This window comes from Gilvimarinus chinensis DSM 19667, from assembly GCF_000377745.1.
Lineage (GTDB): Bacteria > Pseudomonadota > Gammaproteobacteria > Pseudomonadales > Cellvibrionaceae > Gilvimarinus > Gilvimarinus chinensis.
The window spans coordinates 57093-114009 of record NZ_KB898712.1 but is presented as its reverse complement, the minus strand read 5'-3'; the positions used below and the strand labels follow the sequence as shown (position 1 = coordinate 114009).

Annotated in this window: 59 protein-coding genes, 1 other RNA gene and 1 riboswitch (2 of these 61 only partly in view); of the genes, 36 read left to right on the top strand and 24 right to left on the bottom strand. The window is 54.5% G+C overall.

What is annotated here, in order from left to right; translation table 11 throughout:
* The 14 genes from gspD to D568_RS21255 form a co-directional block, all read left to right on the top strand.
* Window positions 1-110, top strand: the end of a protein-coding gene (gene gspD / locus D568_RS0116475) for a type II secretion system secretin GspD (protein ID WP_245551650.1). Its footprint begins 1912 nt before the window's first position; the window shows 110 of its 2022 coding nt (coding positions 1913-2022); its start codon lies beyond the left edge, outside the window; its stop codon occupies window positions 108-110.
* 57 nt (window positions 111-167) lie between these two features.
* Entirely contained in the window at window positions 168-1667 is a 1500-nt protein-coding gene (gspE, locus tag D568_RS0116470; protein WP_051084090.1) for a type II secretion system ATPase GspE, read from the top strand.
* A gap of 2 nt (window positions 1668-1669) precedes the next feature.
* Window positions 1670-2905: a type II secretion system inner membrane protein GspF gene (gene gspF / locus D568_RS0116465; RefSeq protein ID WP_020210707.1), complete on the top strand. Its 1236-nt coding sequence runs from the start codon at window positions 1670-1672 to the stop codon at window positions 2903-2905.
* A gap of 87 nt (window positions 2906-2992) precedes the next feature.
* Window positions 2993-3439: a type II secretion system major pseudopilin GspG gene (gene gspG, locus D568_RS0116460; RefSeq protein WP_020210706.1), complete on the top strand. Its 447-nt coding sequence runs from the start codon at window positions 2993-2995 to the stop codon at window positions 3437-3439.
* A 6-nt stretch (window positions 3440-3445) separates the two neighbouring features.
* Window positions 3446-4000, top strand: coding sequence for a prepilin-type N-terminal cleavage/methylation domain-containing protein (locus tag D568_RS0116455; protein WP_020210705.1), 555 nt, complete (start codon window positions 3446-3448; stop codon window positions 3998-4000).
* Window positions 3997-4371, top strand: coding sequence for a type II secretion system minor pseudopilin GspI (gene gspI / locus D568_RS20515; RefSeq protein ID WP_020210704.1), 375 nt, complete (start codon window positions 3997-3999; stop codon window positions 4369-4371). Before D568_RS0116455 ends, gspI begins: the two co-directional genes overlap by 4 nt.
* Window positions 4364-5068, top strand: a complete 705-nt coding sequence (gspJ, locus tag D568_RS0116445; protein ID WP_020210703.1) for a type II secretion system minor pseudopilin GspJ — start codon at window positions 4364-4366, stop codon at window positions 5066-5068. Before gspI ends, gspJ begins: the two co-directional genes overlap by 8 nt.
* Window positions 5052-6137, top strand: a complete 1086-nt coding sequence (gene gspK, locus D568_RS20510; RefSeq protein WP_020210702.1) for a type II secretion system minor pseudopilin GspK — start codon at window positions 5052-5054, stop codon at window positions 6135-6137. The genes gspJ and gspK overlap by 17 nt, the downstream gene beginning before the upstream one ends.
* Window positions 6130-7386 carry a type II secretion system protein GspL gene (gspL, locus tag D568_RS20505; RefSeq protein ID WP_020210701.1) on the top strand — a complete coding sequence of 419 codons (1257 nt, stop codon included), beginning with the start codon at window positions 6130-6132 and terminating at the stop codon, window positions 7384-7386. Before gspK ends, gspL begins: the two co-directional genes overlap by 8 nt.
* Window positions 7383-7868 (top strand): type II secretion system protein GspM, encoded by a 486-nt coding sequence (gene gspM, locus D568_RS0116430; RefSeq protein WP_020210700.1) that lies wholly within the window; start codon window positions 7383-7385, stop codon window positions 7866-7868. The genes gspL and gspM overlap by 4 nt, the downstream gene beginning before the upstream one ends.
* Complete coding sequence (locus D568_RS0116425; protein ID WP_020210699.1) at window positions 7868-9013, top strand: sialidase family protein; 1146 nt, start codon at window positions 7868-7870, stop codon at window positions 9011-9013. The genes gspM and D568_RS0116425 overlap by 1 nt, the downstream gene beginning before the upstream one ends.
* 12 nt (window positions 9014-9025) lie before the next feature.
* Entirely contained in the window at window positions 9026-9775 is a 750-nt protein-coding gene (locus tag D568_RS21260; protein ID WP_020210698.1) for a type II secretion system protein N, read from the top strand.
* A gap of 205 nt (window positions 9776-9980) precedes the next feature.
* Window positions 9981-10751 carry a haloacid dehalogenase type II gene (locus D568_RS0116415; RefSeq protein ID WP_211211710.1) on the top strand — a complete coding sequence of 257 codons (771 nt, stop codon included), beginning with the start codon at window positions 9981-9983 and terminating at the stop codon, window positions 10749-10751.
* Between the two features lie 662 nt (window positions 10752-11413).
* Entirely contained in the window at window positions 11414-12667 is a 1254-nt protein-coding gene (locus tag D568_RS21255) for a YfaP family protein (protein WP_157497939.1), read from the top strand.
* 49 nt (window positions 12668-12716) lie between these two features.
* On the opposite strand, the gene D568_RS21550 is transcribed toward D568_RS21255, so the two are convergent.
* Window positions 12717-13433, bottom strand: coding sequence for an HD domain-containing protein (locus D568_RS21550; RefSeq protein ID WP_020210695.1), 717 nt, complete (start codon window positions 13431-13433; stop codon window positions 12717-12719).
* An 89-nt stretch (window positions 13434-13522) separates the two neighbouring features.
* Here D568_RS21550 and D568_RS0116400 point away from each other — a divergent pair, with 89 nt between their 5' ends.
* Window positions 13523-14128 carry a TetR/AcrR family transcriptional regulator gene (locus tag D568_RS0116400; RefSeq protein ID WP_026287102.1) on the top strand — a complete coding sequence of 202 codons (606 nt, stop codon included), beginning with the start codon at window positions 13523-13525 and terminating at the stop codon, window positions 14126-14128.
* A 466-nt stretch (window positions 14129-14594) separates the two neighbouring features.
* Here the strand turns inward: D568_RS0116400 and D568_RS0116390 are convergent, their stop codons facing one another.
* The 3 genes from D568_RS0116390 to D568_RS0116380 form a co-directional block, all read right to left on the bottom strand.
* Window positions 14595-15470, bottom strand: a complete 876-nt coding sequence (locus D568_RS0116390) for a prohibitin family protein (protein WP_020210692.1) — start codon at window positions 15468-15470, stop codon at window positions 14595-14597.
* Between the two features lie 165 nt (window positions 15471-15635).
* The gene (locus D568_RS0116385; protein WP_020210691.1) at window positions 15636-16781 is read right to left on the bottom strand and encodes a PilT/PilU family type 4a pilus ATPase; all 1146 of its coding nucleotides are present in this window, start codon (window positions 16779-16781) and stop codon (window positions 15636-15638) included.
* A gap of 70 nt (window positions 16782-16851) precedes the next feature.
* Window positions 16852-17886 carry a type IV pilus twitching motility protein PilT gene (locus tag D568_RS0116380; RefSeq protein WP_020210690.1) on the bottom strand — a complete coding sequence of 345 codons (1035 nt, stop codon included), beginning with the start codon at window positions 17884-17886 and terminating at the stop codon, window positions 16852-16854.
* Between the two features lie 89 nt (window positions 17887-17975).
* Between D568_RS0116380 and D568_RS0116375 the strand changes: the two genes are divergently transcribed.
* From D568_RS0116375 to D568_RS0116335, 9 genes are all read left to right on the top strand, one after another.
* Window positions 17976-18698 carry a YggS family pyridoxal phosphate-dependent enzyme gene (locus tag D568_RS0116375; protein ID WP_020210689.1) on the top strand — a complete coding sequence of 241 codons (723 nt, stop codon included), beginning with the start codon at window positions 17976-17978 and terminating at the stop codon, window positions 18696-18698.
* Window positions 18695-19513, top strand: coding sequence for a pyrroline-5-carboxylate reductase (gene proC, locus D568_RS0116370; RefSeq protein ID WP_020210688.1), 819 nt, complete (start codon window positions 18695-18697; stop codon window positions 19511-19513). The genes D568_RS0116375 and proC overlap by 4 nt, the downstream gene beginning before the upstream one ends.
* Window positions 19514-19533: 20 nt before the next feature.
* Complete coding sequence (locus D568_RS0116365; RefSeq protein WP_020210687.1) at window positions 19534-20121, top strand: YggT family protein; 588 nt, start codon at window positions 19534-19536, stop codon at window positions 20119-20121.
* Between the two features lie 170 nt (window positions 20122-20291).
* Entirely contained in the window at window positions 20292-22277 is a 1986-nt protein-coding gene (locus D568_RS0116360; RefSeq protein ID WP_020210686.1) for a dynamin family protein, read from the top strand.
* 74 nt (window positions 22278-22351) lie between these two features.
* On the top strand, window positions 22352-23497 hold the full coding sequence (gene metX, locus D568_RS0116355; RefSeq protein ID WP_020210685.1) for a homoserine O-succinyltransferase MetX: 1146 nt from the start codon (window positions 22352-22354) through the stop codon (window positions 23495-23497).
* A gap of 2 nt (window positions 23498-23499) precedes the next feature.
* Entirely contained in the window at window positions 23500-24087 is a 588-nt protein-coding gene (gene metW, locus D568_RS0116350) for a methionine biosynthesis protein MetW (protein ID WP_020210684.1), read from the top strand.
* Between the two features lie 28 nt (window positions 24088-24115).
* Window positions 24116-24607, top strand: coding sequence for a DUF4426 domain-containing protein (locus D568_RS20490; protein WP_020210683.1), 492 nt, complete (start codon window positions 24116-24118; stop codon window positions 24605-24607).
* Between the two features lie 2 nt (window positions 24608-24609).
* The gene (rdgB, locus tag D568_RS0116340) at window positions 24610-25200 is read left to right on the top strand and encodes an RdgB/HAM1 family non-canonical purine NTP pyrophosphatase (protein ID WP_020210682.1); all 591 of its coding nucleotides are present in this window, start codon (window positions 24610-24612) and stop codon (window positions 25198-25200) included.
* 229 nt (window positions 25201-25429) lie between these two features.
* Window positions 25430-27808: a TonB-dependent receptor domain-containing protein gene (locus D568_RS0116335; protein WP_020210681.1), complete on the top strand. Its 2379-nt coding sequence runs from the start codon at window positions 25430-25432 to the stop codon at window positions 27806-27808.
* Window positions 27809-27869: 61 nt separating this feature from the next.
* On the opposite strand, the gene D568_RS0116330 is transcribed toward D568_RS0116335, so the two are convergent.
* The 3 genes from D568_RS0116330 to D568_RS0116320 all read right to left on the bottom strand — a co-directional run bounded on the left by D568_RS0116330 (window position 27870) and on the right by D568_RS0116320 (window position 29833).
* Window positions 27870-28127 (bottom strand): hypothetical protein, encoded by a 258-nt coding sequence (locus tag D568_RS0116330; protein WP_020210680.1) that lies wholly within the window; start codon window positions 28125-28127, stop codon window positions 27870-27872.
* Window positions 28128-28342: 215 nt separating this feature from the next.
* Complete coding sequence (locus D568_RS0116325; protein ID WP_020210679.1) at window positions 28343-29296, bottom strand: hypothetical protein; 954 nt, start codon at window positions 29294-29296, stop codon at window positions 28343-28345.
* Between the two features lie 87 nt (window positions 29297-29383).
* Window positions 29384-29833: a nuclear transport factor 2 family protein gene (locus D568_RS0116320; RefSeq protein WP_020210678.1), complete on the bottom strand. Its 450-nt coding sequence runs from the start codon at window positions 29831-29833 to the stop codon at window positions 29384-29386.
* Between the two features lie 89 nt (window positions 29834-29922).
* Between D568_RS0116320 and pelA the strand changes: the two genes are divergently transcribed.
* Both pelA and D568_RS21735 read left to right on the top strand, forming a co-directional pair.
* Window positions 29923-31095, top strand: coding sequence for a pectate lyase (gene pelA, locus D568_RS0116315; protein WP_020210677.1), 1173 nt, complete (start codon window positions 29923-29925; stop codon window positions 31093-31095).
* A 327-nt stretch (window positions 31096-31422) separates the two neighbouring features.
* Window positions 31423-36618, top strand: a complete 5196-nt coding sequence (locus D568_RS21735; RefSeq protein WP_157497937.1) for a glycoside hydrolase family 16 protein — start codon at window positions 31423-31425, stop codon at window positions 36616-36618.
* Window positions 36619-36790: 172 nt separating this feature from the next.
* Here D568_RS21735 and D568_RS0116300 read toward each other — a convergent pair whose 3' ends face one another.
* The 3 genes from D568_RS0116300 to D568_RS0116290 form a co-directional block, all read right to left on the bottom strand.
* A complete protein-coding gene (locus D568_RS0116300) occupies window positions 36791-37234 on the bottom strand; it encodes a GNAT family N-acetyltransferase (protein WP_020210674.1) in 444 nt (147 codons plus the stop codon).
* Window positions 37227-37682, bottom strand: a complete 456-nt coding sequence (locus D568_RS0116295; protein WP_026287101.1) for a DUF3995 domain-containing protein — start codon at window positions 37680-37682, stop codon at window positions 37227-37229. Before D568_RS0116295 ends, D568_RS0116300 begins: the two co-directional genes overlap by 8 nt.
* A gap of 112 nt (window positions 37683-37794) precedes the next feature.
* A complete protein-coding gene (locus tag D568_RS0116290; protein ID WP_020210672.1) occupies window positions 37795-38139 on the bottom strand; it encodes a HopJ type III effector protein in 345 nt (114 codons plus the stop codon).
* A 107-nt stretch (window positions 38140-38246) separates the two neighbouring features.
* Between D568_RS0116290 and D568_RS0116285 the strand changes: the two genes are divergently transcribed.
* On the top strand, window positions 38247-38642 hold the full coding sequence (locus D568_RS0116285; RefSeq protein WP_020210671.1) for a thioredoxin family protein: 396 nt from the start codon (window positions 38247-38249) through the stop codon (window positions 38640-38642).
* Window positions 38642-39346: a cytochrome c biogenesis CcdA family protein gene (locus tag D568_RS0116280; RefSeq protein WP_020210670.1), complete on the top strand. Its 705-nt coding sequence runs from the start codon at window positions 38642-38644 to the stop codon at window positions 39344-39346. Before D568_RS0116285 ends, D568_RS0116280 begins: the two co-directional genes overlap by 1 nt.
* Before the next feature lie 43 nt (window positions 39347-39389).
* Here D568_RS0116280 and D568_RS20475 read toward each other — a convergent pair whose 3' ends face one another.
* The 3 genes from D568_RS20475 to D568_RS0116265 all read right to left on the bottom strand — a co-directional run bounded on the left by D568_RS20475 (window position 39390) and on the right by D568_RS0116265 (window position 42506).
* Window positions 39390-40784, bottom strand: a complete 1395-nt coding sequence (locus D568_RS20475) for a glycoside hydrolase family 5 protein (protein WP_245551649.1) — start codon at window positions 40782-40784, stop codon at window positions 39390-39392.
* A complete protein-coding gene (locus D568_RS0116270; RefSeq protein WP_020210667.1) occupies window positions 40784-41236 on the bottom strand; it encodes a hypothetical protein in 453 nt (150 codons plus the stop codon). The genes D568_RS20475 and D568_RS0116270 overlap by 1 nt, the downstream gene beginning before the upstream one ends.
* A gap of 151 nt (window positions 41237-41387) precedes the next feature.
* Window positions 41388-42506, bottom strand: a complete 1119-nt coding sequence (locus D568_RS0116265; RefSeq protein ID WP_245551648.1) for a helix-turn-helix domain-containing protein — start codon at window positions 42504-42506, stop codon at window positions 41388-41390.
* A 217-nt stretch (window positions 42507-42723) separates the two neighbouring features.
* Window positions 42724-42843, top strand: a riboswitch (TPP riboswitch).
* 46 nt (window positions 42844-42889) lie between these two features.
* Here D568_RS0116265 and D568_RS0116260 point away from each other — a divergent pair.
* The 5 genes from D568_RS0116260 to D568_RS0116240 all read left to right on the top strand — a co-directional run bounded on the left by D568_RS0116260 (window position 42890) and on the right by D568_RS0116240 (window position 47595).
* Window positions 42890-44989 (top strand): TonB-dependent receptor, encoded by a 2100-nt coding sequence (locus tag D568_RS0116260; protein WP_020210665.1) that lies wholly within the window; start codon window positions 42890-42892, stop codon window positions 44987-44989.
* 9 nt (window positions 44990-44998) lie between these two features.
* A complete protein-coding gene (locus D568_RS0116255; protein ID WP_020210664.1) occupies window positions 44999-45262 on the top strand; it encodes a hypothetical protein in 264 nt (87 codons plus the stop codon).
* A complete protein-coding gene (pnuC, locus tag D568_RS0116250; protein ID WP_020210663.1) occupies window positions 45259-45885 on the top strand; it encodes a nicotinamide riboside transporter PnuC in 627 nt (208 codons plus the stop codon). The genes D568_RS0116255 and pnuC overlap by 4 nt, the downstream gene beginning before the upstream one ends.
* Complete coding sequence (locus tag D568_RS20470; RefSeq protein WP_020210662.1) at window positions 45878-46645, top strand: choline kinase family protein; 768 nt, start codon at window positions 45878-45880, stop codon at window positions 46643-46645. The genes pnuC and D568_RS20470 overlap by 8 nt, the downstream gene beginning before the upstream one ends.
* A gap of 110 nt (window positions 46646-46755) precedes the next feature.
* A complete protein-coding gene (locus D568_RS0116240) occupies window positions 46756-47595 on the top strand; it encodes a 3-keto-disaccharide hydrolase (RefSeq protein WP_020210661.1) in 840 nt (279 codons plus the stop codon).
* A 116-nt stretch (window positions 47596-47711) separates the two neighbouring features.
* Here D568_RS0116240 and hisF read toward each other — a convergent pair whose 3' ends face one another.
* From hisF to D568_RS0116185, 11 genes are all read right to left on the bottom strand, one after another.
* A complete protein-coding gene (gene hisF / locus D568_RS0116235) occupies window positions 47712-48485 on the bottom strand; it encodes an imidazole glycerol phosphate synthase subunit HisF (RefSeq protein WP_020210660.1) in 774 nt (257 codons plus the stop codon).
* 3 nt (window positions 48486-48488) lie between these two features.
* Complete coding sequence (gene hisA, locus D568_RS0116230; RefSeq protein ID WP_020210659.1) at window positions 48489-49223, bottom strand: 1-(5-phosphoribosyl)-5-[(5-phosphoribosylamino)methylideneamino]imidazole-4-carboxamide isomerase; 735 nt, start codon at window positions 49221-49223, stop codon at window positions 48489-48491.
* Window positions 49224-49244: 21 nt separating this feature from the next.
* A complete protein-coding gene (gene hisH / locus D568_RS0116225) occupies window positions 49245-49886 on the bottom strand; it encodes an imidazole glycerol phosphate synthase subunit HisH (RefSeq protein ID WP_020210658.1) in 642 nt (213 codons plus the stop codon).
* Between the two features lie 3 nt (window positions 49887-49889).
* Window positions 49890-50483, bottom strand: coding sequence for an imidazoleglycerol-phosphate dehydratase HisB (hisB, locus tag D568_RS0116220; protein WP_020210657.1), 594 nt, complete (start codon window positions 50481-50483; stop codon window positions 49890-49892).
* A gap of 91 nt (window positions 50484-50574) precedes the next feature.
* A complete protein-coding gene (locus D568_RS0116215) occupies window positions 50575-50892 on the bottom strand; it encodes a DUF3301 domain-containing protein (protein WP_020210656.1) in 318 nt (105 codons plus the stop codon).
* 96 nt (window positions 50893-50988) lie between these two features.
* A complete protein-coding gene (locus tag D568_RS0116210; RefSeq protein WP_020210655.1) occupies window positions 50989-51198 on the bottom strand; it encodes a cold-shock protein in 210 nt (69 codons plus the stop codon).
* Between the two features lie 183 nt (window positions 51199-51381).
* Entirely contained in the window at window positions 51382-51720 is a 339-nt protein-coding gene (locus D568_RS0116205; RefSeq protein ID WP_020210654.1) for a hypothetical protein, read from the bottom strand.
* Between the two features lie 17 nt (window positions 51721-51737).
* On the bottom strand, window positions 51738-52961 hold the full coding sequence (locus D568_RS0116200; RefSeq protein WP_020210653.1) for a UbiH/UbiF/VisC/COQ6 family ubiquinone biosynthesis hydroxylase: 1224 nt from the start codon (window positions 52959-52961) through the stop codon (window positions 51738-51740).
* Window positions 52948-54132 (bottom strand): 2-octaprenyl-6-methoxyphenyl hydroxylase, encoded by a 1185-nt coding sequence (gene ubiH, locus D568_RS0116195; protein ID WP_020210652.1) that lies wholly within the window; start codon window positions 54130-54132, stop codon window positions 52948-52950. The genes D568_RS0116200 and ubiH overlap by 14 nt, the downstream gene beginning before the upstream one ends.
* 2 nt (window positions 54133-54134) lie before the next feature.
* Entirely contained in the window at window positions 54135-55469 is a 1335-nt protein-coding gene (gene pepP, locus D568_RS0116190; RefSeq protein ID WP_020210651.1) for a Xaa-Pro aminopeptidase, read from the bottom strand.
* 5 nt (window positions 55470-55474) lie between these two features.
* The gene (locus D568_RS0116185) at window positions 55475-56065 is read right to left on the bottom strand and encodes a UPF0149 family protein (protein ID WP_020210650.1); all 591 of its coding nucleotides are present in this window, start codon (window positions 56063-56065) and stop codon (window positions 55475-55477) included.
* A gap of 191 nt (window positions 56066-56256) precedes the next feature.
* On the opposite strand from D568_RS0116185, the gene D568_RS0116180 reads away from it, so the two are divergent.
* The 3 genes from D568_RS0116180 to ssrS all read left to right on the top strand — a co-directional run.
* On the top strand, window positions 56257-56463 hold the full coding sequence (locus tag D568_RS0116180) for a TIGR02449 family protein (RefSeq protein ID WP_026287097.1): 207 nt from the start codon (window positions 56257-56259) through the stop codon (window positions 56461-56463).
* A 12-nt stretch (window positions 56464-56475) separates the two neighbouring features.
* Window positions 56476-56775 carry a cell division protein ZapA gene (locus D568_RS0116175; RefSeq protein ID WP_020210648.1) on the top strand — a complete coding sequence of 100 codons (300 nt, stop codon included), beginning with the start codon at window positions 56476-56478 and terminating at the stop codon, window positions 56773-56775.
* Window positions 56776-56822: 47 nt separating this feature from the next.
* A non-coding RNA gene (ssrS, locus tag D568_RS21530) (6S RNA) lies at window positions 56823-56917 on the top strand; it runs 84 nt beyond the window's last position.

The window sequence follows — 56917 nt, the reverse complement described above, 5'->3', positions numbered from 1 at the left end:
ACGACATTCCCATGTTGCCCGAGTGGGAAGAGCAGCTACGCCGGGTGCAAAGCCGTTATGAATACGGTGAAGAGGCCGTCGAAGAACCCCCAGCCGAGGCCGGAGAGTAAGCGGTGAACAGCGAAATCTCTGAACCGGCTAAACTGCCTGAGGAATTTGAAGAGGCCCTGGGCACCGAGGAAGAAGAGCATCTGGCCGCCAGCGCTGGTGAAAGCCCGCGCCTGCCGTTCAGCTACGCCTCGGATCACGGCGTCATGCTCGACCCCGAGCGCCCCAATACCGTATTGCACAAACCGGGGTTACGCCTTGAGGTACTGACCGAGCTGTCGCGCTACTTTGATGGCGAAATGACCCTGGAAGAGCTGGACGCGGACACCTTCCAGCGCCAACTGACCCGCGAATACCAAAGCAGCGACGGCGCCGCCCAGCGCGCCGCCGAGGATTTGGGCAACGAGTTTGATCTGTCCTCCATGGCCGATGATCTGGCCGATCGCACCGATCTGTTAGCGGGTGACGACGACGCCCCGGTGATTCGTCTGATCAACGCTATTCTGTCCCAGGCGGTGCGTGAGCAGGCCTCGGACATTCACCTGGAGCCTTTTGAAGACCGGGTATCCGTGCGCTTTCGCACCGATGGCGTGCTGAGCGAAGTGCTCTCGCCCAAGCCCGAGCTGGCCCCAGTGCTGGTATCGCGTTTAAAAGTGATGGCGCGGCTGGATATTGCCGAAAAACGCCTGCCTCAGGATGGCCGTATTACGGTACGCCTGGCCGGGCACGCAGTGGATATTCGGGTATCGACCATCCCCTCGGCCCACGGTGAGCGCATCGTGCTGCGCCTTTTGGATCAGGCCGCCGGTCAGCTCAAGCTCGAAGAGCTGCAAATGCCCAAACAAGTGCAAGAGCGCTTCGGCAAAGCCCTGCTGCGTCCCCACGGTATTATTCTGGTGACCGGCCCCACGGGCTCGGGTAAAACCACCACACTTTATGCGGGCTTAAGCCACATTAATGCGCCCAGCCGCAACATCCTGACCATTGAAGACCCCATTGAATACCTGCTGCCGGGCATTGGCCAGACCCAGGTAAACGCCAAGGTGGACATGACCTTTGCCCGCGGCCTGCGCGCCATTTTACGTCAAGACCCGGACGTGGTGATGGTGGGTGAGATTCGCGACTCCGAAACCGCCGACATTGCCATTCAGGCCAGTTTGACCGGTCACTTGGTGCTTTCAACCCTGCACACCAACACCGCCATTGGCGCGATTATGCGTTTAAAAGATATGGGGGTTGAACCCTTCCTGCTGGCCTCGAGCGTCGAGGTAGTCATGGCGCAGCGCCTGGTACGCAAGCTGTGCAACGAGTGTAAAGAGGTTTACGAGCCCACCGAATCCGAGCGGGATATGCTGAAAATTCCCGCCGGGCAAACCGTATACCGCGCCAAAGGCTGTAACAAGTGCAACCAGATGGGCTATCGCGGCCGTAAGGGGATTTACGAGCTGATCGAAATTAACGAGCAAATGCGTCACCTGATTCACGAAGAAGCGGGCGAGCAGGAGCTGATAGCCGAGGCGCGCAAGCAGTCCGAGTCCATCAGCGACGACGGTCGCCGGCAGGTGGTTGAAGGTGTCACCAGCCTTGAAGAAGTGCTTCGGGTAACCACGGCTGGCTGATTATGGGCACTTTTAGTTATCGCGCACTGAACGACTCCGGTAAAACCGTCAAGGGCATCCTTGAGGGGGATTCCGAGCGCCAAGTGCGCGCCCAGCTGCGCGCGAAAAAGCTCAAGCCCCTTGAGGTATCCGACGCCGGTAACGCCAAGGTACGCGCAGCCAGCAGCAGCGGCAGCGGGTTTTCGCTGTTTCAGTCCACCCCCAAGCTTAAGGGCCGGGATCTAAGCCTGGTTACCCGCCAGCTGGCCTCGCTGCTAAGCTCGGGTCTGCCTCTGGATGAGGCTCTGCAGGCCACGGCCAAACAGGCGCAAAAGCCTGCGGTAAAGCAGGTAATGCTGCAAATTCGCACCAAGGTGCTGGAGGGGTTTTCCCTCGCCCAGGCGCTGGGAGAGCATCCGGGCTCGTTCGACGATATGTACCGCGCCATGGTCAAAGCGGGGGAAAGCTCCGGTTATCTCGGCCCGGTGCTGGAGCGATTGTCCGAGCACACCTTGAATTCACAGCAATTAAAGTCGCGCCTGAAAACCGCGATGATTTACCCCATCGTGCTGCTGGTAATGAGCCTGGCGGTAATCGTCGGCTTAATGGCCTTTGTGGTGCCCGACTTAGTCAACCTGTTTGCCCACTCTAAGCGCGAGCTACCCGCCCTAACCCGCGCCCTTATCGCCAGCAGCGATTTTATTGTCGGTTACGGCATTTGGGTTCTGGCCGCTGGTATCGCGGCCATGTACGGCGTTAAACAATTACTGAAAAATCCGGCGCGACAAAAGCGCTGGCACCAGGTGCAGTTAAAGCTGCCGGTGATCGGCAATGTAGTGAATCAATCTAACTCGGCGCGCTTTGCCTCTACCCTCAGCCTGTTGATGTCCAGCGGTGTACCGCTGCTGCAGGCGCTGAAAATTGCGGGCCAGGTGATGACCAATCGCGTACTCCAGGAGGCCTGCGCCGACATCGCCAACCAGGTGCAAGAGGGTACGGCCCTTAACCGCGCCATGGAAAAAGCCGACTGTTTTCCGCCGCTGTTGGTGCAGATGGTGGCCAGTGGCGAAACCAACGGCACCCTGCCGGTACAGCTGGAGCACGCCGCCAAAGACCAGCAGCGTGAACTGGAAATGGTGTTGTCGGTCTCACTGGGCTTGATGGAGCCCGCCACCATTGTTCTGATGGGCGGTGCGGTGTTAGTCATTGTGCTGGCCATATTGCAGCCAATTTTTGAAATGAATCAGATGGTGGGCTAGGGCCAGATCAACCCTAACCCAGCATCAAACGTGAATTAATCGTTGTCAGGCAGATAACCGGGCAAAACACACAACGGAGTAAAACCGATGAAATTAACCAATCGCCAAAGCGGCTTTAGCTTGATTGAAATTATGGTAGTGGTGGTGATTATTGGCCTGCTGGCCAGTATCGTCGCCCCCATGGTGCTGGACCGTGCCGATGAGGCGCGGGTTAACAAGGTGAAGGCGGATTTTAAAAATATCCAGACCGCGCTGAATTTGTATCGTATTGATAACTATGTCTACCCCTCCAGCGAGCAGGGCCTGGAAGCACTGGTGACCAAACCGACGGTCAGCCCGGTACCGCGCAACTACCGCCAGAGTGGTTACCTGGACCAGTTGCCCGTTGACCCCTGGGGCAGCGCCTACTTGTACATCAGCCCCGGTGAAAGCCGCGAGTATGATATTTACACTCAGGGCGCCGATGGCGTAGCTGGCGGTGAAGGCCCGGCCGCTGATATCAGCGTGTGGGATCAGGAACTGCCCGAGCAATAATGAACCATGAGCTTTTGCCCGCGCCAGAGGGGCTTCACCCTCATCGAGATTATGATCGTGGTAATGATCATTGGCCTGAGCGCGGGCATGGCCACACTCGCCTTTGCCCCAGACGACACCAGCCGCCTGGAACAGGCCGCCGATAAATTTATGCTGCAGGCGGAATTTGTCGCCGAGCAAACCACCTTAACCGGGGAGGTGATTGGCCTGTTTGTCAGTCCCAGCCAAAGCCGCGAAGGCGAGCAGTGGTGCTATCAGTGGCGTCGCTTTCGCAACAGCAGCTGGCAGCCGGTTTCCGACTTTCTTGAAGACCAGTGCCTGAACCCGCAAATGTCGCTGGAAATGATCGTCGAGGGCGAGCCCTACGAATACGACGAGCGCGAAACCACCCCGCAACCCGTGCTTATCTATTACCCCAGCGGCGAAGCCACCCGCCTCGAGCTGGCGCTGTTCACCCGCTTTGACAGCGATGAAGTGCAGCGCATTACTGTGGATATGATGGGCGATGTGGTGTGGGAAAACCGCGAGCAGGAACTGGCCGAGCTGGAGAACGACTGGTGAAGTTCGCACGCGGTTTTACCTTGCTGGAAGTCATGGTTGCCCTGGCCATTGTCGCCACGGCCCTGCCCGCACTGATGATGCTGATCACCAGTCAGCTGCAGGGTGCGGGCTTTAACCGCGAAAAAACCCAGGCCTACTGGATTGCCGAAAACCAGCTCACCCGCATCAAAATGCGTAAAGAGCTGGTGGAGCAATACACCATTCCCGACACCGAAAGCGGCAATATCGAGCGCGGTGGTGTGCGCTGGTACTGGGAGCTGGAAGCCGAAGACACAGAGGTAGAAGGCTTTTTACGTCTGGATGTGCGCGTTGCCCTGGATTCCAGCAAAGACAACACTCTGGCCACGCTCTCGGGGTTTATCAATGAGTAGCCTGGCCCGCCCACAAACCGGGTTTACCCTGATTGAGGTGGTGATTGCCCTGGCGATTACCGCCGTGATCATGACCTTCAGCTACCAGTCATTCAGCACCGCCTCGCGCAGTGCCGAGGCCAGCGCCCAGGTGCTGGCGCGCATTAATGAGCTGGACCGAACCTGGCAAATTCTGGGGCAGGACGCGCGGCACATTCTTACCCCGGTAGACGCCAGCGGCGATGCCTCGGTGATAGGCGGCCTGCGCCGCCCCTTTCGCGGCGCAAGCCTGTACGGAGATACCAGCGGCGATAAACTGGTGCTGCAATTTACTCGCGGCGGTTGGCTTAACCCCATGAACCGCCCCCGCAGCGATATGCAACAGGTGATCTACCGCATTGAAGACGGCACCTTATGGCGCGACTTTCGCCCCGAGCGCAACTTTGTGGTGGAAGACTGGCTGTACGCCGAAGACTTAATTCGCCAGCCCATGCTGGAGCAAGTCGCGGATATCGACGTGCGCTTTTTGTCGCCACAAATGGCGCAGCAGCAGGGCACCAGTGTGCTCAGCGGTGAAGATTACGCCCGCGACTGGGTGCAAAACTGGCCCGACAGCAGCGGCGTGGGGGTGGATACCAGCCTGCCCATCGCCATGCTGGTGCGTATCGAACTGGAAGACGGTTTAGTGAGCGAGAGGCTGTATGATCTGGCGCAATAAACCTTCACTGAGCTTACCCCGGCGCCAGCGCGGCACGGTGCTGATACTGGCCATTTTAGTGGTCACACTAGTAGCAGGCTTTGCCATTAAAGCCTCGCGCGACTATCAGCTGAGCATGGCCCGTGCCGAGGCCCGCTGGCACGGCGCTCAGGCACGGGCCTATTTGTCCGGCGCCGAAAGCCTGGCCATTTACTTTCTTGAGCTGGACGACAACACCGAGGTCGACAGCCTGCTGGAGCCCTGGGCCATGGAACTGCCACCGTTTCCCATTGAAGGGGGGATGATTCTCGCCGAAATTGAAGACGCCAGCGCCAAAATCAATCTGAACGATCTTACCGATGAACTCGGCAATTCCGATCAAGGCCCTACCTCGTACACCCGCTTCAAAACCCCACAAAAACACTTTTTGCGTTTGCTGCAAAGCTTCGAGGAGACCTACCCGCTATCACTGGAAGATGCCATAGGCATGCTGGAGGCGATGGTCGACTGGGCTGATACCGACGATGACATTACTGGTTTTACCGGTGCCGAAAGCGATTACTACCAGTCACAGGACCCGGCCTACGCCACCGCCAATGCGCCTTTCACCAGCGTGGATGAACTGCGCCTGGTGCGCGGCTTTACCCCTGAGCTGATGCAGCTGATTAAACCCTACATTACCGTGTACACGGCCGGTGGGATGCTGAATGTGAATACCATCAACCCGTTTTTACTGCGCACCTTTAACGACGCTGAAAACCTGGAGCCGCTGGCGGGCGAAGTGGCCGGGCAAATCGTCGCCGAGAACGGCGAGTACGCCAGCATGGAAGAGTTTACCAGCCACACCGGTTGGGGTAGCGCCATCACCGGCGAGCTGGATACCGAGTATGCCGCCATCACCACCAGCTATTTTCTGGTCACCACCCGGGTCCAACTGGGTGAGCAAAGACGCAGTATGCAAAGTCTTTTGTCGCGTGCGGAGGGCGATTTTAAGGTAGAAAGCCGCCGCGACGTGTACGATTACATCCTCAATCTGGAACGCGCCGGTGCTAACGCCGGCCTAGCGGGAACGACAAACAACAATGAGTGAGCAGATCACCCTCTACATAAGTCATTACGGCAGCGATTTAACCTGGTTAATACGCCGACCCGAGTTACCCGAAGAGCTGGGTCAGGGCAACAGCGAGGCTTTAGGCCTGGCGTTGGACCGAGCCCTGGGCCAGGGTAACCACCGGGCGCGCCTGATCGTCGGCGGCCCCCAGGTTGTGGCCCGCAGCCTCAGCTACCAGGAAAAGGAAAAGCGCCACCTGCGCAAGCTCATGCCCTTTCAGCTTGAGGAAGAAGTGATTGGCGATATCGACCAATTTCACTTCGCCCTCGGCAAAGCCCAGGACGGCGTGGTTAATGTGGTCTACACTGAGCGCACCCGCCTGGCCGAACTGTTTGCGCAGCTGGCCGAAATGAACATCGAAATTGTCCAGGCGCTGCCCGCAGGCTTAATGCCCGACATTCCCCAGCCCGAGGCTACCGACGAATCCCCCGTGGATATCTGGGCGATTCACCGGCAGGACGAGTTAGTAAGTATTCACTACGGGCAAAGCCAAGGCTTTACAGTGACCGCCAATAACTTGGCCGCCGCCGTCGAGCTGCTGCTAAAAGCTCAGAACCGGGTGGACAACCTACCCCATTTAAGCCTGAGCGCGCCGGATGAAAACCAGCTTGAAGCGCTGGAGCAAGCCCTGCCCGCCAGCCTGGCCGACGCCAGTGGCAGCACCCGCCTTGCTTCGCTGTGGGATTTTGAACCGGGCAGCGACTGCATTGATTTATGCCAGGGGGAGTTCTCCCAGCGCCTGCCCATCGAGCGCTGGTGGAAAGCCTGGCGCACCGTGGCCATCGCCGGTGCCGCCGCGGTGGTGGTTTATATCGCCACCTTGCTGATTTCCATCAATCAGCTGCAAAACCAGAACCTGGAGATTCGCAAAGACATCGAACAGGTATTCCGCACCATAGTCCCCAACGGCCCCGCCAATGACCCCGAGCGGCGCTTGCGCATTATGGCCCGCGATCTGGAGCCGCAAGGTGAGGGCGGCCAGGTTATGCCGCTACTGGCCGAGGTACTGCCCAAGGTACAAAGCCAGGGCGATATTACCCTCAAGGGTGTTTACTACACCGCCGAGAGCGACGAGCTGAGCCTGAATTTGCAGGCTGGCACCTTTAACGCCATTGAATCGCTGCGCGGCGGTATTGAAAGCGCGGGGCTGTCCGCCGAACTGCTGTCCGCCAGCGCCCAGGGCGATACCCACTCGGCGCGCATGAAAGTGAAAAGGGAGCTGCCATGAACCAGTTATTCGATGCCCTCGCCAAATACAACCGCCGCGAGCAAACCATCTTGCTGCTGGGCGCCTTGGCCGTGGTGCTGTACATCCTCTGGATGGGCGTATTGGCACCCTTGAAAGAAAAACGCGAGCAGCAGGTGGTTACCAACGCCTCCACCACTGCCGCGCTGGAGCGGGTAAAAGTGCTTACCGCGCGTATCAACAAAGCCGAAAGCGACAGCCGCCAGCAGAGCGCCGCCAGCAGAGGCAATATCAGCCAGCTGATTGACTCCACCTTGCAAGCCAACGGCCTGCGCATGAGTGGCTTTCAACCGGTTACCCGCGGTGAGGTGCGCGTCCGGCTGGATAACGTCAACTACAGCGCGATGATGCAGTGGCTGTACGATTTAGAGTACAAACACGATGTCAGTGTAAAAGACCTGTCGATGGCATCCACCACCACACCGGGCCAGGTGACCGCCAACGTGCGCCTGAGTAAAAACTGATGCGCTCGCTACTGCTACTAGCCGCCTTAATAGCCGGCTTTTGTCAGGCCCAACAGGCGCCCATTCGCACCGCCGAAAATCTGTTCGATGCCAAAGCCCTAAACCTGGGATTGGAGATGGCGCCGGGCGCCGAGACCTATACCGTGTTCAGCGCTGGCGATAACACCTACCAATACAACCACGGCGCTGTGCCTTTTGCGTTTAAAGGCAAGCTTTACGTGCAGTGGCAAAGCTCGCCCAAAGATGAAGACGCCCCTACCACTCAGGTGCGCTACGCCATGAGCGTAGACGGCAAACGCTGGAGCGACGCTATCGTGCTGGCCGAACCCAGGCCCGACGCCACGGTCACTAACGGCGGCTGGTGGGCCTACGGCGATACGCTGGTAGCTTACATTAATGTCTGGCCCCACGATGCCGAACCCCGGGGCGGGTATGTGGAATATCGCACCAGCAAAAACGGTATTCACTGGAGCGCTGCCAAACCCGTGCTGGATGATCAGGGTGAGCCTTTGCAGGGAATTCTAGAGCAGGACATTCGCGCCCTGACCGATGGTCGCCTGATTACGGCGGCGCATTTACAACCGGGCCTGAAAGTCGCGCCCCTGTTTACCGACGATGCCACAGGCCTTAGCGGCTGGCAGGCGGGTGAAATGCAAAACCTGCCTACGCAATCCGACGTCAGCCGCGAAATCGAGCCCAGCTGGTTTAGCCGCAGCGACGAGCTGGTGATGATTTTTCGCGATCAAGACTCCAGCTTTCGCATTCTTGCCTCGGTGAGTAAAGACCGTGGTGAAACCTGGAGCCCCCCGGCCTTTAGCAATATTCCCGACTCGCGCGCCAAACAAAGCGCTGGCAACTTACCCGATGGCGGGGCGTTTATTATCAATAACCCCAGCGGCAGCAAAGAGCGCTACCCGCTGGTTATCAGTACCAGCCAAGACGGCGAGGTGTTCGACCGCGCCTATATCCTGCGCGCCGAAGGCGATGCCGTGCCCGCGCAAAAATACCCCGGGCGTTACAAACGCATCGGCTACAGCTATCCAAAATCGATGGTGTACAACGGCTATGTGTACACCGCTTATGGCACCGGCAAAGAAGATATCGACATTACCCGGGTGCCCGTCGCCTCACTGCAATACGAATAACGGTTAGAGTTTATGATTCGCTGGATTCTTTTTGGTCTTGTTTGCACCCTGATATTTGCCGTTACGCAGATACCCGCCACCTGGGGTGCGTATGTCATGACAAACGGCACGGGCCTGGGGCTGTCGGGTATCTCCGGCAGCTTATGGCAGGGTAAAGCCGGTATGGCCTCGGTGCGTATTGACGGGCGCAGCTACTCACTGGGCGAGCTCAACTGGCAGCTTAAGCCTTTAAGCCTGTTAACCCTAAACCCCTGCGCCGACGTCACCGCCAGCCTGGATCGCCAGCAAATTAACGGTCGCGCCTGTGCAAGTACAAGTGGCGCGTTGAAACTCAGCGATGCCAATATCAGTATTCCCGCCGCCCTGATTCAAGACTTGCCCGAGCCCACCAAGTTGAATGGCCTGGTATCTGCGCATATTGATACGCTGAAACTGAACGGGCAAAGCCTTGAGGCGTTAAAGGGGAATCTAAGCTGGACCAACGCCCGCCTGCACAACGGCCAAAACTGGCTCACCCTGGGCGCCTTTGCCGCCGACTTGTCCGCCAGCGATGAAGGGCATATTCGCGCGGATATTTTTTCTTTAGAAGGCCCGGTGGATTTAACCGGCAACGTGGTGATGCCGCTGACCGGCGGTATTATTATCGACGCCAATTTTAGTTTCAGCGACGAGTTTGCGCGCGAGGTGCAAGCCGACCAGTGGCTGCCCATGCTGGCAGAGCCGCTAGACGACGGCCGCCACCGTTTGCGCATGACGCTCTAATTATTCGATGTCGTGCCTCCTGCCGCACAAAACAGTAGGAGGCACGAAAATACATGACTTCCCCTCACCCAAAACCCGATGGTGCGTACATAAAACCAGCACCCCAAAATACACTTCTTGTTATTCCTTTAAGCCGGATTAACCCCTTTATATGTTCGCTATGCTATGGTCAGCATCTGACTTCGCATTTCCTAAAGGTGTTGTAATGCTGCGCAAAACTATCGCTATAGTTAGTACGTTTTTACTCTTCTCTATTCCCGGAGGTATCACAATGGCAGAAGACCACGCCGACCACACGGCCATGCCCACACCGAAGGTTATTATTTTCGATGTAAATGAAACCCTGCTGGATTTAGAGTCCATGCGCGCTTCAGTGGGTGAAGCATTAAACGGTCAAACCGAATTACTGCCACTGTGGTTTTCTACCATGTTGCATAACTCTCTGGTGACGACGGTTACCGGAGATTATCAAGATTTTGGCAAAATTGGTGTGGCGTCACTGTTAATGGTTGCCGAGAATAACAATATCGAACTGAGCGAAGCCGCTGCCAAAGAAGCGATTGTGACACCGCTGCTGAGCTTGCCGCCCCACGCCGATGTTAAACCCGGATTAACTCAATTGACCGAACAGGGGTTTAAAATTGTCAGCCTCACCAACTCGTCCAATAACGGCGTAAAAACTCAGTTTGAAAACGCAGGCCTTACGGATTATTTTGACCACCGTTACAGCATTGAGGACATTAAAATCTACAAGCCCGATTTACGCGCCTACGCCTGGGCACTAGAACAATTAAACGTGAAACCAGAAGAAGCGCTGATGGTGGCCGCACACGGTTGGGATGTAGCCGGTGCAAAAGCCGCAGGCTTACAAACCGCTTTTATCGCCCGCCCGGGCAAAGCACTTTACCCACTGGCACAAAAGCCTGATTACATTGTTAAAACCGTAACAGAGCTGGCTAATCTATTAGCAGAATAGTAAATAACTTAACCTACCCAACCCCCTAGATTTCAGACGCCCATAATCGTTGTGACCAGAAACACTCTCAACGGCTATGGGCGTTTTTAATAACCCACCCTGCTAAGCGACCAAGCTTTTTCAAAAAGCTCCGAACTTCTGCGCTCGTAGATCACTCAGAGGTTTCAACAAGCTGTATTTGAAATGTACCCGACTATAAGAAACGCCTTATGGAAGTTTTTTAATAAAAACGTTCCATTTAACAGCGTAATTTTTATCTTAAGTCTACCCCTAAACTTGAGGGTTATGCGGCCAAACGCTCAAGTTTAAGATTATGGAAGAACGACAACCGTAAAAAACATAGAAATCTTGGGGTACACGAAATATGAACAACGATTCTTTCACAACGAAAAAAAAATCACTGTTTAAAATTTTGCTCGGTATGCTTGCTATCTAGTATTTTGGTAAGTGCCTGTGGCGGCGGAGGTTCAGGCGGCAACAGTGACGGGGGCGGTAACACCCAATCAAGCAGCTCCGTGGTATCGTCAACCAGTTCCTCTAGCGAAGCATCAAGCAGTGATCAAACCGAAAGCAGTAGCTCGAGCGAAAATAATAATGCACCCATTACCGTAAACTCCCCACAGGCCCTTTCAAAAAGCATAGAGTTTGAAGGTGCTATTAAAATGGGCCGTGCCATCCCCGCCCCAAGTAATGCCAATGGCGGCACACTTGAAGTCAGCAGTGAGGTTGCCATCACAGCTGGCGGTGCCAGCCAGTTATTGGTTAAGCCAGTGCTTGAAGAGGGATATTACGTACACGCCTACATGATTCAACTGGAAGGTGTAGATGAAACTTTCGTCATCCCCGCTAAAGCAGATGGCACCCCCATGTACCAACAGTCTTTAAGCCTTGCCGCTTCAGACTTACCGCATAAAGTCGAGAATAATATTCTCGCCGCCAAAACTGGCGCAGCCCCCCTTGCAAGTGGCTTGAGCGGAGATGATCGCATCCAGCTAAACTGTACCGGCCGCCCCACTCTCTATTACGATGCGCCAAGTTACTCAGCACCTGCGCGAGTGCAAGCGTATATTCAGCCCCAAGAACCCGTTCAAAGTATGGACTTTGATGCGTTTCGTGATGGCTTGTCTATCCCTACAGATTATTGGAGTATCGATACCTCCAATTGGACTCAGCCCGCTGAAGTTGAAATTAAAGCGGTAAAAGTCGGTTCAGGGGAATTCCAGGTAACTCTGGCCTGGGACAGCAAGGCCGATGTGGACTTACACCTAGATGAACCCGGCGGCAGTACTATTTATTACGCGAACCCAGACTCTGCCAATGGCGATGGCTATCTTGATGTCGATGATATTGACGGCTATGGTCCAGAGAATATCTTTTTTGATTCAAATATTCCCGCTGGAGAATACACCATCAAGGTCCATTTATTTTCTGCACCTTCGTCCAACGAACTGCCAACGTCTTACACCGTCACCGTTAAAAACAATGGCTCGGTGAACAGCTATAACGGCACACTTACCGCCACTGACGAAATCGATGTTATTACCAGCTTAACTCTTACAGGTAGCGGTAATTCCGGCCAGAGCCAAAGCAGCAGTTCCAGTGGAAATACTGATACCGGCAACGGAGAAGACACAGGCAATAGTGGGAATACTAATAATGGTGGAGATACCGGCTCCATTGGCGATATAGATACGGGTGACATAGAGCTAGGTGCCTGTGGTGTGAAGCAGTATGGCTTTACCAATATCTGTTATACCAACTATCCAACCGAAGCCTGTGATTTATTGGCCGATGAAATGGCCGGGCTTGCCGATGTATTTACTTATCACAGTACCGATTGCGGCAGTGGTTATAACTGCAGTATCGACCTACTCACTTACGACGGGCAGAGCATTCCTGCGGACTGTCTGAACTAATAACTTACCGAACACCAGCCGGTTGCCCCTTCTGGATGATCGGCTAGTGTTAAGGCAGCGCATTATTGTCAATTTTCTTAAGAAACCCCAGTTCAATCATGGGTGCCATGTAACTGTCGGGCTTGCGTCTTATCTGGTCGCGTAGCAACACCTGCATACCCCGCTTAAAATCCAGTCTGGGAAACTCTGCAATCACCTCTCGCATCGTGTCGGGGTGAATCTCGTCCAGCCATAACCCGGCGACATCTGCACCTGCGCCAAAATGCAGTAAAGCGATTTCCGGGGCCATTTTATGCGCATGACCTACGGTATTGTGATGTATTACCATTTCGTGAATTAGCTCGGCTCTGTGACTGTCGATATTCTGTGATTGACAAAAATCGAGCGCCGCTCGGGCTCCATCCACTTCAAAGGTATTACCCCGATCAAAGGTTTCGACCAGTCCCAAGTCGTGCATAACAGAGCCCATAAAAAGCACTTCTTTGTCAAAGGGCTGTTTGACTTTGTGTGCCATAGCCGCGGCGAAAGCATAGCTGCGCAGACCATGGTTGAGCAAAAATTCCGGGCTGTGCTGGCGTACCAGTTCAAGCGCCTGGGTGCAGGCTGCTGAGTCGGGTACACGATATTGATGTTTTGCTACAAAGTTCAGCTTTTCACGGCTGATACGTCGCCTTACTTTGCGCCCTATTGTCTTAAGATCGGTGTGAACAAAGTGGCAGAGCAGACAGGATTTGGCAGGTGCTGGTTTGGTGTGGGTAAGGGACATACGACAAGTAGAAACCTATTTTGTACTATTTCGAACAATAATATATATTAGGATTAACTTTTCATCAATATTGTTCGAAGTGGTACAAAATGTCTGAGAAACGAAGAGGGCGACCGCCCAAGTACGACTCACAACAGGTGTTGGCTCGCGCCGGTGAGGTGTTCTGGCGCAAGGGTCTGGCGGCGACCTCGCTTGATGACTTGGCTTCAGCCATGGGTATGAATCGCCCGAGCCTCTACAATGCTTTTGGTGATAAGGAGGCTCTGTATCGCCGAGTGATGGCTGAACTCGACAAGCAAATTGCCGAGGAGCTCTACGAAGTGTTAAACGCCGAGCCCGATCTCAATAAAGCCTTGAAGGCTTTTTACCGGCGTGCCTTGGCGGTTTATCAGTCATCTGGCGAAAATCTTGGTTGCTTTGCCATATGTACAGCGACGGTGGCAGCACCGCAATGCCCCGCAATCAAACAGGACTTGCTCGAGTTAATTCAACGAGTCGATCAAACCATTACGCGCCGCTTACAGCGGGCATCGGCCGAGGGTGAGTTGCAATTGTTAGTCTCAGAGAAGGAGTTGGCCAAAGTCTTTCAAGCCCTACTGCACAGTTTAGCGGTGCGTACCCGCGCCGGGGAGTCGCCCAGCGCGCTCAAGCGAATCTATTGCACCGCAGTGGATGCCTTGGTGCCGACCCAGTAGCGGTCAGCCCAAGGGTCGAGTGTAGAGGCTGTCAATTTTGAACCCCTGCTCGGTCGGTTGAGTTAAACCGGGTTTAACATCGGCGTGGGGCGGCAAGCTCAATTCGATATTATTATTCTCGGCAATCATTAACAGAGATACCACACCAATTTTGCCAAAGCCTTGATAATCGTCGGTAAGAACGTCTTTAGAATTAATACTCCGCCAGCCAATGGTGCAGTCAATTTCCCTCTTTAAAGCGCTCGCTGGAAGTTTTACACCTGAAGAAACACCCCGAAAAAAACAACCCGGATCGTTGCGCGGATTAAGACCATGTTCGACAAGTAGAAACAGGGGGTGTGGTGTGGAACAGCTGAACAACGATACCGAAACGGCGCTTAACAGACGGTAATCATGTTTATGACAAGCTACAACGCCCTGCCTTGGTACTTAAAAAAATGCCCACCGATAAGGCGGGCGTTTTTATTTAGCGCTTGGCGGCTTCACGTATATCCATAATCGGCATGGCGCCATCGCCCAGAATGGTGCTTGGCAATTTGCCGTCCCAAGCCTGGGCCTCGGTGAGTTTTACAATCAGCGGGTTATCGCGCAACGCTTTGGCTTTCGCTTCGATGGCTTTAGCTTCTGCTTCGCCTTTTAACGTAATTGATTGAGCTTCGGCCTCGGCCACTTTAATAATACCTTGAGCCTTTGCATCTGCGGTGTTTACCTCACGCAAGGCTTCTAAACGCTGTCGCTCCAGCTTATGCTCTTCGGCAGCCGCCAGATTTTTTTCCGTTTGTTTGGTTTCAATGGACTGAATGTATTTATGCGGCAGCACAATATTCTCAATTTGAATATTATCGACAATCACCGGAAATTCAGCCATCTCTTCAATCAAGCGCTGCTCGATTCCTGTAATCGCGAGGGCGCGATCTTGAATCAGCTGTTCGGCCTCAAACTTGGGGATGGTGTCTTTGGTTGCTGAGCGAAAACGCGGATCGAGGATACGTTGCTCGAACTGCAAAAGCCCTCCATAGCGGCGATACAAGTCTAAGGCGGCTTCTTTATTGACGGTCCAGTTAACCGAAACTTCGATCGTAACCGGCATTTGTTCGGCGGTGCTACTGGCCATTTTCTCGCCATTTTTACGGGTACGGACTTCGATGGATTCTACCGAGTCCATAAAAGGCACTTTAAAATGCAGACCCGGATTTTCTTGATATTTCGCCTCGCCAAAACGTTTTACGATACCCACATGCCCCTCTTCGACCGTGTACACCGCACTGAAAGCCACAAGTATCGCAATCAATGCCACTGCACCAATAGCAAACCATTTGATATTTAATTGTTTTTGAAACATTAGAGCTAGATTCCTTGTTTAATTGAAGGTATTTTCCTGGTGTGAATTAACGCGTTTTAACTGTATAAATGATGATTTTGCAGCAATGTATAAACATTAAAACCCACCGTCGCAGTGGGCTTTAACTGGGCTCATAAATTTATATTCTGTGGTTCACATCTTAAGCTAGAACATCCGTCCGCCGCGCCCGGTGTCTTCTTCTTCAATGGAAAGACTATCAGCCGCATTGGATAAATAAGTGGCGTCAGTTTCAGAGCCGAGCTTAATCATCAAACGCAGGTCATTGGGTGAGTCGGCGTGAGTGAGCGCATCTTCGTAAGTGATTTCACCACTGTCGTACAGGTTGTACAGCGCCTGATCGAAAGTCTGCATACCAAGTTCGGTGGATTTTTTCATTAACTCTTTAAGCTCGCCCACCTCACCTTTGCGAATTAAATCCGACATAAGCGGCGTGTTCAGTAACACTTCCAAACAGGCACGGCGGCCTTTACCGTCCGGCGTGGGTATCAGCTGCTGCGCCACAATACCTTTAAGGTTGAGCGATAAATCCATCCACAATTGACGGTGGCGATCAGCGGGAAAGAAGTGAATAATTCGATCCAGCGCCTGGTTAGCGTTATTGGCGTGCAAGGTACATAAACACAGGTGGCCGGTTTCAGCGAAAGCAATGGCGTGCTCCATGGTTTCGCGCGAGCGTACCTCACCAATCAAAATCACATCGGGCGCTTGGCGCAATGTATTTTTAAGCGCGATTTCAAAAGAGTCGGTATCAATCCCTACCTCGCGCTGGGTAATAATGCAGCCTTCGTGCTGGTGGATAAACTCAATAGGGTCCTCAATGGAAATAATATGACCTTTAGAGTTGCGGTTGCGGTGGCCAATCATCGACGCCAGCGAGGTAGATTTACCTGTACCTGTCGCTCCAACAAACATCACCAGACCGCGCTTGGTCATGGCCAGCTCTTTAATCACATCGGGCAAATGCAGGTCGTCGATTTTAGGAATTTTGGTTTCGATTCGACGCAACACCATGCCGGCCAGGTTGCGCTGGTAAAAAGCACTGGCACGAAAGCGACCAATACCGCGCGCACTGATGGCGAAATTAAGTTCTTTTTCTTCAAGAAATTCACGGCGCTGCTTTTCATTCATCACCGACAACACAAGCTCGCGCGCCTTTTCAGGTGCCAACGGCGTTGCTGTGGCGGGGACGACTTTACCGTGAAGTTTGATAGAAGGTGGCACACCGGCGGTGATAAATAAATCCGACGCACCTTTATCCACCATCAACTGCAGTAATCGATCAAAATCCATAATATCCCCCAACTATTTTCGTTATGCGGTTAGGCCGCTCTATCCTCGCACAGCTTCTATTACTGTGTTCTTAAAAATTCTCTGGCATTTTTGCTTTTTCACGGGCCACTTCACGGGAGATCACGCGCTTCGCCACCAGATCTTCAAGGCACTGATCCATGGTTTGCATCCCAACCGACGCACCGGTTTGAATGGCCGAATACATCTGCGCCACCTTATCTTCTCGAATCAGGTTACGAATGGCCGGTGTACCGCGCATAATTTCGTGGGCCGCCACTCGGCCACCGCCGTTCTTTTTCATCAGTGTTTGCGAAATAACGGCCTGCAATGATTCCGACAACATGGAGCGCACCATGGCCTTTTCATTGGCCGGGAATACATCGACTACCCGGTCAATGGTTTTGGCGGCGCTGGTGGTGTGCAAGGTGCCAAACACCAAGTGACCCGTTTCGGCGGCGGTAAGTGCCAGGCGAATGGTTTCCAGGTCACGCATCTCACCCACCAGAATAATGTCCGGGTCTTCCCGCAGGGCCGAGCGCAGGGCTTCGGCAAAGCCGTGGGTATCACGGTGAACTTCACGCTGGTTGACCAGGCATTTCTTTGATTCGTGGACAAATTCGATGGGGTCTTCGATGGTCAATACGTGTTCGTATTTGTTGTCGTTGATGTAGTCCATCATGGCGGCAAGGGTGGTAGATTTACCCGAACCTGTGGGCCCGGTCACCAGCACCAGACCGCGCGGCACCGCGCAGATATCGCGAAACACCTGGCCCATGCCCAGCTCTTCCATGGTCAGTACTTTAGAGGGAATGGTACGAAATACCGCACCGGCACCGCGGTTTTGATTAAAAGCATTCACCCGGAAACGCGCCACACCCGGCACCTCAAACGAGAAGTCTGTTTCCAGGAACTCCTCGTAGTCCTTGCGCTGCTTGTCATTCATGATCTCGTAGATCAAACTATGCACCTGCTTATGGTCCATGGGGGGCAGGTTAATCCGTCGTACGTCCCCGTCCACCCGAATCATGGGAGGCAAACCAGCCGAAAGGTGCAAATCCGACGCGCCCTGTTTGGCGCTAAAGGCGAGGAGCTCCGTAATATCCATACAGCTAAACCCTTACTCTATTTGTCAATTTTTTTGATTGCAGTGAGCGCCCGATGGCCGCTTCACGCTGGGCAACATTCGGAAGTCAGATGCACAAGATAGACGAGAAGCTCGCCAATGTCACCGCCCGATTGCAGCGCGCTGCCAATTCCGCCGGGCGCCATGAAGCCGACATTACCCTAATTGCCGTCAGTAAAACCCAAAGTGCCGCACGTATTTGTGAGGCTTACCAGTGCGGCCTGCGCCGCTTTGGTGAAAATTACTTGCAAGAGGCACTGGACAAGCAAGCCGAGCTAGCCGAATTGAGTGACATTGAATGGCATTTTATCGGCCCGATTCAATCCAACAAAACCCGCGCAATAGCCGAGCACTTTGCCTGGGCTCAGAGCGTAGATCGATTAAAAATCGCTCAGCGTTTATCCAAACAACGGCCCACCGAGCTACCGCCGTTAAATATTTGCCTGCAGGTAAATATTGATAACGAGCAAAGCAAATCCGGTGTAAGCCTGGCTGAGCTGAACGACCTGGCAGAGCAATGCGTTGCGCTGCCCAATATTGTCCTGCGAGGCCTGATGGCCATACCGGCAAAAGCCGACACCCAGGCTGCTCAACGCAGCGCATTCACCCGCATGCACAATGCGCTAGCAGAACTGCAGCACCACCTTAGCCCCACACACCCCAATGCACCCCTGGACACGCTCTCTATGGGCATGTCCGCCGATTTAGAAACGGCGGTTGCCTGCGGCACTACGATGGTTCGCATTGGTACCGACCTGTTTGGAGCCAGAATGAAACATGAGGATACTCAGTGATTGTTAAAAAACTCGCTTTTATTGGCGCCGGCAATATGGCCGGTGCCATCATCAAGGGCCTGATTGAAGGCGGCTACCCCGCCGAACAGATTCGCGCCACCACGCGCAGTGTTGATTCCGCTACGCAAGCCGCCCGCCATTTAGGCATTGCAGTGAGCACCGACAACCAAGCCACCTGCCAATGGGCCGAGGTCATCGTGCTGGCGGTAAAGCCACAAATGCTCAAAGATACCTGCGCGGAGTTATCACCCGCCTTAGAGAACCAATTGATTATCTCGGTGGCCGCCGGAATCGACACCGCCACGCTCAGCCAATGGCTTGGCAAAGATCTCGCCATCGTGCGCAGTATGCCCAATACCCCATCGCAAGTCGGAGTCGGTGCCAGCGGTTTATTTGCCAACCCCCATACCCGCGAGAGTGAGCGCGACTTTGCCCATCAAGTTGCCGAAGCAACGGGGCTGTGCATTTGGGTGGAAGACGAAACATTAATACACGCGGTAACGGCTGTTTCCGGCTCAGGACCGGCTTATTACTTCTTATTTATGGAGGCAATGATCGAGGCAGGCAAGTCACTGGGGCTGGACGAAACCAGTGCCCGCGCACTAACCTTGCAAACCGCGTTAGGTGCCGCAACCCTTGCCAATAAGGTCGACACACCCGTGGATCAACTTAAACGCAATGTGATGTCCCCCGGCGGCACCACCGAAAGGGCTATTCACACCTTTGAAGACGGACAGCTGCGTCAGCTGGTGCAAAAAGCCATGAACGAATGCGCCGCGCGCTCTGAATCATTAGGCCGCGAGCTCAGCCAGTAGCAGGCAATCGAGGAGTTGAAATGAATACCCTGCAAGAAATACTTATTTACCTGATCCGTACCATCGGCTCACTGTACATGCTGATTATCCTGCTGCGCTTTTTACTGCAGCTGGTGCGCGCCGACTTTTACAACCCTGTTTCTCAGGGCATCAGCAAAGCGACCAATCCGGTTTTACTGCCCCTGCGACGGGTTATTCCCGGCTTTTACGGTATTGATGTAGCTTCATTGGTGCTGGCGTTGCTGCTGCAATGGGTAGCCGGCCAGCTGATTTACCTGGTCGCCGGCGGCGGGCTGCTTAACCCGCTACTGATACTGCCCATGGGCGTGGTGGGTATTTTAAAGATGCTGGTGCAAATTTATTTTGTCGGCATGATTGTCTATATCATCGCCAGCTGGGTAGCACCCTTTAGTAATAATCCGGCGCTGGTGTTGCTGCGGCAACTGATTGAGCCAGTGATGGCCCCCATTCGCAAGGTCATACCACCACTGGGGCCCATTGATTTATCACCGATTTTTTTGTTTTTAATTCTGAACCTGTTTAACCAGTTTTTGATTCCCGCCATCGCCCAGGCTTTAGGGGCTCAGGGGATACTGCTGGGTTTTTAATCTCATCATTTGCGCAGGCTCACCAGACGGCAGCCCCGTAACCGTCTGGTGACCGCTCAACAACGCCTCCCCTCCTTTTATCGCCCCCTTTCCAAGCCTGCTGGCGCAATGCTTAAATTTGCGCTTTAATGGCGGATCAAGCAACAAAAATACGGGAATGTGCAGCAGACATGGATATAAAAGCACTGCATCGCCAAATGGCGCAATTCAACACCTGGAAGCGTGAGCTTGGTCAGCGCCTTGATGCCTTTAATCAGTGGAGCCAAAACCATCAGCTGGTTACCGCTGATGCTCTGCGCTATCTGAATCGAGCGCGGGCGCTGATCGATGGCGAGCACTTCACTATCGCCTGTGTCGGCGAATTCTCGCGGGGCAAAACCGAACTCATTAATGCGCTGCTCTACAGCGAGCAAACCGGCCGCCTGCTACCCTCGCAACCGGGCCGCACGACCATGTGCCCTACCGAGATTTTCTGGGACCCTAATCAGCCTCGCAACTGTGTGCGACTGCTGCCCATTGAGACCCGCCGCAGCTCCGCCAGCATGCAAAGTTTCAAACGCATTCCGCAAAACTGGTTCACCATTGAGTTTGACCCCCTGCAACACGAATCCATCGCCCACGCCATTGGGCAAGTATCGGCCAATAAAAAGGTGACCCAAACCGAAGCCGAGCGCCTGGGGTTTGACCTTTCCACCCTTTCCGTCCATAAGACGACAGGGTTGGTAGAAATACCTACTTGGCGACATGCCCTGATCAATCTGGACCACCCCCTGTTACGGGAAGGTTTACGTATTGTCGATACTCCGGGGTTGAATGCTTTGGGCAACGAGCCCGAGTTGACTTTAAAAACCTTGCCAGAAGCTCACGCAATACTGTTTCTGCTGGCCGCCGACAGTGGCGTTAGCGCCAGCGATATGACAATTTGGCGGGATCACATTCACAGCCTGCGCGATAGCAAAGGCACCGCTGTACTCGCGCTGCTGAATAAAATAGACACCCTCTGGGATGAGCTGACGCCCCCTGAGCAGGTCGCAGCTAATATCGAACGCGTACGGCTTGAAACCGCTCAGCTACTGGAGATGTCGGCTGATCATGTCCTGCCCCTCTCTGCCAAACAGGCTTTAGTCGCTAAAACCTGTAAACGCACGCACGCTTTGTTGCGAAGTAACTTTCCCGAGCTGGAAAGACACCTTGCCGAATGCATCCTCCGCTCGCAACAGCAGATCAAAAATCACCGTTTAATACGCAATAGCCAGGACATGATTGGCTCAACCCTGCAAAGCCTAAACCGTCAAGTCAGCGATAACGACATTGAGCTGGCAACTTTGCGTGACAGTCGTGATGAGTCCGTTGAGGCGGAGATGATTCGTCAGCGCGAGCGCATTCGCAGCGCCCATCACCGGTACCACAAACAATCATTGTCGCTGCGCACCAGTCAGCGCATGCTCAATAATCAAAAAACGTCACTGCACGCCCCCATCGCCGATGACAAATTGCAACGACTGCTTGATGAAGCCTACAAGAACCTGTCCGGCAGCTGGACCACCCTGGGCTTATCGCGCGCAATTGGTGGCTTTTTTGACGATGTGGATACCTGTATCAATCAACTGTTGCGCGAAATAGAGCGCGCCAACAAGGTGCTTCACAGCATTTACGAACGCCCAGAACACGGTCTTGAGGGATCGCTGGCACGCAAGCACGAGCTCAACATCACCGCCGAAAGGCGTCGGCTGCGTAACCTGGAGGCCAGTGCTGAACGCCTGCGCCATTCTTTTAACAGCGTTATGGCACCAAAGAAAACTCTGATTAACCGGTTTGTGGGCACCTTGGTAAAAGAGGTTAAAGAGCTTTTCCGCGAACTGCAATTGACCATTCAACACTGGCTAGAAGACGCCCTCACTCCACTGATTCATCACAATCAACACCAAAAACAATTGCTTGAACATCAAATGATGCGCCTAAGTGACATGCGTAGCAAAACCCTAAACCACAGTGAACAACTGAACGCACTGGAAACCAGTTTACGCAAGCTGATCCTTGCCCGCGACGAATTGGAACCTTTACTGCCCGAAACCAGCAGCCATATTGTGCAACCGCAATTACCCAAAGCCCAGGTGGTGTCGTTGCAGTCGGTTAAACAGCAGGTACAACGGTAAGCCCTTGCAGGGTCGCGGGTACAACTTTAGACTTGCGCTTTTGTCTGCCACTGCGACCCGGAACTTACATCAGCATGACACAAGCTTTCCCTGCGGACTCCGTGGGCTTGGTCACCCCCCAAGCCCTCACTTTTAGCGAGCCTTTAACCCTCGCCTGTGGTCGCACCCTCAACAACTATCAGTTAATGGTAGAAACCTACGGTGAGCTAAACGCCAGCAAGTCCAACGCGGTGTTGATTTGCCACGCCCTGTCCGGCGACCATCACGCGGCGGGTTACCACAGTGCCGATGATCGAAAACCCGGCTGGTGGAATGGCTACATCGGCCCCGGCAAGGCCATCGACACCAATAAATTTTTTGTCGTTTCTTTAAATAACCTTGGCGGCTGCAGTGGCTCAACAGGGCCGAGCAGTATCAACCCGGATACCGGCACGCCTTGGGGAGCGGACTTTCCCAAGTTGAGAGTGCGCGACTGGGTGCATTCGCAAGCGCGCCTGGCCGATGCACTGGGCATTGGTCAGTGGGCGGCTGTGGTAGGTGGTAGCCTCGGCGGCATGCAAGCCATGCGCTGGGCGTTAGAGTACCCGGATCGTGTGCGCCACTGTGTGGTGATCGCCTCGGCCATGAAACTGAGCGCACAAAATATCGCGTTTAATGAGACTGCCCGCCAGGCCATCATGAGTGATCCGCACTTTCACGCCGGTGATTACTTAAGCCACAACACCTACCCCAAAAGCGGTTTATCGGTGGCGCGGATGATCGGCCACATCACCTACCTGTCTGATCATGTGATGGGTGAAAAATTTGGCCGTGAATTGCGCAGCGGCAGTTTCGAGCAAGGGCTGGATGATTTAGTCGAGTTTCAGGTAGAAAGTTATCTGCGCTATCAAGGCGATACCTTTTCCGAGCGCTTTGACGCCAACACCTATATTTTAATGACCCGCGCGCTGGATTATTTTGACCTGGCCCGCGAGTACGACGATGCGCCCTCGGTGGCTTTTCGTCGCGCCAGCTGCGACTTTTTTGTCGCCTCGTTTTCAACCGATTGGCGCTTTCCTGTAGAGCGCTCGCGGGAGATTGTCGATGCCTTAATTTCCGCGCAAAAAAATGTCAGCTACGCCGAGGTGGATTCACCTTACGGCCACGATGCCTTTTTGCTTCCCAATGACCACTACCGCGAATCGTTCAGCCGTTACATGGCTGGCATTACCACGGAGTAACCATGCGCTTCGACTTTAACCAGCTACTTACCTGGATCGCTCCCGAGAGTCGCGTACTGGATCTCGCCTGTGGCGACGGCAGCTTACTCGCGCTACTGAGCGAGAAAAAAAGCGTGCGCGGTTACGGCTTGGAAATTGACCCCGAGCAAATTCAAACCTGCATCAGTCGCGGCGTGAATGTGATTAATCAAAACCTGGAGCACGGCCTGGGTAACTTTGAAGACGACAGCTTTGACACAGTACTGATGACCCAAGCGCTGCAAACCATGCGCTACCCGCACATCGTGCTGGATGAAATGCTGCGCGTTGGTAAAGAGTGCATTATCACCTTCCCCAATTTTGGCCACTGGAAAGCGCGCTATCATTTAGCTATTAAAGGCCGCATGCCGGTATCCGATTTACTGCCTTACGAGTGGTACGACACCCCCAATATTCACTTCTGTACGTTTACCGATTTTGAAGTGCTGTGCCGCGAAAAATACATTAATGTTTTGCATCGCCAAGTGGTTAACGAGCGATCGGCCCAATGGCTGGGAGACTTGTCACCCAACTTATTTGGCGAGACAGCAATTTACCATTTGAGCAAGTAGCCATGAACGACTTACCTCGGAGACGCACATGAACCTGCGCCATTTTTGCCGCTGGGCATGCGTAGCTTTACTGTTAAGCAGCGGTCTAGCTTGGGCACAAAAAGAAATTCCCACCGCGCGCGAGCTGGATAAATCAGAACGCAGCAAAACCTTTGGCAGCTACACGGTACACTTCAGCGTGTTCAACAGTGCCTTTGTGCCGCCAGCGGTGGCTGAGATTTATCAAATCAACCGCGCTCGCAATCAAGTATTGGTGAACATCAGCGTGACTGAAACCAAAGGCGACCAAACCAGCCTGGGCTTACCCGCCAAAGTCACGGGCACCGCCAAAAATTTAATTCAGCAACTGCAAACACTGGACTTTAAAACCATCAGCGAAGGCGATGCGACCTATTACATCGCCCCGCTCAGACACACCAATGAAGAAGTCTATAACTTTGCCATTGAAGTCACCCCCGAAGGTACGGCCAGGCCCCTTGAGGTTACATTCTCGCGCAAGCTTTACGTGCAGGAGGATTAAAAATGACGCAACAAGTGGTATTGGCAAGCTCTAACCCAGGCAAGTTAAACGAGTTTCAGCAGCTGTTGGCCAATGTCGGGTTTGAGGTATTGCCGCAATCGCAATTTAATGTGGCAGATGCCGCAGAGACCGGCCTTAGCTTTGTGGAAAATGCCATTATCAAAGCGCGTAATGCCTGCCGCACCACCGGCCTACCCGCACTGGCCGACGATTCGGGGATCGAGGTGGATTATTTAAAAGGCCAGCCGGGGATTTACTCGGCGCGCTATTCGGGCCCCAACGCCACCAATGAAAGCAATAACACCAAGCTACTCCAGGCACTGCAAGGCGTACCCGCCTCCGAGCGCGGCGCGCGCTATCAGTGTGTATTGGTCTATATGCGCCACAGTGAAGACCCCACCCCACTCATTTGCCAAGGCAGCTGGGAAGGCCGCATTTTAGAAGCGCCCACCGGCACAGGCGGCTTTGGCTACGACCCCCTGTTCTTTGCCCCGGAACACGGCTGCTCGGCCGCCGAACTCAGCAAAGACGAAAAAGGCAAGATCAGCCACCGCGCCAAGGCTCTTCAATCACTGCTATCCCAATTGCAGTAACGACTTTTTCCACTTTTAAAGCGGTGACGCCTCACCGCTTTTTTATTCTCCCTACCCCACCCACTACAACACCAACCATTGCTGGTGATTCACCCCTAACTCACTCCATCGGCACCGAATCACTTTTTCTTAAACAACATAAGTTTGCATTATCACTTGAAAAACAAACCTAGATGTGAATAATTCTCGCCTGCATTACTAATCTTGTTTAAAACTATTGGGGGTTAACTTGTCTATTACTCATTACCGCGCAGGCGGTCTGCTGAGCCTTTGCGCCTCGTCCGTGGTCGCTTTGTCCGCTCAGGCAGCACCATCATCCGAGCCTAAAATCACCGAAGAAATCGTTGTTACCGCTGCGGGTTATGAACAAAAGATAACCGACGCCCCCGCCAGTATCTCGGTTATCGACCAGGGCGAAATCATGACGCGCCCCCACGTCAATCTGCTGGATATGCTGAAGTACCAGGAAGGTATTGATATCGGCACCACCCGCGATAAAACGGGGCAAGGCAGTGTGAGCATGCGCGGCCTGACCGGCGAGTACACCCTGTATTTGATTGATGGCAAACGCCAGAATAACCACGGCGACATTTACCCCAACAACTTCGGCGGCAACGCCTTTGGCCATATGCCACCGGCCGAGGCGATTGAGCGCATCGAAGTGATTCGCGGCCCGGCCTCTACCCTTTACGGCGCCGATGCCATGGGCGGTGTGATCAACATCATTACCAAAAAAGTCACCGACCGCTGGCACGGCACGCTGAACCTGGCGGGCACCATTCAGGAAGGCGAGGATTTCGGCAACGACGGCCAGGTGGACTTTTCGGCCTCGGGACCACTGATTGCCAATACATTAGCCCTGGGCGTGCGCGGCAGCTACTACGAGTCAGAAGCATCCTCCCCTGAATTTGAGCCCGCCGTCGACCCCAATGGTGAAGTGCATTACCGCAGCCTGGGCTTTGGCGGCGGCGGCCGTACCGTCGACAGCGAAAAACAGGAATACGGCATCAGCCTGACCTACACCCCCAACCAAAACAACACCCTGCGGTTTGATTACGACTACTCTGAGCAGATTTACGACAACACCCCATTCACCAACCCAGACACCGGTGAGCTGTCTTACCCGTTGGGCACCAAAGACAATATTGAAGCACTCTGGCAAGCGCGCGGCGGCCAAGTTAACCCGCGCGCAGGCTATGCGGCGGATCAGGAATTTAATCGCGAATGGTGGTCTTTGAGTCATGACGCCACTTGGGGCTTTGGCACCAGCTCTGTGTCACTGTCTTACGTCGACACACAAAACGATGGCCGCACTCTGCCGCTTACCGTTGCCGAGCGCCAACTATTGCAGCAAATGTACGAAGGCACGGGTGACTACGCTGGCATGAGCGAAGACGAGCGCCGCGACCTGGCCGAAGAAACCTTCCTGCCGCGCCCCGACCGCCCGCTGGACAGCAGCCAGTACACCCTGGATGCACGGGTGGATATTCCGCTGGAAGCCATGGGCAGCCACATGCTGGTTATTGGCGGTCAGGCCATTGACGGCGAGCTGGAAGACGGCGTGTTCGGCATGGAAAGCGGTAACCCGGGTGCGGTACAAGAACAGCAAATGTACTCGCTGTTTGTCGAGGACAGCTGGACCCCCGTCACCCCCTTTACCGTGACCGCGGGTGTACGTTACGACGACCACGATGTGTTCGGCAGCCAGGTGTCACCTCGCCTGTACGGTGTGTACACCATCAGCGATAACTGGACGCTCAAAGGCGGCGTGGCCACTGGCTATAAAACCCCACAAACCACCGACTTGTACGACGGCATTACCGGCTTTGGCGGCCAGGGCACCTCGCCTTTTGCCGGCAACCCAGAGCTGGAACCTGAAACCAGCGTCAATAGCGAAATCGCTTTGTACTGGACCAGTGCCTACGGCCACAACTTCAACGTGACCTACTTCAACACCCAGTTCGACGATAAAATTGCCAGTGGCGATACGGTTTACAGCTGTGAAACCACCGGCGGTGTTCGCCCCTGCGTCAACCTGGGCGCCTATGATGACTTGGGCTACACCACCTACAGCCAAAAAATTAACATCGATGAAGTGGCGATTCAGGGTGTGGAAATGGCGGGCCTCTATTTAATCACGGATAACTGGTCGCTAAATGCCAACTACACCTGGACCGACAGTGAACAGAAAAGTGGCCCGGACGAAGGCCAGCCGCTGACCAACACCGCCGAGCACATGGCCAACGCGTCGCTCGACTGGGCCATCCTGCCGAATGTCACCATGACCCTGCAGGCCGAGCTGCGTTCCGATCGTTACCGCAGCTGGGACACCGTGCTGGATAAGCCGCTGTACTACAAAAGCTATGACCTCTATCACCTTGGGTTGAACTGGCAGATCACCGACAGCATCACCCTGTACGGCCGGGTCAACAACCTGATGGATGAGGACTTTACCTCTTACACCACAGACTATGTTGATCTGGACGGCGATGGCATCTACACCCTGGCCACCGGCCGCGGTGCCGTAAGCGAGGTTATTTTTACCGACGATTACAACATCAAAGACGCCGGCCGCAATTACTGGCTGAGTTTGCAGATGAGTTTTTAACCTCTGCCCTTGGGCAGGCCCCGAAAGCGGGTCTGCCCAGCTCCTTCCTCAATTCGTAAGATCAAGCCATAGCGGCGGGTGAACTCTCCTGTGTGCCTTCAGCATAGGCAGTAGCTTCCGTTAATCCTTCTATACGCTGCGTCAGCTCCTCAAACGCCCGCGCCTTAGAATCCAAGTGCCGGTTATCTTGATACTCCTCGTAGCCTACGCGAATAAACTCAGGCTCGGCCAATCCAATGAACCCCGCAATGGTTTTGATGGTGGGCTCTAAGGTGTTAAGTGAGTAGAGTTCTCCGCCCGGCAACAAGGCGCCTGTCATGAATCTTTCCTGATGGCCGGATCCAGCTCCAGCAATTTTTGAATTTTTAATCATAAGCCGTCAGGCCAAGTGACTCAATTCACTCTCAATTGTAATGACCGTTAATTGCCACGAGTAAACCAAAATTCACTACCGGCGCTCTTTGCCAAGATACTGAGAAGCAGTTTGTGCGCAAAGCCCTCTGACGTTACCAGAAGCCACTTGATGACAAAGGCTCATCTCAACTCAAGTTCAGGCAAGGTATCGGGCGACAGGTTGGAATAAAACTCGTTGGGCTCACCCCGGTAATTGCCATCGTAGCCCCTGACCACCGAGTTATCGAAAGGGTTCAACCCCAGGCTCGAGCGCTGCCGAGCAATCTCGCTATAAAATGTATCGGCGCGGTTTAATATCTCTGGCCAATCTACCAGCGTAATTTCAAAACCATAATCGTTAGCTAAAGCTGCAAGACTCACCTGCGCCCGGGTAACTTCACCGCGCCGCCCCTGCACCACAGCAAGCGCAGCGGCATCCAACGCCAGTTCCCACTCTAAGGGCACCGCCGGGTCATTGTAGTCATACACCTGGCGATAATAATCGGCAGACCGACCAAAGCCCTCATTTTCAATTAAATGCAGTAAAGAGCCCTTTTCGTAGAACAGGGAACTAATCGCTCGCGTCGAGCCCTGCGCCGCCGCCAGGCGCCGCAATCGCAAGCTCTCCTGATCCACCTCAAGCAGAGCCTGCTGTTGCTCTTGCTCGCTTAAGGCTTGAAAGCGTTTTAAATCAGTCTTAAACAACCAGTGATCATTTTCCTCTGCTAAGGCCATAGTGGCGTAGACATCGCCATCCTCTGATAAAGCTTTAAGAGTCTCCATGGAATAGCTTTTATAAATTTCCAGCTGCTCCTCATCCCATCCTCGCTCAACCCATAAGCGCCGGTATTTGTCTTCGTCCGCAAAGTCCTGCGGATTGCGGCGAGCGGATTCTGGCAAATGACGCTCAGTCGCGGGTTCGGTAGTGGGTGTGTTTACGCCTTTCGAGAGCGATGCTGAAGAGGAATTTATACGGCTGATGCCAGGTTCTGCTTGGGTTGACCGCTTGTTTGCAGACAAGAACCCGTAAACCATCAATACGCCAATCAATAGCGTGACGAAAAATAAAAATCGTGTGCGGGTACTCAGGCTCATCCTTGCCTCCAGCTGTTATTATTTAACGCAAAAGCTTAGCACAATTCGGCTATTTCTTGATCGCCGATGGTATCAACAAGAGCGAGGCTAATTGTCGGTTTCTGTACTCCACACTTTCATGGTCTGCCCTGCCAGCAATCGGCACTCGTCACCTTGTTTTACGTAGGTACGCATAAAACGATAGCTATTGGCCTGGCGCGGGCCGTCGGTAAATTTATCCACCGTCGACAAACCGTGAATCACCGCTGTCGTCGCCGTACGAATCACTTTGACATCGCTGGGCTCACGGGACTTGGGAGCCTGGTAACCCGGCCCCAGGCGAGCGAGCAAATCGGCTTTGCTTTCATGCGCCACGGCATGGTTATGCACCCACACAAAATCTGGCAACAGCAACTGCTGTAAAAACTCACGGTCTCCCGTTCGCAGCGCCTGCTCGTATTGATAATCGAGAGTTTTGAGTGCCTCTGGCTCCAGACAGTCGGCGTTACTCACAGGGGCAAGGGCGACCAGTGTCAGTAACTTAATGAATCGAAACATAGGCGCGAACCTTTGATCAGCCTGACCACTATTATTAATTGGTCAGGCCATATTATACTGTCGGCACAATAAGATCATCCGGAGTTTCTATGTATCGTCCCATCGCTTTTACCCTGCTGCTGTACGGTGCGCTGCCTGTGGCGGCCGCAACCGACCAATCGTTACAGAGCCAAGCACTGCAACAGTATCGCGAGCTGTCGCAAACCTTGGCGCAAAAAGACCAACAGGCCTTTAGCCGGGAGTTACAAGACAGCGGACGCGAGCAGCCGCTTGAGGCACCACCCACGCTACGTTTTGGCTTTGACCCGAACCCGAAAGACGCCTACTTTCACACCGACGACGCACAGCGCATTGCCGACATTATTTTAAGTTATCAAACGCCCTCGGGCGGCTGGTCAAAACGCACCGACATGAGCCTTGAGCCCCGCCAGCCGGGACAGATGCTGGGGGTCGAGAAGCACTACATACCCACCTTTGACAACGGCGCCACCACCACGCAAATCTGGTTTTTAGCCCGTACCTATAACGCCAGCAAAACGCCACGCTACGCGCAAGGCGTCGAGCGTGCCATCAAGCTGATTGTGCAGGCGCAGTTCCCCAATGGCGGATGGCCGCAGAACTTCCCCTTGACCGGCGGCTATCACGACTACATCACCTATAACGACGAGGCCATGGGCAAGCTGCTGCGGGTTATACAAGCCGCCGCCAATCGCCGTGAGCCCTTGCAGTTTATTTCGCCAGAGCTGGCGAAACAGGCGCAAGACAGTTTTGCCCGGGGCCTACAGGCGGTGCTTGACACTCAGGTGGTGGTGGACGGTAAACGCACTATCTGGGGCGCCCAGCACGAGGCGGACACTCTGGCCCCCACCAATGCCCGCAAGTTTGAACCCGTCGCTCTAGCAACCGCCGAAAGCGCTGAGCTGGTTAATTTTTTAATGGCGCTAGAGGCCCCTAGTAAGGCCCTCAAACAGGCCATTAGCGCCGCGCACGACTGGTTCGCGGCGAATCAACTGCACGGTTTGGCGTGGGAAAAGGATCAAGACGGCCACAATGTTCTGGTCAAAAAGCCGGGAGCGGGGCCTATCTGGGGCCGCTTTTGCGAAATCGGCAGCAACAAGCCGGTGGTGGGTGATCGGGACGGGTCCGTGCACTACGATGTTATGGAGATTTCCCAGGAGCGCCGCGACGGCTACGCCTGGTATACCGATAAGCCCGCAGAGGTTCTTAAAGATTACCCCGAATGGAGCGCCAAGCACCTGTAGCTCCCCTGGCGCCGCCTTACTACAGGGTAAGGCGCCGCTTGTTTCAGGCGTTTTGTGAACCCGCGCTAAATACCAACGCCCGCTGGTAAAAGTTTCCAGATTTTCCGTTTGTCACAAAGTGGCACCCGTCACTTTTATTCCGCCGAATCAGCACACTTGCCACCTTAGTACCCATCACGAATCTGGGACGACGCTCTTTACTGGCCCCGCCACACTCGCTGCCATCCCACAAAGCCAACCGTTTTGTGGGCCAACAATAACAGCGGCAGCCTACTTGAGCTTCACCGCCAGACGGGCCCCGCCATTAACAATAATAAAGAGGTCACAATGAAATCGAATGCCTATTTACCCTTTGTGGTAAGTGCGTTAGCGCTTGCCCTATCCGCCTGTGGCGGCAGTTCAGGTGGCTCGGATAACGGCAGCTCCTCGGAGGCGAGCAGCGTCGCAAGCTCGGTGGATGTATCGTCAAGCTCCAGCGTCGAATCCTCCTCCAGTGAGGTCAGCGAGTCATCCTCAAGCTCTTCTATCGTATCCAGCGCGTCGAGCTCAAGCTCTTCCAGTTCAAGTTCCAGCAGTGTCGAGAGCTCCAGCAGTTCAAGTGAAAGTTCCTCCAGCTCGACAGTCAGCAGTGTGGTCAGCTCCAGCTCCTCGTCGAGCGAAGTCTCCTCCTCCAGCAGTTCCTCTAGCAGCTCATCCAGCTCGTCGGTTGCATCGTATTCTTCCAGTTCGTCCAGCAGCCTGGCATCTTCCAGTTCAGAATCATCGGCCAGCAGCGAGGGTTGGACCCTGGTATGGCAAGACGAGTTTGAAGGTGCCACTATCGATTCCACAAAGTGGGAACACGAAGTTAACTGCTGGGGCGGAGGCAATAATGAGCAACAGTGTTACACCGATCGCGCCGACAACAGCTACGTAGAAAACGGTAAATTACACATTGTTGCCCGCGAAGAGTCATTCAGCGGCCCGGCAACCAATCAGGAAAATCCCGCCTACAACCCCGGCGACACCTCAAAAACCCTGCCCTACACCTCGGCGCGCCTGCGCACCCGTAACAAGGCCGAGTGGACCTACGGCCGCATGGAAATCCGCGCCAAGTTGCCCGAGGGCAAAGGCCTCTGGCCCGCCATCTGGATGCTGCCGACCGACAACCGATACGGCGGCTGGCCCCTGAGCGGCGAAATCGACATTATGGAGGCGGTTAACCCCAACGCCGGCGGCGGCAACGAAACCCACGGCACCCTGCACTATGGCCGCGTGTGGCCCGGCAATCTGCACTCCGGGGCCGCCTACACCCCCAATGAAAATATCTGGGAGAAGTTTCACACCTATGCGGTAGAGTGGGAACAGGGTGAGATTCGCTGGTATGTGGACGATGTTCACTTTGCCACCCAAACCCAGGAGGACTGGTTTACCTACTACTGGGGCGGCCAGCAGCAGGGCTTTACCCTGGGGGAAGATGATGCGCCCTTCAATCAGCCCTATCACCTGCTGCTTAACGTTGCGGTGGGAGGCAACTGGCCCGGCAACCCGGACGGCACTGCCACCTTTCCCCAACGTATGGAGGTGGACTATGTCCGGGTCTACGAATGCTCCGCCGACCCGAGCACGGGCAAAGGCTGTGCTCAGCGCGGCGAAGGGGCCACACAAGTAGAGGGCCACTCCGACCCGACGGTCGAGTCCTTCCCGCTATACGACAATGGCCCGGCCAGCTTTACCTTTAATACTCCAGACGGCGAGGTCACACATACTCTAGTGCCCGGCTTCTACGATGGTGGCAGCGGCAATGTGATCAGCACGCCCGATGCCAGCGACGGCAACAACACCGTATGGGACATTCAATTTAACGGACCGGGCAACGCGTTTTTATCCTCCGCCGATATGGCCGCCTACCCTGAGGTAAACGACGGCCTGAAATTCACCAATATGGCCGAGTATGGCGAGCTGCGCTTTAACATGCGGGTGGAGTCCATCGACCCCGGCACTGAGCTGCAAATTAAACTCGACAGCGGTTGGCCCAACGTCAGTTATCACGTTATTGAGCCACCTGCTGTAGGTGACTGGGCTGAGGTAGCAGTAGCGATCAACCAACTGCAGCCCAACAATATCGAAGCAGGGCAAATGGACCTGGGCCAACTGATTAACGCCTTTGTGATCGAAGCGACGGGGGTGGCCCATGTGCAACTGGCCGATATTCGTGTGGGTTGCCTGACCCCCTGCGATGTTGACCCGGTACTCGCTGCCGTCAGCGATACGCTAACAGGCAGTTTCAGTATTTTTGCCAACGGCGAGCCCGGCCCAAACTGGGATTTTGGCATCGGCACCTGGGCAAGCAGCGCTGGCCATGTCACCGCTGAAGTTGTCAGCGACGACGGCCGCGGCTCAGTGCTGGATATCCAATTCAGTGAATCCGATGCCAATGGCTTGGCATTTATTCAGTCCACCAGTGTTAAAAACGCCCGCGCTTTTGCCGACAGCGGCCAGCTTACCTTCGATATTAAAGTGCTGAGCTACGGCACCAATACCGGCGGTTTAGTGGTTAAGGCCGAAAGTGGCCCCGGGCAGGGTACCGGTGACTACACCATCAATCCGGCCGTAGGCGATTGGGTTAGCATCACTGTTGATATCGCCGATATGCTGACCGCCCCAAACAGCACCGGCTTTAACATCGACGCCATGAACACCCCGTTTGTGATTCTTCCCGCATGGGGCGACCAGTCTGGCGTGCACATTCAGGTGGATAACATTCACTGGGTGGGCGGCACCGGCTCAAGCGAGGCCAGCATTGATGTTATTGACGCCCCGTTTGATGTTTATAACAACGGCGGACCAGGACCACTGTGGGACTTTGGTGTCGGCAAGTGGGATAACGACACCGGTCACATCACCATTAACACCGTCAATGACACCGAGCGCGGCGATGTGCTGCAGCTGGATTTTAGCGCCAGTGGCAATAATGGTTTGGCGTTTATTCAAGCCACTGAATCCAAAGACCTGAGCGCCTTCGCCAGCGAAGGTCAGTTGGTGTTTGATTTAAAAGTCCTGGACTTTGGCAGCAACACCCAGGGTCTGGTGGTTAAGCTTGAAAGTGGCCCCGCTATCGGTACCGGCGACTATATCATCAGCAATCCCATCGCCAATGTCTGGACCGAGTACACACTGGATATCGCAGATTTACTTGGCCACGCAGGGACCAATGGCGCCTTTGACATCAGCGCCATGAACACCCCTTTTGTGATTCTGCCGGTATGGGGCGATCAAAGTGGCGTGCAGTTGCAGCTGGATAACATCCGCTGGCAATTTGCCGATAGCAGCGAGACTTCCTCCAGCGCTTCCAGCTCGGTAGCGACCAGTAGCTCAAGCTCATCTTCAACCAGTTCAGGGGTGACCTCTTCAAGCAGCTCGGTCGTGAGTTCAGCCAGTAGCTCTGCAGTGACCTCCTCCAGCAGCTCGAGCCAATCCAGCGAGGTGACTAGCTCGTCCAGCTCCTCCGCCGGTGGCCCTGATGGATGGACACTGGTGTGGCAGGATGAGTTCGAGGGCGACTCGATCGACTCAAGCAAGTGGGAGCACGAAGTAAACTGCTGGGGCGGCGGTAACTTTGAGGCCCAGTGCTATACCGACGACCCGGCCAACAGCTATGTACAAGACGGCCAACTGGTTATTGAAGCGCGCGCCGAGGCAACGCAGGTGTGCGGCCCGGCGGTCAATCAGGAAGATCCCACTTACGACCCCAATGACACATCCGCGTGTAAAGACTACTCTTCGGCCCGGTTGCGCACCCGGGGCAAGGCAGACTGGAAATACGGCCGTATGGAAATCCACGCCCGTATGCCTGTGGGCCGGGGTATGTGGCCCGCCATCTGGATGCTGCCCACCGATCAGAGCTACGGCGAGTGGCCGCAAAGTGGCGAAATTGATATTTTCGAGGCCTTCGCCCCCGGCACCACCGATCATGACACCGACCCCAATACTGTGCATGGCACCTTGCACTACGGTTACTCGTGGCCGTGGAACCAGAACAGCGGCGCGCCTTATATACCACCGGCCAATATCTGGGACGAATTTCATACCTACGCCATCGAGTGGGAGGAAGGTGAAATTCGCTGGTATGTCGATGACGTGCACTTCGCCACCAACAACGGCAACTGGTTTAACTACCACTGGGCCGGGCAGGATATCGGCTATCGGGTATCAGCGGGCGCGCAGCCTTTCGACCAGCCTTTCCATATGATTTTAAACCTGGCAATAGGCGCAGCAGACTGGTTGCCCTACCCGGACGAAACCACCAGCTTCCCGCAAACCATGGCGGTAGATTATGTGCGCGTGTACGAATGCGCCGCTAACCCGGCCACCGGTAAAGGCTGCGCCACCATTGGCGATTCACCGCAGATGATCACCGGCCATACGCCGCCAGCGGACACCCGCGACGAACTCTACTTCTACCAGGACGGTGTACAAACGCTCACCCTGGAGGGCGATGCAGGCGAGGTCTCCTCAGGTCTCACCCCAGGCATTTATCCCGAGGACGCGAGTACCGTTATCTCCACGCCCAATGCCACCGGGCCTGAAGGTGAAGCCGTCTGGGAGCTGGATTTCTACGGCCTACCCGCGGTCGCCTTCCTAACCTCTGAAACCGGCCTGAACTTTGGTGACAACCTGCATAGCCGCGCAAAAAACCTGGGTGAATTGCGCTTTGACTTGCGGGTGCTGGACATAGAGCCGGGCACTAAGCTGCGCATTAAACTGGACAGTGGCTGGCCGGATCTGAGTTTCCACGAAATTGAGATACCCACTGATGTGGGTACCGACGCCGATTGGTCCGAGGTAGCCGTGCGCCTGTGGTCACTGCAACCCAACGATGGCGAGTGGTGGGGCCCAACAGTGGATTACACCCATATCACCAACCCGTTTGTGATTGAGCCCGTGGACGGCACCGCACACGTCCAGCTAAAAAACATTCGCCTGACCTGCCTTGGCGGGGTCGCCAACTGCGATGTGAAGCCGGTAGAGCCACCCATGGCGCTGAGTGAAGACTTCGACATTTTTGTCGACGCGGTAGACCCGGTATGGGGCAATATCGGCCAGTGGAGTGCCAGTGGCTCGCACGTGCAAATCAGCGTTGTTGATGCAGCAGACACGGCGCGCGGCCAGGTGTTTGAAGGGCAGTTTACCGAGGCCGGCGGCAACGGTTTAATGTTCATTCAAACCGAGCCGGGCACCGTGCGCGATGTCAGCGCCTTTAACACGGGCTATTTAGTGTTTGATGTCGCCAGCGCGCAAACCACCGAGTTTATTGTCAAAGCCGATTGCGTTCATCCTTGTACCTCGGGGGATAGACCGGTCAGCCTGAGCGGCAGCGGCGATTGGGAAACCGTCGTCGTTCCCATTGCAGACTTTGTTACTGGTGGGCTGGATCTGAGCAAGGTCAACACCCCCTTTGCCATCCTCCCAGCCGGAGAACAAGGTGGCGTCACCATTCAGGTAGATAACGTGCGCTGGGTACTGGATGACCCCAGGACGTAAACATTTACAGCATTTATAAACTAAAAAAACCGATGCCAGCCATGGCATCGGTTTTGGTAGTTTGTGCCTGGTGCTCTGGGCGAACATTCTTCAGCCCTTTGGTTACGCTGGCGACTTGCTAAGTCAAAGCTCATAGCAAAAGAGTTTTTTTGCCGTTAAAAGCTTCGTGCCATTAAGAACAGGGGTAACTGTAAAAATACCACTGGCTTTTATCCAACCCGAGTGAGTCATAGAGTTTCTGAGCGGCTGTGTTTTCCGGGGATGTCACCCACTGCAGTCTTGCCGCACCATGCTGCTGAGCAAATTCCCGGCAGTGCTCTAGCAAGCGCCGCCCAATGCCCTCACCCCGATTTTCGGGCCGAGTATAAAGATCATTTAAAATGGCGACTTTGGCAGCGATTGTAGACGTATAAGTGAAATAAACTGTCGCGAAGGCCACCACAGAGCCGTTTTTTCGCCACATAAATTGCCCCCCGAGTTGCGGAGTATCGCAAAACTGGGACAGAAATCGTTTATTTCTGTCATCGCAGATATTCTGAACGTGATAAAACTCCTGGTAAGCTCGAAATAAAGGCAAGATCTCGCCCACGTTTTCTTTGGCTACTGTCTCAATCACAAAACTTTCCCTGATAACCAAGTGATGACCAAACACGAGCCGTCCCGATTGCGTAACAGGCACCTATCAATACACTAATGGAGGAGCTGACGATCCAGAAGGTTAAATTGTTGTCCGGGAACAGAGGTACTATCACGAAAAATGCCAGGCCTCTGAGTAAAAATATCGCCGCGACAATGCACAGCACTGTGCGTAAAAATGGCAGGCGAGGAATCATTTGAGCACCGGAGAGCGCGTATAAACTCCAAATAATAAAAACCAGTGCGATCAGCAACGTCAGCACTGCAGGATACCAGTGCCCCTGTTCCGACATCTGCGCCAATTGCTCTCCGGCACCGAGCACGCGATACCAATCTCCGCCCAATAGCGCACAGGCAATATGGATGGCCGCAACCAATGCACAGCAAAGCGCCCCCCAAACCAACATACGATTCCTGTAATGTCTCATTCAAAGCATCCCTTTCTAACGCCGTAATCGGCAGCTCTTTCTCAAGTATATTGGTAGCCAACAGCCAGGGGCTAAACGCGAACAGCGTTTAAACTGCCCTGGCCATTACTTATTATTTGGGCTGTAGCGGATCGCCCTCAAAACGAACACCGGCCCAACCATGTTGAATAAAATTGCGGATATTGCCGTGATCATCACCCTCTGGGTTCTGCAAGACATCTTCCCGGTAATAACGCCCAAAACAGGCCAGTGTTTGCGCTTCGCTCAAACCATGGAGTTTACCGAACGCCAAAATTTTGCATGAGCCCTGATTTTGCTCGGCACTGTTTTCCAGCTCACCATTAGTGAACGCCATTGCAGTATGCTTGTAGTAGGCGTCAATCACCTCCATGGTTTCTGTGAACTCAACGTTGAGTGGCTCTTCGGTCAGTTTGTGCAGAAAAGTATCCAGAGTCATTGGGGCCTCGTGTTTGATAAAAAGTGTAAGTGTACAAATTTCTCGTAACAAAAGCTTTGCCAAAGGCTCTATATGCTAAACCTACTTACCAACCTATGGAGATTCGTATGAAATTATTTACCCGTTTTATCGCGGCGGCTGTATTTACCTTGAGCAGCCTCCAGGCCTTTGCACTGGATGCTGAAGCTTTCACCAAAGAGCGTTTTGATGCGCTGCAAGCCGAAGGTGCCCCCGTACTGGTGGACGTATACGCAACCTGGTGCCCCACCTGCGCCAAGCAACGCAAGGTGCTGGAGCAATACCAAACCGAGAACCCCGATTCCGAGTTGGTCATTTTAGAAGTCGATTTCGACGATCAGAAAGAGTGGGTAACGCATTTTAAAGCGCCGCGCCAATCCACTCTGGTGCTGTTCAATAACGGTGAGCAGGTGTGGTTTAGCGTCGCAGAAACCCGAGAAGAGAAAATTTTTGACGCCCTCAACCAAGCCACCGGAACAAACTGATGACCTTAGAACTGACGGCCATTCCACTGGCCTTTTTGGCGGGCATGCTGGGCGTATTATCCCCCTGTGTTTGGCCTTTGGTGCCAATTGTGATGGGCTCGGCCTCTGGCGAAAGTCGGTTTGGCCCCTACGCGCTGGCCTTGGGGCTTAGCCTGTCCTTTGCCATTGCCGGCACATTACTGAGCTTTGTATTGGTCAACCTGGGGTTGGACCCAGAGCTGTTTCGCTACTTTGCCGCTGGTTTGCTTTTGCTAGTGGGCTTACTTTTGTTGATTAAACCCCTTGGGGATTGGCTTAGCCTGCGGCTGTCCATGCTCAGCAGCCGTTTTAACAGCCTGGCGGATAACGCCTGGGGCGGTCAGTTCGGCGTCGGTTTTCTGCTGGGCATTGTCTGGCTGCCCTGTGTCGGCCCCACGCTCGGTGCGGCCATAGCGCTGGCATCTCAGGGCCAGCAAATGGCATCCGCGTTTATCATTATGCTTGCCTTCGGCGTGGGCACGGCGCTGGTGTTGTTAATTGCGGGGCTGCTATCGGGCAAAGCGCTGCAGAAACTTACCGGTGGCCTTAGCAAAGGCGCTGGATTTGGCAAGATGCTGCTGGGGGCCATGCTGGTGTTGCTTGGGCTTTTAACCCTAACGGGGTTGGATAAGCAGCTGGAAACCTGGGCGCTTGGCTGGTTACCTGAATGGGCCACCAGCCTGTAGCAAAAACCCCTGTCGTTTCAATATCAAACTGACAGGGGTATGTTTACTGCGCCCAGAAATTAGGGGTATCGGTACCCGCTTCTATCAGGGCCTGATACGCCTGGGACTCCAGCACCTTCAACTCGCGCCGATCCAGCAACTGGCCAATATCCCAATAAAAAGGCAGCAATCCGTGACGCAGTGCCTGCGAGGTAATGTAGCGAAAGTAATACGCGCGACCATCGAGGTGCAGCTGTAAATCGTCGCCCTCAAGGTGTGTGCGGATTCCAGTACCAAACTCGCCCAAAATGACCGGCACCCCCTGATCGACAAACTGCGATTTCATCAGCGCGAACATCTCATCCACAAACGCTTCTTCTCCCCAGGTTGGGTTGTGCGCGGTGTCGGTCGTGGAGTGAAAGCCCTCGCCCCAGTAGAAGAATTGGTTGCCCCAGTCTTCATCCTGCTGCATGCCGGTGTAGTTCCAGGGGCTATAAAAGTGCACTTCGGCCATCAAGCGTCCCTCTACGGTATCGGTGGGCAGGGCACTCATCAGCTCGTGGGTTTTCTCAATGTCGGTTCTGGGCCCTTGGATAACTAGGGTGCGATAAGCATTTTTGCCACCCGTGGCGCGCACGGTGTCGACAAATGTTTGATGATAGGTTTCCAGCACCGCCATTTGCTCAGCGGTATCCACATTGGGCTCATTGGCACTGGCAAATAAAACCCGGTGATCAAAGTCGCGCAACTGGGTGGCAATTTGCTGCCAGTAGGCTTTCTGCCGAGCGTTATTTTCCTCGGCGTGCTCGGCAGTCACATTTTCCTCCAGCCAGCCGCCATCCCAGTGAATATTGACGATCACGTACAGGTCGTTATCTATGCAGTACTGCACAACTTCTTTGACTCTGATCAACCAGGCATCGCTTATAGCGGCGCTATCGGCATCGGCGTACTGATCCCAAGACACTGGCAAACGCACCGCGTTAAAGCCCTGCTGTTTTACATAGGCGATAAATTCCGGGCTGATGGCAGGATTGCCCCAGTAGGTTTCCGATTGCGCCCCATAGGCTTCCAGGGTATTGCCGATATTCAGGCCAATACTCAAGTCGGCGGCGATATCCGCTGCCGCTTTTTCCATGCCCGTCATATCATTTGCCTGAGGCGACGTATTGTAATTGGGGAAGCGCTCCGGCTGAGCGCTTGAACTGCTGCTCACCACGCTGCTGGAAACAACGGAACTCGACACCGAGCGGCTTGAAACCGAACTGTGTGAAGCCGAAGACGGTGTGCTGGAAACAACGGAACTCGACACCGAGCGGCTTGAAACCGAACTGTGTGAAGCCGAAGACGGTGTGCTGGAAGAAACCGCTTGGGTGTTACCCTGAGTTCCGCCGCCCGAGCTGCCGCAGGCACTCAGAAACACCGTACTGGCCAGCGCCATAAAAAGAAATCGTCGCATTACTCAACAGACTCCCCAAAACAGCTGCACAACGTGCCCTGCGCACTGGCAATGCACACGCGGCTCTCCGCCAGGCTCAGCTCGCAGGTGAACACCGCGCAGCGACCCTGAGTCAGATCAACGCGTACCTGGCCGTGTAAAGGCTCGCCGCGCCATGGGCCGAGAAAACTGGTTTCAAGCTCTGCCACCTCGGCCATTCCCAGATGCGCCGGTGAGCTCAGCTGGGCGAGACAATCAATCAGGCAATGGAGGACCCCTCGGCTGCCGGTTGCGCCTATAGCAACATCAGTGCGCAACGAAATGTCGGCCTCGACTTCAGCCTCACCGATACGGTACTTAGCAAACTGAAAAAACGCCGTTGCAGGGTGGCAGGCGATTAACTCCCGCACTCTTTGCACGGGTTTATGACTTTCAAACGCAGGGCTGGCCGCCGCCGCGAGGGTAATGGGCATGGTCTACCTCGGCTATCGTTATGGATTTTTGTGTTAGCAGGCTGCTGGAATCCTAGGCAAACCAGGCCAGTAGCGTTATTTCTAAAACGATTTTCCCTAGCAGAAGGCAAATAATTGAAGTTTTTTTACCAAAAGTAGAAGTCTGATAAAGCTATTGCTTATCAACGGAGGAGCTTTTATAGATATCTTTAAACGATTTTGGGGTACAGCCGTACTCTTCTTTGAAGAGCTTGTTGAAGTAGGACACGTTTTTATAGCCCACCGAATAGGCAATTTCAGACACATTGCTGTTGCCTCCCTGCGACAACAGTCGCGCCGCCTCGGTGAGACGCAACTTATTCAAATAACCGGTAAAGGTATACCCCAGTTCCGATTTAAGAATAGCGTTGATTTTAGTGCGCCCTACCCCGGTGCCCTGTACCACAGCATCAAGGTTTAAGTCGCTGTTGGCGTACTCGGTGGCCAGATAGCGCACGATCGAGTCTTTTTCCACATCAGAGCGAGGCTCTACCGACAACTGCTGGTACGCTACCAGCGGACGGTCCTGCTGCAATTTTAGCCGCAGTGACTGCGTCAAAGCCCGGGTGTGCTCACGCCACAAGCTAATCGCCACCGCTAACCACAGCAGCACTAATATGGCCGCCAGCAGGTATAAGTAAAACCAGTCGCGACCCTTAAGGGTCAGGCCATTGATCTGCACTCGCGACTCGACCGCGGGCGGGCTTTGGTAACTGGAGCCAAACACCAGCTTAGGCACCTGATTGAGTTCATAATCGGTCATGGAGAGCTTGAGGTTAAATTGCTCCAACCACCACTGCGGGGTTTCAAGCCGGGTGAGATCGAGCGTAACCTGTGACCACTGAGAGTCGCAGGAAAAGTAGCTATTGGGGGAGCGGTAGCTCAGGTAATCGCCACGGCGGCTGACGCCCTCTTCGAAGGTCAACACCGAGAACAGGATGACATTGGCAGGACTGCACTTTACGCTGAAGCTGATTTCGCTAAAGCGCGTTAAATCCACCGGCTCTGGCTGACCATCCGCACCGTTAAACTGCAAAGCGACGGACGCAAAAGGGTATTGCACTGCATCGGAAATCTGCATGGAAAAATCCAGGCTGAAGCGATCATCCTGCAGCACCGCCGCCGATTGCCCGCCCTGATACGCATCCGTTTCTACCGCAGCTTGCCAGTTAAACTGACTCTCGCCCGAGGGCAATAACACCGCTGAGGTGAAGGTACGCTGCACGCAAATATAGCTCAGCAGGGCACTCACTATGAATGCCACTAGCAAAGTGATTAGCGCTTTTTTGTAAAACCTTAGCATTGGGTTTTATTCACTTACTCATCAGCCTATGAAAAAGAAACACCCAGCCACTCAGCGCCTGTCCCTTTTGAGTTAGCCGCTATCCTAACCAGTTTTAGAGTGTCAAAACAGTCACAAGTGAGCGGCGACATTGGCAGCCTGTGCCATTGCGCGTAAAATGCGCACTCTTTCATCCTCGGGGTGGCCCCGCGTAGTCGGCCGTGTGCCGTAAACGTCAAAGCCTGAGATAAACCCGTTGAACCTGATCCGGTTAATGCCGGCGTAGGGATAGGACTCACACGTATATCCGCGCTCACTCGCATGCCGGGTCTCCTGTTGCTGTTGGAGACTCTATGAAACCCACGTACTTTGTTTTAGCTGCTCTACCCTTGGCCATTACCGCCCAGGCGCAAACCGACTCGATTGAAGAGATTCTGGTAACTGCCGACTTTCGCGCAACCAACCTGAGCGAACTGGCCACCAGCGCCACGGTCATCAACGCCGACGCCATCAACGCCCGTGGCGCCGAGCACCTAGCGCAAATTTTAAACACCGCCCCCAATGTGAATTTTTCCACCGGCGCCTCGCGCGGCCGCTTTTTTCAAATTCGCGGTATTGGTGAGCGCAGCCAGTTTATTGAACCGGTTAACCCATCCGTTGGCCTGCTGGTCGATGGCATAGACTTAACCGGCATTGGCGGCGCAGCCACCACGCTGGATATAGCCCAGGTGGAAATTTTGCGCGGCCCGCAGGGCACACTTTATGGCGCCAACGCTCTGGCAGGCCTGATCAATATGGTATCAACCGCCCCCACCCAAGAGTTCGGCGGCGAAGTGAACGCCACCTTGGGCGACTACAATATTCAAACCCTTAGCGGAGCCGTTAGCGGCGGGCTAACCGATACCCTGAGCGCTCGCGTCGCACTGGAGCAGCACAGCTCCGACGGCTACCAGGATAACGCCTACTTAAATGTTGACGACAACCAGAATATCGACGAACAAACCGCCCGCGCCAAACTGCGCTGGCAGCCCAGCGATGCGCTGCAACTGGATGTGACCGGCCTGTACGTCAATGTCGATAACGGCTACGACGCTTTCTCTTTGGACAATACCCGCACCACCTTGTCGGATAACCCCGGCCACGACCGCGCCGAAACAGCAGCTGGCTCGGCGCGCTTGCAGTGGCACTTAAACGATGCGGTCTCATTGGTGGCGCTGGGCAGTCACGCGCAATCGGATACCGAATACGGTTTTGATGAAGACTGGACCTACGCGGATATTTGCAGTGACTTCACTTGCATTTATGACGGCTACAGCTCAACCGATAACTACCTGCGCGACATCGACAACACCACCGCCGATTTACGCTTGGTGTCCAACAACGAACGCCACGAATTTGGTTGGGTGGCCGGTGTGTACTACCGCGACCAGAACGAAAACTTACTGCGCGAGTACACTTATGCAAGCGGTGACTTTACCAGCGATTTCAGCGCCGAAAACACCGCCCTGTACGGCCAGTTGGATATCCCGCTAAGCGCTGGCCTTAAACTCGTCACCGGCCTGCGCTATGAAGAGCGCAGCGCCGACTACCGCGACAGCGACGACGTAAGCTTCACCCCCAAAGACGATATGCTGGGCGGTAAGCTGGCACTGGAATACCACACCGACACCACCTTGTATTACGGTTTGATCTCGCGCGGTTACAAAGCCGGCGGCTTTAACAGCAACACCGCGCTGCCCGAAAGCTCGCGGGAATATCAGCCGGAATTTTTGTGGAACTACGAGCTGGGCGCCAAGTTTGCGTCCAACGATAACCGCATCACCAGTAATATCGCCGTGTTCTACCAGGACCGCGACGATGTGCAAACCAAGCAATCGCTGCTGCAACAAATTGATGGCGACACCTGCCCCTGCAGCTTTGAGGATTACACCACCAATGCCGCCGCCGGCCACAGCTACGGTTTAGAAGCAGACATCAATTGGCAGGCAAACGAGGCGTTACGCTTATTCGCAAGCCTGGGGTTGCTGCGTTCGGAATTTGATGACTTTCAAAGCTATGTTCACGCTGGAGCCAACCCCGGCGAGGGCGAGGCTTACGATTTATCCGGCCACGATTTACCCCACGCCCCCCACTATCAATTTACCGCCGGGGGCGAATACCTTTTTACCGACCACTGGTTTGCGCGCCTGGAAGTCGAAGGCAAAGACAGCTTTTATTTCTCCAGCCGTCACGAAGCGCAGGCCGACTCTTACGAGCTACTTAACGCCCGTATCGGCTACACCGCCGAGCACTGGGATCTGGCGCTTTGGGGCCGCAACCTGACCGATGAGGACACGCAAACCCGAGGCTTTGGCGCCTTCGGCAACGACCCGCGCAAAGGTTACGAGACCGAGCCCTATTATCAATTTGGCGAACCGCGCGTGGTGGGTTTGTCCGGCACTTACCGCTTTTAAGGAAAACTTATGAAACTGACCGCCGAACTGAGTATGTACCCGTTTAACGAGGAATATATTCCGCCCATTAAAGGCTTTATTGACTGGCTGAATCAGCAAGAGGGTTTGCTGGTCTCCACCAAGCCCACCTGCACCATTATTACCGGGGACTATGAACGGGTAATGCAGGTGCTGGGCGAGGGCATGCGCTACAGCGTGGAAACCTGGGGTAAAGCCGTGTTTGTGAGTAAATTTTTGCCGGGCTTTGAGGCCCTGCCCGAGGCCGATGTGTGAGTGATGTCAGTGAAGTAATCGCCCAAGCCTGGGCGCAGATGTCCGGCTGGGAAGTCGCCGCGGTGATTCTCGCCATCGCCTATTTGCTGCTCGCAGTTAGACAAAACAGCCTGTGCTGGTATTGCGCATTCGCCAGCACCGCTATTTACACGGCGCTGTTTTGGGATGTTCAACTGTTGATGGAATCGGCGCTGAACGTTTATTACATGGCCATGGCCATCTACGGCTGGTGGCAGTGGCGCCACGGCGGGCAGCAGGATTCACCATTGCCCGTGCGGCGCTGGGGCATCAAACAACACAGCCTCACCTTTGCAGCCATTGCGACTATTACCTTGGTATCGGGCACCCTGTTAAGTCGCTATACTGAGGCCGCCTGGCCCTATGTGGATTCGTTCACGACCTGGGCCAGTGTTATCACCACCTTTATGGTGGCCCGTAAAATTCTGGAAAACTGGTTGTATTGGATGGTGATCAACAGCACCTCGATATTTTTATTTATTGATCGCGGCCTGTATTTAACCGCGCTGCTGCTGGTGTCTTATCTCATCATTTCCATCTTCGGTTTAATTAACTGGCAAAAGGATTATCGCCAACAGCATCGGCAACAATCCGCCTATGGCTGAGCACAATGTTCTGCAAGCCATACTCGCGGGCTGGCGAGACTGGCCGCTGCCATTAACGGCCCCGCCCAAAGTGCTGGGCCCTATTCCCGGCGGCCGAACCAATCGCAACATCAAGCTTGAAGGGGCTGGCTACAGCCAAGCTTTTATTCTGCGCATTAATAACCCGCGCGGGCGCTTGCTGGGCATTGACCGCGACGATGAGGCACAAATTGTTCACACCGCCGCCATCGCGGGCTTAACCCCCGAGCCGCTATACCGTGATCCGGCCCACCGCTTTGCGTTGCTGCCTTTTGTTAAAGCCCGTACCTGGACGGCAGCCGATTTTGCCAATCCTATGCAGCGCAAACGGCTGTTGGCACTGCTGGAGAAAGTCCACAATTTATCGCCCGCCACCGACCGGCGCAGTTATTTACGCTACCTGGAAAGCTACTGGCAGATTCTGCAAAAGAACACGCACATAAATACTGAGCTCGCCGAACGCTGGGCGACATTTTCAGCCAGGCTCGCTGCCTTTGACCAAGCACCCTGGCCAGCAGAGCTTACCCACCACGACCTGATTGCCGACAATGTGCTGGACACCGGCAGCCGCCTGTATCTGATTGACTGGGAATACGCCGCCATTGGCCACAGCGATATCGACCGCTGGAGTATTGACCCGAAACTGGTCAATGAGCCTTTTATTCACGAACTGGCCCAATGGACCAACGACTTATGGGAGCGGGTCTTACTCAGCCTTAAATCCACGTCCCAAAACACATAACACATCGAACTTAACCCTCCTTAACCCGTCTCGTGCCTTGCAAAGGTGCCTCCACACGCTTTATCCGCTAAACTTTGCCAACCGATAAAAATAGTCTAAAGGACAACAACATGAGCCGTCGCACCTATTTGCCTCTGGGCTTACTTTGCGCAGCACTGATGTCTGGCTGCAGCCAGACTGCCACAGACAGGGCCAGCACCAACCCTGACACCGAGCAATGGCAAACCTTATTTAACGGTAAAGACTTGAACGACTGGACGATTAAAATCGCCGGTTACGAGCTGAACGATAACGCCTTGAATACCTTCTACGTTGAAGACGGGAAGCTGGTGGTGAACTACGATAATTACGACTCATTTGAGGGCCGCTTTGGCCACATATTTTACAAACACCCATACTCCCACTATCGCATTCAGGTTGAATATCGATTTATCGGCGAACAAGCCAGCGGCGCCCCCGACTGGGCCTGGCGGAACAACGGCATTATGTATCACGCCCAATCCCCCGAAAGCATGTCTGTGAAACAAGGCTACCCCGCCTGCATGGAAGTACAACTACTGGGCGGCAATGGTACCGATGAGCGCCATACCTCGAATCTGGTCACCCCAGGTTCCCACGCGATTTACAACGGCGAGCTGCGTGAAGACCACATCATTGAAAGCACCAGTAAGACCTATCACGGCGATCAGTGGGTGAACGCAGAGTTAGAAGTATACGGCGACGAATTAGCCATCCACCGGGTCGAAGGCGAAGAGGTTATTCGCTACAGCGGCATGCAACTGGATGACGGCACACCACTGACCGAGGGCTATATTGCTTTGCAGGCCGAAAGTGCACCCATTGAATTTCGTTCAGTCAAACTGCTGAACTTAAAAGGCTGTATGGACCCGCAGGCGAGCAACTATAAATCTTATTTTGTCGCCAATGATCCCGAGGCTTGCGAGTACTAACCGTTTAAATACAGTAACGACTAGCTTACTTAGCGCTAATCAATAGTCTCCAGTAATAAAAAAGCCCCGCTCTAACCGAGCGAGGCTTTTTGTCAGCCGCTAGCATCAACGCGCTGTCACCGTCGCACTTCAATGCCGCGCTCGGCCATAAATTCTTTGGCCTCACCCACGGTGTATTCACCAAAGTGAAAAATACTCGCCGCCAGAACCGCATCGGCGCGGCCTTCGGTGACGCCGTCGGCCAGGTGTTGCAAATTACCTACGCCCCCCGAGGCAATGACGGGAATAGGCACGGCATCGCTGATAGCTCGCGTCAGTTCTAAATCGAACCCGTTTTTAGTGCCGTCGCGATCCATACTGGTTAACAGAATTTCACCGGCGCCGTTGGCGCACATTTTTTGCGCCCACTCCACCGCATCAATGCCGGTGGGTTTGCGACCGCCGTGGGTAAAAATCTCCCAGCGTCTGGACTCGCCCTCAGCGCTGACCTGTTTGGCATCAATGGCCACCACAATGCACTGAGCGCCGAAACGGTCGGACGCGGCTTTCACAAAATCCGGATTGTGTACCGCCGCCGAGTTAATGCCGACCTTGTCGGCACCGGCGTTCAGCATTTTACGAATATCATCCACAGTGCGAATCCCGCCGCCCACGGTGAGGGGAATAAACACTTCACTGGCAATGCGCTCGACCGTGTGCACGGTGGTATCGCGGCCTTCGTGACTGGCGGTGATATCCAGAAAGGTGATTTCGTCGGCGCCCGCCTCGTTGTAGCGCTTGGCGATTTCCACAGGGTCGCCGGCATCGCGGATATCGACAAACTGCACGCCTTTCACCACGCGGCCATTGTCTACATCCAGACAGGGAATTATGCGTTTAGCCAGGCCCATAGTTTACTCCGCGCTGTCGCAGTAGGCTTGCGCCTCGGCGACATCCAGGCTGCCCTCGTAAATGGCGCGGCCGGTAATCGCGCCGCAGATGCCACTGGCGCTTTTAGCTTTGAGCGCGCGAATATCATCCATGTTGGTGATACCGCCCGAGGCGATCACCGGAATGGATGAGGCCTCGCCCATGGCGACCGTGGCCTCCACATTTACACCTTGCATCATGCCGTCACGGGCGATGTCGGTGTAAACAATGGCGCTCACACCATCGGCTTCAAAGCGGCGCGCGAGGTCGGTGGCTTTTACATCGGAGACTTCGGCCCAACCGTCGGTGGCTACCCAGCCGTCTTTGGCGTCCAGGCCGACGATAATATGGCCCGGAAACTCGCGGCACATATCGGTGACAAAGCTTGGGTCTTTCACCGCTTTGGTGCCGATAATCACATACTCCACCCCGGCCTTAATATAATGCTCGATGGTTTCGGCCGAGCGAATCCCGCCGCCGATTTGAATCGGCAACTTGGGGTAGGCTTTGGCAATGGCGGTGACCACTTCGCCGTTAACCGGGGCACCGGCAAAGGCACCGTTTAAGTCCACCAGATGCAGGCGGCGGCAACCGGCGTCGACCCATTTAGTGGCCATGGCCACGGGGTCGTCGGAGAATACGGTGGAGTCGTCCATCAACCCCTGGCGCAAGCGCACGCACTGGCCGTCTTTAAGGTCGATGGCGGGAATAATCAGCATGGTAACAATCTCTTAGTTCAATCAGCGCTGGCCGTTCCAGCGCACAAAGTTATGCAGTAACTGCAGGCCCGCGGTGTGGCTTTTTTCGGGGTGAAATTGCACCGCAAACAGGTTGTTGCGGCCCAGGGCGGCGGCAAAACGCACCCCGTATTCACAGCGCCCGGTCACTTCGCTGCCGGTGTCTTCCACGTAAAAGCTGTGCACAAAATAAAAGCGGCTGTTTTGCGGGATATCCGCCCACAGCGGGTGATCCACCTGATCAACCTGGTTCCAGCCCATGTGCGGCACCTTTAAAGGCTCACCCTCGGGGCTTTTGTGATCGTGGCCGAAGAATTTCACTTCGCCCGGAAACAGGTCAATGCAATCAGTGCCACCGCTTTCCTGACTGTGGGTTAACAGCGCCTGCATGCCCACGCAAATGCCCAGCACGGGCTTGCCGCTGGCCACTTGTTCACGCAACAGTGCATCAAAACCCAGGCGGCGAATTTCACCCATGCAATCGCCAATGGCGCCCACCCCGGGGAAGATCACCCGATCGGCGGCGGCCACTACAGCCGGGTCGCTGGTAACGTGAATCTCGTGATCGCACACCTTACCCAGGGCGCTGGCCACCGAGTGCAGATTACCCATGCCATAGTCGATAACGGCTACTGACTCAGTCATGGCTTACAGACTACCTTTGGTGGAGGGCATGATGCCGGCCATACGCGGGTCCGGCTCCAGCGCCATGCGCAGGGCGCGGCCGAAAGCTTTAAACACGGTTTCAATCTGGTGGTGAGCATTGTCGCCGCGCAGACTATCAATGTGCAGGGTCACCTGGGCGTGATTGACGAAGCCATGGAAGAACTCAGAGAACAGCTCGGTATCAAACTTGCCGATGCGCTTTTGGGTAAAGGGCACTTTCATAATCAGCCCGGGGCGACCGGAAAAATCGATCACCACGCGGGACAGGGCTTCGTCCAGGGGCACATAGGCGTGACCGTAGCGGCGAATACCTTTTTTATCCCCCACGGCCTGAGCAATGGCCTGACCGATAGTGATGCCGATATCTTCCACGGTGTGGTGATCGTCAATGTGGATATCGCCTTTGCAGTACACATCCAGGTCAATCATGCCGTGGCGGGCAATCTGATCCATCATGTGCTCTAAAAAGGGCACCCCGGTATCGAATTTACCGCAGCCTGTGCCGTCTAAATCCAGCTCGACACTGATTTGCGTTTCCAGAGTATCGCGGGAAACCTGCGCTTTGCGCTCTGACATGACCTTCTCCGACTCACCGCCCCGTGGGCAAAAGGCGGATTATAAAGGTTTGCGGTAAGACAGCGCCAGTCGCAGGCGCACCGCGAAGGACTTAATGCACTTTATGGGGGTCGAGTTGAACGGCTTCGATCTTGCGGCCCAACATCACGACCCGGCCGGTGTAGCGATCTTCACCGGTGGAGGTAAACTCAAAATAGAAAGCGCGCCATAAACTGAGCGCACCTTTGCTGTTGCGCTTGAACCAGAGCCGACGCAGGTAGACGCTCTGATCCAGCATCTGCACGTTCATTTCGCGGCAGTGGCGCACTGCCGCGGCAAAGGCAACATCTTTGGCCTGCAGCGCTCGCCACCAATAATAGCCCACGGCAATCAGGCCAAATAACCAGGTAACAGCAGCGAGATCAGACATAATTTTTTACACAAAAGCGCCCCTGGTCGACCCAGCACCTTAAGCAGGTACCAGCGCAACCGGGGGCGGGAATTAAAAAAACGGTTTGGAGGAAACTTATACCGCGGTAACGTTTTCCGCCTGAGGACCTTTTTGCCCTTGTACGACTTCAAAGGTCACGTTCTGGCCTTCAAGCAAAGTACGACGACCGGTGCCGTTAATTGCACGAAAATGTACGAACACATCCGGCCCGCCTTCGCGCTCAATAAAACCGTAACCTTTCGCATCATTGAACCACTTAACAACACCATTCACCAAATCAGACATAACGCCCTCTTGCTTCCTTTTTTGCGCCGGAACACCGGCCCTTCACAACCCCCCACTTAAAAGCGGGGCCTACCAGTAAAATCAATAAGGTTAAAATTAAGCTCCATCTCCACACCCTAGTATCTGGCTGCGATGGACAAAATTAAATCATTTTGGCTCTGGCAAATTCAAGCGGCGGTTCGGTTATTGTGGGCTGTTGCGCTCAATATTGGGGCGGCGGCAAAACACTTCGTGCAAAAATAGCGCAATTACCACCACCGCAAAGCCGCCAAGCATCGCTGGGCGCTTTACCAACTCCAATGCCAAACCTTCCTTTGCCAACTGATAACACGCTAAGCCCCAGGCTGCAGCGGCAAAATACCCCCATCTTTGTCGCTTAAAAACAAACCAGGCAATCACCAGGGTTGTCACCGCGGCAAAAACTGACTCAACGCGTAACTCTGCCGCTAAAAAACCAGCGGCCGCCAAAAGCCATAACAACAAAAGTGCATTAAAAAAGTGTGCCAGTGCAGTGATTTTCATAGTAAGAATCTACAGTTTTATGACAATGACAGGCCCATGGCCTCACGAGCCAAAGTATTTTTCAAAACAGAGAGGGAGTCAGCAGAGCGCAGCGCGCAATTGCGAAGCCAAAGTAATCTTAAATCCCGGCTGCCAAATAAGCGCTTAAAGCTTTCCATAGCCGCCATCATAGTGAGGTTATGCCCCATACGCTCACGCTCATAGCGGCGCAAAATTGAAGCATCGTCCAAACTGATACCGCGATTTTTTGCTCGCACAATCTCTTGAGCCAGGGCTTGAACGTCCAGCAACCCTAAATTCACGCCCTGCCCGGCCAGTGGATGAATGCTGTGAGCCGCATCGCCGATTAACGACAAACCAGGTTTAAAATAGGTTTTCGCATGGCGCTGCACTAACGGTAAACAATAGCGCTTTGCCACCTGAGTAACTGCACCCAGGCGGTGTTCAAAGCCAGATGCCAGCCGCCGGGCAAAGGCGGCGTCATCCAACGCCATTAACTGTGCGGCAAGGCTTTCATCGGCAGACCACACGATAGAGCTGTTACACGGGTTAGGCTCTTCGGGCCGTTCACACAAAGGTAGAAACGCTAATGGGCCTGTTGCCATAAACCGCTGCCAGGCGGTATGCCCATGACTCTGCTCGGTGCTTACCGTGGTAACAATGGCGCTCTGGCCGTATGACCATTCACGCACGCCAATGCCGGCAAAATCACGCAGCGCTGAAGTGGCGCCATCGGCGGCAATGGTTAACCTTGCGTGCAGTGGGCGACCATCGCTTAGCGCCACGCCGCCCAGGCCGGACTCAGAATAAATAAGGCCTTTAACCTGCGCGGTAATCCGCTCTATTGGCGTTTGCGCCAACTTATCCATAAGCTCGCCAACAATCAGGCGATTTTCAACAATATGCCCCAGAGCGTCACAACCTAATTCGTCAGCCCTGAAATCGATTTTACCGGCCCCTTCGCCATCCCACACATGCATGTTGCGGTAAGGGCAAACGCGTCGCTGCTCCAGCCCGGGCCAGATACCCAGTTGCGAGAACAACCGACGCGAAGCGGCCGTTAACGCCACCACTCTCGGGTCGAAAGCTTCGCCGCTCTCCTTTAAGGCAGCCGTTGCACCCTCTGCCATAGAAGGTGCCACCAGCGCGATACGCAAATTTGTATCGGCCAGGCGCAAGGCCATACTGGCGCCCACCATGCCAGCGCCGACAATGACAATATCGTAATCAGGCGGCGCCACTATGCCCTCCCATCATTTGCCGGGAAAACGCCTGCTTTAGTGGCGCAAACAGCTCTAAACCAAGTAACCCCAAATGTCGCGCACTCACCAGAGACGCTCGCCGCGAACTGAACAACTTCACCATGGCATGACTCAGCTCTGTGGTAAGGGTTTGATCCTGCTGGCGCAGGCGGCCGTAATTCTTTAAGCACTCGAGCGCTCCCGGGTCAGTCACACCTTTCAGACAATCGGCCAATACACCGCAATCGCGCAGGGACAGATTAAAGCCCTGGCCCGCAACCGGGTGCAGACTGTGCGCGGCATTGCCCATCACCACCAGGCGGCTGCGCCACGGCTCGTCGACTTCGCTCAGCTGTAAGGGGTAACTAAACCTTTCACTCACCGCTTCAAACCGGCCCAAGCGATGACCAAATCGCTGCTGCAGCTGTTGCAGAAAATCCGTATCAGGTCGGCCAGACCTGTCAGGCTCAAGGATAGGCTGAGTCCAAACCAGCGCTAATTCACGCGAGTTCTGCAAAGGCAATAACGCCAGTGGCCCTTCATCCGTAAACCGTTCAAAGGCGGTATTGCCGTGGGGCTTACTTACACGGACATTGGCAATAACCGCGCGCTGCTGATAGTGGCGCTTGCGATGGCCAATACCGAGCGCCTTACACAAAGGTGAGTCGGCACCGTCGCAAATGGCGATAAGCTTTGCACTGATATTCGCACCGCTGGCTAAACGCGCTTCAGCGGCTTTGGCGGTAACCGTTAACTGCTCAACCGAATCGACCAGCGACTCAATACCAGATTGCGTGGCCATGGCGCTGATGAAGACTGCCCCTAAAGGCTGATTAGGCACCACATAGCCAAGCGCAGGCATGGCGTAGTCGCCCGCACAGATTCTCTGCCCCGGCAGATAACCTTTGTCTGAAATATGCACCTGTTCAATGGGTGCTGCCACAGCGTTAAGGCTTTGCCAGACTCCGAGGTTATTAAGGTAGCTCGCACTACCGGCGGACAAGGCCGTTGCACGGGCATCAAAACTGGGCCTGGCGGATACGTCCCCCACTTCGGCCGGGTGCGGGTCGATCACCGCGATGCGCCAGCTGGGGTTAGCTCGCGCGCACAAGAGCGCGAGGCTCGCGCCCACCATGCCTCCACCGACTATGGCCAGGTCGTAAGTGGTCAAACTCAGGCGCTCCGCGCTGCGGCCGCACGGGCCATTACCGATTCAATCTCGGCGGTGGTTTTGGGTACCGCGTCGGTTAATACCTGATAACCGTCTTTGGTAATGGCGACATCATCTTCAATACGAATGCCGATACCACGCCACTTTTTGGCCACTGTTTCATCGTCCGGTGCGACATAAATTCCGGGCTCGACCGTCATTACCATACCCGGCTCAAGCACTCGCCATTCGCCGCCAACCTTGTAATCGCCCACATCGTGAACGTCCATACCGAGCCAGTGACCGATGCGATGCATGTAAAAACGACGATAAGCGCCCTCGTCAATCAGCGTATTTATCTCCCCTTCTAACAGGCCTAAGTCCAGCAGCCCCTGGGTAATGGTTTTTACCGAGGCCTCATGGGGCTCATTCCAATGCGCACCCGGCTTAAGGGTGGCAAAGGCGGCGTTCTGAGCGTCCAATACGATATCGTAAAGCGCTTTTTGCGCCTCGCTGAAACGACCATTCACGGGAAAGGTACGGGTAATATCGGCGGCGTAATATTCCAGTTCGCAACCTGCGTCTATCAGCACCAGATCGCCATCTTTTAGCGCTGCACTGTTCTCCACATAGTGAAGAATGCAGCCATTTTTACCCCCGCCAACAATGGAGCTATACGCCGGATGGCGGGCACCGGCCATGGCAAACTCATGCAGAATTTCTGCTTCAAGCTGATACTCCATAACGCCGGGCTGGCAATATTCCATGGCGCGCACATGGGCACGGGCAGAAATGTCTCCGGCCTCTTGCATTACCCGCAGTTCGGCGGCGCTTTTGTACAAACGGTTGTCGTGAAGAAAGTGCGCCAAATCCAAAAACTCACCGGGCGGCGTCGCGCCTGAGCGCACCTTGGCGCGAATGGTATTCACCCATTCCATCACCTGGCGATCAAAGCCAGCGTCTTTCCCCATGGCGTAGTAGACACGCTCGCGGCCCTCCAGCAGACCGGGCAGAATATCGTCGATATCATCCACAGGGAACGCGTCATCCGCACCGTATTCACGGCAAACCCCATCGGGCCCGGCACGGTAGCCGTCCCATATCTCGCGCTCAGGGTCGCGGTCGCGACAGAACAGCACAAACTCACCGTGCTCACGCCCGGGAATCAATACCAGTACCGCCTCGGGTTCGCTAAAACCGGTCAGGTAGTAGAAGTCGCTGTCTTGCCGGTAAAGGTATTCGGTATCGCGCGAGCGAGTTCGCTCTGGCGCCGATGGCACAATGGCAATACTGTTAGGCTCCATCACCGCCATTAAGGCTTTGCGGCGACGGGCAAATTCGGCTTTGCTAATTCTCATAGGGATCAATGCAGAGTTCCGGAGTCGGGTGTTACTGGGGCTGAGGCGGCGGCATCGCTACCATGAAAGGCCTGATATAGCGTCAGAGCGGACATGCGCACATACTCCGCCACTTCGATAAAATCAGATTCAGCACTGGCGGCATCATTGTCACTGGACTCGATTTGCACGATGGCCGAAAAATCTTCCAGGGTATCGGCAATGTCCGGGTTGACTTCACCTTGCTCAACGGCTCCAGACGCGCCGAAACCACTTAAAAAGCCATGACACCACTGCGACAGCGCCTCAACCCGCTCGGACATACTTTGCTCATCATCGGGCAGCAGCAACACAAAGCTGAAACCTTCGCCGCCCAGTTGGCCTCGGGTTTGTTTTAAAAAGTCCAGCAGCGCATCGGTGGTGGCTTGATCCGGCTCATCGGTCAGCGCCATAAAATCATTCACCAAACGCAGCCAGTCCGCTTCATTTAGCGGTGTACCGCACAGGCGACCGCAGAGCATTCCCTGCAACTCCGCCGGGCTGTTCAACGCCTCAAGCGGGGCAAAACGTTCATCCCACAGCTCAAAGCCATTGACCAGTTTTTCAATTTCAGACATAAAAATTCTCCTAAATCTGCCCTATGCTAGCACAGGGCTCAATTGGCACTCTTGAGCCTTATCAATACCAAACAAAAACACCTTTGATATTGGTGCACTGCGCACATAAACTAGAAAGCACTTTAAGATCGATTGCAGCCTTTGCCGAGGCGCAATATAGTAGTCGCACAATTCAAATTGGTCACCTGCCCATGTCAGACGAACCGTTAAAAACCCTGGAAGTCAAACTGGACGAGCTGCTGCGCCAGTGCAGCCGATTACAGCAGGAAAACACCGAACTTAAACAACGCGAAGAAGATTGGCAGCGCGAAAGAGTGCGGCTAGTGGAGAAAAATGAACTGGCCCGTTCGCGAGTTGAGGCCATGATTTCGCGCTTAAAAAGTCTGGAAGCTGAATAAACGAGGCCCACTGTGAGCAACGAAACCGTACACGTCAGGATTCTGGACAAAGAGTATCAAGTGGCCTGCCCTCCAGAAGAGCGCAGTGCCCTGCTGGAGTCGGCGCAGATTCTCGATGAGCGTATGCGTATGATTAAACGAGGCGGCGGGGTTATGGGGCTGGAGCGTATTGCGGTGATGGCGGCGCTGAACCTGAGCCATGAGCTACTGCAAGCCAAGTCCACCAGCACCGCTAACGGTATTGATAGCGAATCGCTTAACCGTATGCAGAACAAAATTGAAGCGCAACTGGATAAGCTTAGTACTCGTTAATCTAGCGAAGCTTTTGGGAGATTCCCCAATCTTTGTTACAATACTTTCATACCCTGGGATGTTCGCCAGTCGACGATGTCCTTGAGCCGATAATGCTGTACCCGGTAGCTCTTCGCTGGTGTTTGTGAGCATGTCCGCACGT

What these genes read in the sequence shown, in the direction of transcription:
- gspF (WP_020210707.1), top strand. Translation starts at nt 1,670, where the DNA reads ATGGGCACTTTTAGTTATCGCGCACTGAACGACTCCGGTAAAACCGTC.
- gspG (WP_020210706.1), top strand. Translation starts at nt 2,993, where the DNA reads ATGAAATTAACCAATCGCCAAAGCGGCTTTAGCTTGATTGAAATTATG.
- D568_RS0116455 (WP_020210705.1), top strand. Translation starts at nt 3,446, where the DNA reads ATGAGCTTTTGCCCGCGCCAGAGGGGCTTCACCCTCATCGAGATTATG.
- gspJ (WP_020210703.1), top strand. Translation starts at nt 4,364, where the DNA reads ATGAGTAGCCTGGCCCGCCCACAAACCGGGTTTACCCTGATTGAGGTG.
- gspK (WP_020210702.1), top strand. Translation starts at nt 5,052, where the DNA reads ATGATCTGGCGCAATAAACCTTCACTGAGCTTACCCCGGCGCCAGCGC.
- gspL (WP_020210701.1), top strand. Translation starts at nt 6,130, where the DNA reads ATGAGTGAGCAGATCACCCTCTACATAAGTCATTACGGCAGCGATTTA.
- gspM (WP_020210700.1), top strand. Translation starts at nt 7,383, where the DNA reads ATGAACCAGTTATTCGATGCCCTCGCCAAATACAACCGCCGCGAGCAA.
- D568_RS0116425 (WP_020210699.1), top strand. Translation starts at nt 7,868, where the DNA reads ATGCGCTCGCTACTGCTACTAGCCGCCTTAATAGCCGGCTTTTGTCAG.
- D568_RS21260 (WP_020210698.1), top strand. Translation starts at nt 9,026, where the DNA reads ATGATTCGCTGGATTCTTTTTGGTCTTGTTTGCACCCTGATATTTGCC.
- D568_RS0116415 (WP_211211710.1), top strand. Translation starts at nt 9,981, where the DNA reads ATGCTGCGCAAAACTATCGCTATAGTTAGTACGTTTTTACTCTTCTCT.
- D568_RS21255 (WP_157497939.1), top strand. Translation starts at nt 11,414, where the DNA reads ATGGGCCGTGCCATCCCCGCCCCAAGTAATGCCAATGGCGGCACACTT.
- D568_RS21550 (WP_020210695.1), bottom strand. Translation starts at nt 13,433, where the DNA reads ATGTCCCTTACCCACACCAAACCAGCACCTGCCAAATCCTGTCTGCTC.
- D568_RS0116400 (WP_026287102.1), top strand. Translation starts at nt 13,523, where the DNA reads ATGTCTGAGAAACGAAGAGGGCGACCGCCCAAGTACGACTCACAACAG.
- D568_RS0116390 (WP_020210692.1), bottom strand. Translation starts at nt 15,470, where the DNA reads ATGTTTCAAAAACAATTAAATATCAAATGGTTTGCTATTGGTGCAGTG.
- D568_RS0116385 (WP_020210691.1), bottom strand. Translation starts at nt 16,781, where the DNA reads ATGGATTTTGATCGATTACTGCAGTTGATGGTGGATAAAGGTGCGTCG.
- D568_RS0116380 (WP_020210690.1), bottom strand. Translation starts at nt 17,886, where the DNA reads ATGGATATTACGGAGCTCCTCGCCTTTAGCGCCAAACAGGGCGCGTCG.
- D568_RS0116375 (WP_020210689.1), top strand. Translation starts at nt 17,976, where the DNA reads ATGCACAAGATAGACGAGAAGCTCGCCAATGTCACCGCCCGATTGCAG.
- D568_RS0116365 (WP_020210687.1), top strand. Translation starts at nt 19,534, where the DNA reads ATGAATACCCTGCAAGAAATACTTATTTACCTGATCCGTACCATCGGC.
- D568_RS0116360 (WP_020210686.1), top strand. Translation starts at nt 20,292, where the DNA reads ATGGATATAAAAGCACTGCATCGCCAAATGGCGCAATTCAACACCTGG.
- metX (WP_020210685.1), top strand. Translation starts at nt 22,352, where the DNA reads ATGACACAAGCTTTCCCTGCGGACTCCGTGGGCTTGGTCACCCCCCAA.
- metW (WP_020210684.1), top strand. Translation starts at nt 23,500, where the DNA reads ATGCGCTTCGACTTTAACCAGCTACTTACCTGGATCGCTCCCGAGAGT.
- D568_RS20490 (WP_020210683.1), top strand. Translation starts at nt 24,116, where the DNA reads ATGAACCTGCGCCATTTTTGCCGCTGGGCATGCGTAGCTTTACTGTTA.
- rdgB (WP_020210682.1), top strand. Translation starts at nt 24,610, where the DNA reads ATGACGCAACAAGTGGTATTGGCAAGCTCTAACCCAGGCAAGTTAAAC.
- D568_RS0116330 (WP_020210680.1), bottom strand. Translation starts at nt 28,127, where the DNA reads ATGACAGGCGCCTTGTTGCCGGGCGGAGAACTCTACTCACTTAACACC.
- D568_RS0116325 (WP_020210679.1), bottom strand. Translation starts at nt 29,296, where the DNA reads ATGAGCCTGAGTACCCGCACACGATTTTTATTTTTCGTCACGCTATTG.
- D568_RS0116320 (WP_020210678.1), bottom strand. Translation starts at nt 29,833, where the DNA reads ATGTTTCGATTCATTAAGTTACTGACACTGGTCGCCCTTGCCCCTGTG.
- pelA (WP_020210677.1), top strand. Translation starts at nt 29,923, where the DNA reads ATGTATCGTCCCATCGCTTTTACCCTGCTGCTGTACGGTGCGCTGCCT.
- D568_RS21735 (WP_157497937.1), top strand. Translation starts at nt 31,423, where the DNA reads ATGAAATCGAATGCCTATTTACCCTTTGTGGTAAGTGCGTTAGCGCTT.
- D568_RS0116295 (WP_026287101.1), bottom strand. Translation starts at nt 37,682, where the DNA reads ATGAGACATTACAGGAATCGTATGTTGGTTTGGGGGGCGCTTTGCTGT.
- D568_RS0116290 (WP_020210672.1), bottom strand. Translation starts at nt 38,139, where the DNA reads ATGACTCTGGATACTTTTCTGCACAAACTGACCGAAGAGCCACTCAAC.
- D568_RS0116285 (WP_020210671.1), top strand. Translation starts at nt 38,247, where the DNA reads ATGAAATTATTTACCCGTTTTATCGCGGCGGCTGTATTTACCTTGAGC.
- D568_RS0116280 (WP_020210670.1), top strand. Translation starts at nt 38,642, where the DNA reads ATGACCTTAGAACTGACGGCCATTCCACTGGCCTTTTTGGCGGGCATG.
- D568_RS20475 (WP_245551649.1), bottom strand. Translation starts at nt 40,784, where the DNA reads ATGCGACGATTTCTTTTTATGGCGCTGGCCAGTACGGTGTTTCTGAGT.
- D568_RS0116270 (WP_020210667.1), bottom strand. Translation starts at nt 41,236, where the DNA reads ATGCCCATTACCCTCGCGGCGGCGGCCAGCCCTGCGTTTGAAAGTCAT.
- D568_RS0116260 (WP_020210665.1), top strand. Translation starts at nt 42,890, where the DNA reads ATGAAACCCACGTACTTTGTTTTAGCTGCTCTACCCTTGGCCATTACC.
- D568_RS0116255 (WP_020210664.1), top strand. Translation starts at nt 44,999, where the DNA reads ATGAAACTGACCGCCGAACTGAGTATGTACCCGTTTAACGAGGAATAT.
- D568_RS20470 (WP_020210662.1), top strand. Translation starts at nt 45,878, where the DNA reads ATGGCTGAGCACAATGTTCTGCAAGCCATACTCGCGGGCTGGCGAGAC.
- D568_RS0116240 (WP_020210661.1), top strand. Translation starts at nt 46,756, where the DNA reads ATGAGCCGTCGCACCTATTTGCCTCTGGGCTTACTTTGCGCAGCACTG.
- hisF (WP_020210660.1), bottom strand. Translation starts at nt 48,485, where the DNA reads ATGGGCCTGGCTAAACGCATAATTCCCTGTCTGGATGTAGACAATGGC.
- hisA (WP_020210659.1), bottom strand. Translation starts at nt 49,223, where the DNA reads ATGCTGATTATTCCCGCCATCGACCTTAAAGACGGCCAGTGCGTGCGC.
- hisH (WP_020210658.1), bottom strand. Translation starts at nt 49,886, where the DNA reads ATGACTGAGTCAGTAGCCGTTATCGACTATGGCATGGGTAATCTGCAC.
- hisB (WP_020210657.1), bottom strand. Translation starts at nt 50,483, where the DNA reads ATGTCAGAGCGCAAAGCGCAGGTTTCCCGCGATACTCTGGAAACGCAA.
- D568_RS0116215 (WP_020210656.1), bottom strand. Translation starts at nt 50,892, where the DNA reads ATGTCTGATCTCGCTGCTGTTACCTGGTTATTTGGCCTGATTGCCGTG.
- D568_RS0116210 (WP_020210655.1), bottom strand. Translation starts at nt 51,198, where the DNA reads ATGTCTGATTTGGTGAATGGTGTTGTTAAGTGGTTCAATGATGCGAAA.
- D568_RS0116205 (WP_020210654.1), bottom strand. Translation starts at nt 51,720, where the DNA reads ATGAAAATCACTGCACTGGCACACTTTTTTAATGCACTTTTGTTGTTA.
- pepP (WP_020210651.1), bottom strand. Translation starts at nt 55,469, where the DNA reads ATGAGAATTAGCAAAGCCGAATTTGCCCGTCGCCGCAAAGCCTTAATG.
- D568_RS0116185 (WP_020210650.1), bottom strand. Translation starts at nt 56,065, where the DNA reads ATGTCTGAAATTGAAAAACTGGTCAATGGCTTTGAGCTGTGGGATGAA.
- D568_RS0116180 (WP_026287097.1), top strand. Translation starts at nt 56,257, where the DNA reads ATGTCAGACGAACCGTTAAAAACCCTGGAAGTCAAACTGGACGAGCTG.